Source organism: Nocardia sp. NPDC047038 (assembly GCF_040644075.1).
Taxonomy (GTDB): Bacteria; Actinomycetota; Actinomycetes; order Mycobacteriales; family Mycobacteriaceae; genus Nocardia; species Nocardia sichangensis.
Genome location: NZ_JBEYVQ010000023.1, coordinates 1 through 56,098 on the forward strand (window position 1 = coordinate 1; position 56,098 = coordinate 56,098).

At 68.8% G+C, this 56,098-nt stretch carries 54 protein-coding genes and 1 pseudogene (1 of these 55 cut by a window edge); 31 read left to right on the forward strand and 24 right to left on the reverse strand.

What is annotated here, in order from left to right:
- Positions 1–254: 254 nt before the first annotated feature.
- On the reverse strand, positions 255–827 hold the full coding sequence (locus ABZ824_RS36070; RefSeq protein ID WP_356968950.1) for a TetR/AcrR family transcriptional regulator: 573 nt from the start codon (positions 825–827) through the stop codon (positions 255–257).
- 103 nt (positions 828–930) lie between these two features.
- Between ABZ824_RS36070 and ABZ824_RS36075 the strand changes: the two genes are divergently transcribed.
- From ABZ824_RS36075 to ABZ824_RS36100, 6 genes are all read left to right on the forward strand, one after another.
- Complete coding sequence (locus ABZ824_RS36075; RefSeq protein WP_356968951.1) at positions 931–2,358, forward strand: MFS transporter; 1,428 nt, start codon at positions 931–933, stop codon at positions 2,356–2,358.
- A gap of 318 nt (positions 2,359–2,676) precedes the next feature.
- On the forward strand, positions 2,677–3,738 hold the full coding sequence (gene pheS / locus ABZ824_RS36080; protein WP_355080644.1) for a phenylalanine--tRNA ligase subunit alpha: 1,062 nt from the start codon (positions 2,677–2,679) through the stop codon (positions 3,736–3,738).
- Positions 3,739–3,771: 33 nt separating this feature from the next.
- Entirely contained in the window at positions 3,772–6,279 is a 2,508-nt protein-coding gene (gene pheT, locus ABZ824_RS36085; protein ID WP_356968954.1) for a phenylalanine--tRNA ligase subunit beta, read from the forward strand.
- A gap of 168 nt (positions 6,280–6,447) precedes the next feature.
- Positions 6,448–7,221 (forward strand): alpha/beta hydrolase, encoded by a 774-nt coding sequence (locus tag ABZ824_RS36090; protein ID WP_356968956.1) that lies wholly within the window; start codon positions 6,448–6,450, stop codon positions 7,219–7,221.
- Between the two features lie 39 nt (positions 7,222–7,260).
- On the forward strand, positions 7,261–7,779 hold the full coding sequence (locus ABZ824_RS36095) for a hypothetical protein (protein WP_356968958.1): 519 nt from the start codon (positions 7,261–7,263) through the stop codon (positions 7,777–7,779).
- A 43-nt stretch (positions 7,780–7,822) separates the two neighbouring features.
- Positions 7,823–8,842 (forward strand): hypothetical protein, encoded by a 1,020-nt coding sequence (locus ABZ824_RS36100; protein WP_355080651.1) that lies wholly within the window; start codon positions 7,823–7,825, stop codon positions 8,840–8,842.
- A gap of 309 nt (positions 8,843–9,151) precedes the next feature.
- On the opposite strand, the gene ABZ824_RS36105 is transcribed toward ABZ824_RS36100, so the two are convergent.
- Positions 9,152–9,661 carry a DUF3558 domain-containing protein gene (locus ABZ824_RS36105; protein ID WP_356968960.1) on the reverse strand — a complete coding sequence of 170 codons (510 nt, stop codon included), beginning with the start codon at positions 9,659–9,661 and terminating at the stop codon, positions 9,152–9,154.
- 394 nt (positions 9,662–10,055) lie between these two features.
- Here ABZ824_RS36105 and ABZ824_RS36110 point away from each other — a divergent pair, with 394 nt between their 5' ends.
- The 7 genes from ABZ824_RS36110 to ABZ824_RS36140 all read left to right on the forward strand — a co-directional run bounded on the left by ABZ824_RS36110 (position 10,056) and on the right by ABZ824_RS36140 (position 18,517).
- Positions 10,056–12,473, forward strand: coding sequence for a nitrate- and nitrite sensing domain-containing protein (locus tag ABZ824_RS36110; RefSeq protein WP_356968962.1), 2,418 nt, complete (start codon positions 10,056–10,058; stop codon positions 12,471–12,473).
- Positions 12,474–12,514: 41 nt separating this feature from the next.
- On the forward strand, positions 12,515–12,898 hold the full coding sequence (locus ABZ824_RS36115) for a roadblock/LC7 domain-containing protein (protein ID WP_356969066.1): 384 nt from the start codon (positions 12,515–12,517) through the stop codon (positions 12,896–12,898).
- Positions 12,895–13,239, forward strand: coding sequence for a DUF742 domain-containing protein (locus ABZ824_RS36120; protein ID WP_355080657.1), 345 nt, complete (start codon positions 12,895–12,897; stop codon positions 13,237–13,239). The genes ABZ824_RS36115 and ABZ824_RS36120 overlap by 4 nt, the downstream gene beginning before the upstream one ends.
- A gap of 16 nt (positions 13,240–13,255) precedes the next feature.
- On the forward strand, positions 13,256–13,825 hold the full coding sequence (locus tag ABZ824_RS36125; protein ID WP_355080714.1) for an ATP/GTP-binding protein: 570 nt from the start codon (positions 13,256–13,258) through the stop codon (positions 13,823–13,825).
- A 94-nt stretch (positions 13,826–13,919) separates the two neighbouring features.
- Positions 13,920–14,339: a VOC family protein gene (locus ABZ824_RS36130; RefSeq protein WP_356968964.1), complete on the forward strand. Its 420-nt coding sequence runs from the start codon at positions 13,920–13,922 to the stop codon at positions 14,337–14,339.
- Positions 14,340–14,405: 66 nt separating this feature from the next.
- On the forward strand, positions 14,406–17,177 hold the full coding sequence (gene ppc / locus ABZ824_RS36135) for a phosphoenolpyruvate carboxylase (protein ID WP_356968966.1): 2,772 nt from the start codon (positions 14,406–14,408) through the stop codon (positions 17,175–17,177).
- Between the two features lie 35 nt (positions 17,178–17,212).
- Positions 17,213–18,517, forward strand: coding sequence for an alanine racemase (locus ABZ824_RS36140; protein ID WP_356968968.1), 1,305 nt, complete (start codon positions 17,213–17,215; stop codon positions 18,515–18,517).
- Positions 18,518–18,553: 36 nt separating this feature from the next.
- On the opposite strand, the gene ABZ824_RS36145 is transcribed toward ABZ824_RS36140, so the two are convergent.
- Positions 18,554–19,111, reverse strand: coding sequence for a TetR family transcriptional regulator (locus tag ABZ824_RS36145; protein ID WP_356968970.1), 558 nt, complete (start codon positions 19,109–19,111; stop codon positions 18,554–18,556).
- Between the two features lie 104 nt (positions 19,112–19,215).
- On the opposite strand from ABZ824_RS36145, the gene ABZ824_RS36150 reads away from it, so the two are divergent.
- Positions 19,216–20,316, forward strand: coding sequence for an FAD-dependent monooxygenase (locus ABZ824_RS36150; RefSeq protein ID WP_356968972.1), 1,101 nt, complete (start codon positions 19,216–19,218; stop codon positions 20,314–20,316).
- A 4-nt stretch (positions 20,317–20,320) separates the two neighbouring features.
- Here the strand turns inward: ABZ824_RS36150 and ABZ824_RS36155 are convergent, their stop codons facing one another.
- On the reverse strand, positions 20,321–21,277 hold the full coding sequence (locus ABZ824_RS36155; protein ID WP_356968974.1) for a WYL domain-containing protein: 957 nt from the start codon (positions 21,275–21,277) through the stop codon (positions 20,321–20,323).
- A gap of 62 nt (positions 21,278–21,339) precedes the next feature.
- Between ABZ824_RS36155 and ABZ824_RS36160 the strand changes: the two genes are divergently transcribed.
- On the forward strand, positions 21,340–22,527 hold the full coding sequence (locus tag ABZ824_RS36160; RefSeq protein WP_356968976.1) for an epoxide hydrolase family protein: 1,188 nt from the start codon (positions 21,340–21,342) through the stop codon (positions 22,525–22,527).
- 160 nt (positions 22,528–22,687) lie between these two features.
- On the opposite strand, the gene ABZ824_RS36165 is transcribed toward ABZ824_RS36160, so the two are convergent.
- Positions 22,688–23,434: an aminoglycoside phosphotransferase family protein gene (locus tag ABZ824_RS36165; protein ID WP_356968978.1), complete on the reverse strand. Its 747-nt coding sequence runs from the start codon at positions 23,432–23,434 to the stop codon at positions 22,688–22,690.
- Positions 23,435–23,439: 5 nt separating this feature from the next.
- On the reverse strand, positions 23,440–24,411 hold the full coding sequence (locus ABZ824_RS36170; RefSeq protein ID WP_356968980.1) for a WYL domain-containing protein: 972 nt from the start codon (positions 24,409–24,411) through the stop codon (positions 23,440–23,442).
- Positions 24,412–24,474: 63 nt separating this feature from the next.
- Here ABZ824_RS36170 and ABZ824_RS36175 point away from each other — a divergent pair, with 63 nt between their 5' ends.
- On the forward strand, positions 24,475–24,966 hold the full coding sequence (locus tag ABZ824_RS36175) for a pyridoxamine 5'-phosphate oxidase family protein (protein WP_355080677.1): 492 nt from the start codon (positions 24,475–24,477) through the stop codon (positions 24,964–24,966).
- Between the two features lie 15 nt (positions 24,967–24,981).
- Here the strand turns inward: ABZ824_RS36175 and ABZ824_RS36180 are convergent, their stop codons facing one another.
- From ABZ824_RS36180 to ABZ824_RS36200, 5 genes are all read right to left on the reverse strand, one after another.
- On the reverse strand, positions 24,982–25,236 hold the full coding sequence (locus ABZ824_RS36180; protein ID WP_356968982.1) for a hypothetical protein: 255 nt from the start codon (positions 25,234–25,236) through the stop codon (positions 24,982–24,984).
- Positions 25,233–26,477: an RNA polymerase sigma factor gene (locus tag ABZ824_RS36185; protein ID WP_356968984.1), complete on the reverse strand. Its 1,245-nt coding sequence runs from the start codon at positions 26,475–26,477 to the stop codon at positions 25,233–25,235. The genes ABZ824_RS36180 and ABZ824_RS36185 overlap by 4 nt, the downstream gene beginning before the upstream one ends.
- Positions 26,478–26,816 (reverse strand): YciI family protein, encoded by a 339-nt coding sequence (locus ABZ824_RS36190; protein ID WP_355080684.1) that lies wholly within the window; start codon positions 26,814–26,816, stop codon positions 26,478–26,480. It abuts the gene before it with no gap.
- 14 nt (positions 26,817–26,830) lie between these two features.
- Positions 26,831–27,415, reverse strand: coding sequence for a dihydrofolate reductase family protein (locus ABZ824_RS36195; RefSeq protein ID WP_355080686.1), 585 nt, complete (start codon positions 27,413–27,415; stop codon positions 26,831–26,833).
- Positions 27,416–27,528: 113 nt separating this feature from the next.
- Positions 27,529–28,338, reverse strand: coding sequence for an isocitrate lyase/phosphoenolpyruvate mutase family protein (locus ABZ824_RS36200; RefSeq protein WP_356968986.1), 810 nt, complete (start codon positions 28,336–28,338; stop codon positions 27,529–27,531).
- A gap of 64 nt (positions 28,339–28,402) precedes the next feature.
- On the opposite strand from ABZ824_RS36200, the gene ABZ824_RS36205 reads away from it, so the two are divergent.
- The 8 genes from ABZ824_RS36205 (at position 28,403) to ABZ824_RS36240 (ending at position 36,715) form a co-directional block, all read left to right on the forward strand.
- Entirely contained in the window at positions 28,403–29,110 is a 708-nt protein-coding gene (locus ABZ824_RS36205; protein ID WP_356968988.1) for a winged helix-turn-helix domain-containing protein, read from the forward strand.
- Between the two features lie 148 nt (positions 29,111–29,258).
- Entirely contained in the window at positions 29,259–30,317 is a 1,059-nt protein-coding gene (gene argC / locus ABZ824_RS36210; RefSeq protein WP_356968990.1) for an N-acetyl-gamma-glutamyl-phosphate reductase, read from the forward strand.
- Positions 30,314–31,531, forward strand: coding sequence for a bifunctional glutamate N-acetyltransferase/amino-acid acetyltransferase ArgJ (gene argJ, locus ABZ824_RS36215; RefSeq protein ID WP_356968992.1), 1,218 nt, complete (start codon positions 30,314–30,316; stop codon positions 31,529–31,531). The genes argC and argJ overlap by 4 nt, the downstream gene beginning before the upstream one ends.
- The gene (argB, locus tag ABZ824_RS36220; RefSeq protein ID WP_355080696.1) at positions 31,528–32,463 is read left to right on the forward strand and encodes an acetylglutamate kinase; all 936 of its coding nucleotides are present in this window, start codon (positions 31,528–31,530) and stop codon (positions 32,461–32,463) included. Before argJ ends, argB begins: the two co-directional genes overlap by 4 nt.
- Positions 32,460–33,662, forward strand: a complete 1,203-nt coding sequence (locus tag ABZ824_RS36225; RefSeq protein WP_356968995.1) for an acetylornithine transaminase — start codon at positions 32,460–32,462, stop codon at positions 33,660–33,662. Before argB ends, ABZ824_RS36225 begins: the two co-directional genes overlap by 4 nt.
- Positions 33,659–34,603, forward strand: coding sequence for an ornithine carbamoyltransferase (gene argF / locus ABZ824_RS36230; protein ID WP_356968997.1), 945 nt, complete (start codon positions 33,659–33,661; stop codon positions 34,601–34,603). The genes ABZ824_RS36225 and argF overlap by 4 nt, the downstream gene beginning before the upstream one ends.
- 223 nt (positions 34,604–34,826) lie before the next feature.
- A complete protein-coding gene (locus ABZ824_RS36235; RefSeq protein WP_356968999.1) occupies positions 34,827–35,342 on the forward strand; it encodes an arginine repressor in 516 nt (171 codons plus the stop codon).
- A gap of 392 nt (positions 35,343–35,734) precedes the next feature.
- Positions 35,735–36,715 carry a diacylglycerol kinase family protein gene (locus ABZ824_RS36240; RefSeq protein WP_356969068.1) on the forward strand — a complete coding sequence of 327 codons (981 nt, stop codon included), beginning with the start codon at positions 35,735–35,737 and terminating at the stop codon, positions 36,713–36,715.
- On the opposite strand, the gene ABZ824_RS36245 is transcribed toward ABZ824_RS36240, so the two are convergent.
- Positions 36,683–37,378 carry a phosphatase PAP2 family protein gene (locus tag ABZ824_RS36245; protein WP_356969001.1) on the reverse strand — a complete coding sequence of 232 codons (696 nt, stop codon included), beginning with the start codon at positions 37,376–37,378 and terminating at the stop codon, positions 36,683–36,685. The two genes, ABZ824_RS36240 and ABZ824_RS36245, sit on opposite strands and share 33 nt — an antisense overlap.
- A 229-nt stretch (positions 37,379–37,607) precedes the next feature.
- Here ABZ824_RS36245 and ABZ824_RS36250 point away from each other — a divergent pair.
- Positions 37,608–37,731 (forward strand): annotated as a pseudogene (locus ABZ824_RS36250) (arginine repressor); the annotation flags it as partial.
- An 86-nt stretch (positions 37,732–37,817) separates the two neighbouring features.
- Positions 37,818–37,949: a hypothetical protein gene (locus tag ABZ824_RS36255; protein WP_356969003.1), complete on the forward strand. Its 132-nt coding sequence runs from the start codon at positions 37,818–37,820 to the stop codon at positions 37,947–37,949.
- Between the two features lie 278 nt (positions 37,950–38,227).
- Here the strand turns inward: ABZ824_RS36255 and ABZ824_RS36260 are convergent, their stop codons facing one another.
- The 8 genes from ABZ824_RS36260 to tyrS all read right to left on the reverse strand — a co-directional run bounded on the left by ABZ824_RS36260 (position 38,228) and on the right by tyrS (position 48,085).
- Entirely contained in the window at positions 38,228–38,608 is a 381-nt protein-coding gene (locus tag ABZ824_RS36260; protein WP_356969005.1) for a hypothetical protein, read from the reverse strand.
- A gap of 55 nt (positions 38,609–38,663) precedes the next feature.
- Complete coding sequence (locus tag ABZ824_RS36265) at positions 38,664–40,481, reverse strand: hypothetical protein (protein ID WP_356969006.1); 1,818 nt, start codon at positions 40,479–40,481, stop codon at positions 38,664–38,666.
- A 101-nt stretch (positions 40,482–40,582) separates the two neighbouring features.
- Positions 40,583–41,146 carry a helix-turn-helix transcriptional regulator gene (locus ABZ824_RS36270; protein ID WP_356969008.1) on the reverse strand — a complete coding sequence of 188 codons (564 nt, stop codon included), beginning with the start codon at positions 41,144–41,146 and terminating at the stop codon, positions 40,583–40,585.
- A gap of 74 nt (positions 41,147–41,220) precedes the next feature.
- Positions 41,221–42,288, reverse strand: a complete 1,068-nt coding sequence (locus ABZ824_RS36275; protein ID WP_356969010.1) for a hypothetical protein — start codon at positions 42,286–42,288, stop codon at positions 41,221–41,223.
- Positions 42,285–44,210 (reverse strand): carbamoyltransferase C-terminal domain-containing protein, encoded by a 1,926-nt coding sequence (locus ABZ824_RS36280; protein WP_356969012.1) that lies wholly within the window; start codon positions 44,208–44,210, stop codon positions 42,285–42,287. The genes ABZ824_RS36275 and ABZ824_RS36280 overlap by 4 nt, the downstream gene beginning before the upstream one ends.
- A complete protein-coding gene (locus tag ABZ824_RS36285; RefSeq protein WP_356969014.1) occupies positions 44,207–45,928 on the reverse strand; it encodes a pyridoxal-dependent decarboxylase in 1,722 nt (573 codons plus the stop codon). The genes ABZ824_RS36280 and ABZ824_RS36285 overlap by 4 nt, the downstream gene beginning before the upstream one ends.
- A gap of 169 nt (positions 45,929–46,097) precedes the next feature.
- Positions 46,098–46,700, reverse strand: a complete 603-nt coding sequence (locus ABZ824_RS36290) for an HAD family hydrolase (RefSeq protein ID WP_356969016.1) — start codon at positions 46,698–46,700, stop codon at positions 46,098–46,100.
- A gap of 110 nt (positions 46,701–46,810) precedes the next feature.
- Entirely contained in the window at positions 46,811–48,085 is a 1,275-nt protein-coding gene (gene tyrS / locus ABZ824_RS36295; RefSeq protein WP_356969018.1) for a tyrosine--tRNA ligase, read from the reverse strand.
- A 237-nt stretch (positions 48,086–48,322) separates the two neighbouring features.
- On the opposite strand from tyrS, the gene ABZ824_RS36300 reads away from it, so the two are divergent.
- A complete protein-coding gene (locus ABZ824_RS36300; protein WP_356969020.1) occupies positions 48,323–48,922 on the forward strand; it encodes an NUDIX hydrolase in 600 nt (199 codons plus the stop codon).
- Here the strand turns inward: ABZ824_RS36300 and ABZ824_RS36305 are convergent.
- Together ABZ824_RS36305 and ABZ824_RS36310 are read right to left on the reverse strand one after the other, a co-directional pair.
- Positions 48,854–50,017, reverse strand: coding sequence for a helix-turn-helix transcriptional regulator (locus tag ABZ824_RS36305; protein WP_356969022.1), 1,164 nt, complete (start codon positions 50,015–50,017; stop codon positions 48,854–48,856). The two genes, ABZ824_RS36300 and ABZ824_RS36305, sit on opposite strands and share 69 nt — an antisense overlap.
- A 257-nt stretch (positions 50,018–50,274) precedes the next feature.
- Entirely contained in the window at positions 50,275–50,604 is a 330-nt protein-coding gene (locus ABZ824_RS36310; protein ID WP_356969024.1) for a hypothetical protein, read from the reverse strand.
- 93 nt (positions 50,605–50,697) lie between these two features.
- On the opposite strand from ABZ824_RS36310, the gene ABZ824_RS36315 reads away from it, so the two are divergent.
- The 3 genes from ABZ824_RS36315 to argH all read left to right on the forward strand — a co-directional run bounded on the left by ABZ824_RS36315 (position 50,698) and on the right by argH (position 54,137).
- Positions 50,698–50,919 carry a hypothetical protein gene (locus tag ABZ824_RS36315; RefSeq protein ID WP_356969026.1) on the forward strand — a complete coding sequence of 74 codons (222 nt, stop codon included), beginning with the start codon at positions 50,698–50,700 and terminating at the stop codon, positions 50,917–50,919.
- Between the two features lie 147 nt (positions 50,920–51,066).
- Positions 51,067–52,269, forward strand: coding sequence for an argininosuccinate synthase (locus ABZ824_RS36320; RefSeq protein WP_355080705.1), 1,203 nt, complete (start codon positions 51,067–51,069; stop codon positions 52,267–52,269).
- A gap of 458 nt (positions 52,270–52,727) precedes the next feature.
- Positions 52,728–54,137 (forward strand): argininosuccinate lyase, encoded by a 1,410-nt coding sequence (argH, locus tag ABZ824_RS36325; protein WP_356969028.1) that lies wholly within the window; start codon positions 52,728–52,730, stop codon positions 54,135–54,137.
- A gap of 39 nt (positions 54,138–54,176) precedes the next feature.
- Here the strand turns inward: argH and ABZ824_RS36330 are convergent, their stop codons facing one another.
- Entirely contained in the window at positions 54,177–55,442 is a 1,266-nt protein-coding gene (locus ABZ824_RS36330; RefSeq protein ID WP_355080709.1) for a hypothetical protein, read from the reverse strand.
- A 121-nt stretch (positions 55,443–55,563) separates the two neighbouring features.
- Between ABZ824_RS36330 and ABZ824_RS36335 the strand changes: the two genes are divergently transcribed.
- Entirely contained in the window at positions 55,564–55,887 is a 324-nt protein-coding gene (locus ABZ824_RS36335; protein ID WP_355080710.1) for a multidrug efflux SMR transporter, read from the forward strand.
- A gap of 35 nt (positions 55,888–55,922) precedes the next feature.
- Here ABZ824_RS36335 and ilvA read toward each other — a convergent pair whose 3' ends face one another.
- Positions 55,923–56,098, reverse strand: partial view of a threonine ammonia-lyase gene (ilvA, locus tag ABZ824_RS36340; protein ID WP_356969031.1) — the end only. Its footprint extends 1,045 nt past the window's final position; only the last 176 of its 1,221 coding nucleotides appear in the window; its start codon lies beyond the right edge, outside the window; the stop codon is at positions 55,923–55,925.

The following is a 56,098-nucleotide window of genomic DNA, read 5'->3' on the forward strand; positions in this document are numbered from 1 at the left end:
CGCGGCCCCTTTATGGCTCGCGTTTACGCGGCCGCCGCTTGCTCCTTCGTCGCGTGCGCGGCGGCCGCGCAAACGCGAGCCAGACTGCCAACGGAACAGGCTCGGTCTCGCTTCGCTCGAAACCTGGAGTGACGGTGCGCCGGCCGCGTTGGCGTTCGAGCTCGGGACATTCGCATATAGCTCGGGTACCTGACCGGTGCTGAGGGTGTCCCGGGGCGCGCCCGCCCGAGCGCGAGCCGGGCCGCGAACGGAATTCAGTCGCCTTCGGTGCTCAAGTTCTCCAGGATTTCTGTCGCCCACGTCGCGGGGACCGCCTCCGGGCCCGCCACTCGCATCGCGCTCATGACGGTGAGCAGCATTCCGGTGGAGAGGAAGCGGCGCGCCTCGGTTTCCGGCGCTCCGGTCAGTTCGCGGATCAGGTGGTAGATACCGCCGAACCTGGCCCGGACCTGGTCGCCGATCTCCGGGTCCGCGCTGGCCGCGAAGCCGTGCAGCAGAAGTTGGAGCAGTTCGCGTTCGGCGAGGAAGACCGAATAGCCGGTGGCGAGGGCGGCGAGGGCTTCGTCGGGGGCCGCCTCGGGCGATGCCTCGGCGCGCGCGGCGCGGAAGATCTCCTCGATCCGGTCGCAGACGCGGTGCTGGGCGGCGCGGAACAGGTTCTGCTTGGTGCCGAACAGCCGGATCACGTAGGGCTGTGACACGCCCGCTCGCCGGGCGATCTCGTCGGTCCTGGTAGCGGCGTAACCGCATTCGGCGAACGCGGAGACCGCCGCGCGCAGCACCTGCTCGCCCCGTTCGGACGCCGTCATCCTGGTTCTGGTCGCCATCTTTCTCCGTTTTCGCTGGTACCGGCCTTGCTCTTGACATGTTATCAGTCGATGCATACCGTTTCGAGCATTAGTTATCAGTCGATTACAACAAGGACTGGACATGACCGAGACCCTTCCATCCGCCACGGCGCCCGTCGCCGCGCCCGAGGCGACGATCGGCGGTCGCAGGCTCGCCGCCGTCCTCGTCGCGGTCGGTATCCCGATGTTCATGGTCACGCTGGACAACCTGGTCGTGACGAACGCGCTGCCGGTGATCCGCACCGAGCTGGGCGCCTCGCTGGCCGACCTGCAATGGTTCGTCAACGCCTACACGCTGTCGTTCGCCTCGCTGTTGCTCACCGCGTCCGCGGTCGGTGACCGACTGGGCAGGCGGCGGATCTTCCTGCTCGGCATCGCGTTGTTCACACTGGCGTCCGCGGTCTGCGCGCTGGCGACCGGACCGGGCATGCTCATCGCGGCGCGGGCGGTACAGGGATTCGGCGCGGCGGGGGTGATGCCGCTGTCGCTGACACTGTTGTCGGCGGCGGTGCCGGAGAAGATGCGCAGCGCCGCCATCGGCATCTGGGGCGGGATCGCCGGCCTCGGCGTCGCGCTGGGGCCGCTCATCGGCGGCGCGGTCGTCGAAGGGCTGAGCTGGCAGTGGATTTTCTGGGTGAACGTGCCGATCGGCCTGGTCGTGCTGCCGTTCGCGCTGCGGGTGCTGGCGGAGTCGCATGGCGGCAGCCGACGAGTCGACCTGCTGGGACTGCTGCTGTCGGCGGGCGGCGTGCTGGCGGTGGTGTGGGGCGTCATCCACGGCGCCGATGATGGCTGGACGTCTCGTGGCGTGCTGTCCGCGCTGGTCGGTGGCGTGTTGCTGCTCGGTTGCCTGATCGCCTGGGAGCTGCGCACGCGGGAGCCGATGCTGCCGCTGCGCCTGTTCCGCTCCCGCGCGTTCCGGGTGAGCAACATGACCGGCTTCACCTTCTCGATGGGCGTCTTCGGCTCGATCTTCCTGCTGGCCCAGTACTTCCAGGTCGTGCAGGGCTACGGACCGCTGCAATCCGGCATCCGCACCATGCCGTGGACGATGGCGCCGATGGTGGTCGCTCCGCTGGCGGGTTTGATCGTCGACAAGGTCGGCGCCCGTGCGCTGCTCACCACCGGGCAGACATTGCTCGCCGTCGCGCTGGGCTGGATGGCGTTGGTCACTTCCGTCGACGCGAGTTACCTGTCGTTCGTCGGTCCGTTCCTGCTCGGCGGGATCGGCATGGGCCTGACTTTCGCGCCCGGCGCGACCGTGGTGATGGCCGCCGCGGCGGAGGAGGATCGCGCGATGGCGTCTGGAACCAACAACACCCTGCGGGAAGTCGGTGTCGCCATGGGCGTCGCGGTGCTGGCGTCGGTGTTCGCGGCGCGGGGCTCGTACCTGGATCCGCAGAGCTACGTCGACGGACTGGTGCCCGCGGTGTGGGTGGGTGCCGCGATCGTGGCGGTCGGCGCGCTGGGGTCGCGGTTGCTGCCCCGCCACATCACCGCCGCGCGCTGACCGCACTGATCGCGGAGCGCCCGGTCACTGGGTATCGTCCAGGGCCGGGCGTTTCGCGGCGGCTGTCGGAGCTGGTCTTTCGCTGCCCTGACCGGTCACCGCCTGCGAGCCTGTGCTGAGTCGCGCCGTTCCGGACGGGTAGTGGAGCGGGGCCGGCGCGCGCCCGTCCGGCTCGCGGGTACCACACGGCTCGCGCGGCGTGGCGGGTAATCCGCGTGAATCCGCCGAGGCCCATCGAATACGATTGCGACCAGCAGCAATGCGGGCAGGCGTGCAGCGGTGCCCGCGAATTGATCCCCAGGGGAGAGACGGAGCATCGTGGCCGACGACATCGACGCAGGCGAGCAGAACGCGGCGCTGACCGAGGAGGCACTGGCCGCGGCAGCGGCGGCCGCCGAGAAGGCGTTCGCCGCTGCCGCCGACCTGGATGCGCTCGCGGTCGCGAAAACCGAGCACCTCGGCGGTAAGGCGCCGCTGGCGCTGGCCCAACGCGCGCTGGGCGGCCTGCCCAAGACGGAGAAGGCGGACGCGGGCAAACGGGTCAACGTCGCCAGGTCCAGGGTGTCGGAGGCATTCGAGTCCCGCCGCGCCGCGTTGCTGGCCGAGCGCGACGCCGCCGTGCTGGTCGCCGAGACCATCGACGTGACGCTGCCCGCGCGCCGGGCGGCCGTCGGCGCGCGGCATCCGATCACCGTCATCTCCGAGCAGATCGCCGACGTGTTCGTCGCGATGGGCTGGGAGGTCGCCGAAGGTCCCGAGGTGGAGACCGAGCACTTCAACTTCGACGCGCTGAACTTCCTGCCCGACCATCCGGCCCGCACCATGCAGGACACCTTCCACATCGCGCCGGAGGGCTCGCGCCAAGTGCTGCGCACGCACACCTCGCCGGTGCAGGTGCGTTCGATGCTGGAACGCGAGCTGCCGATCTACGTGGTCTGCCCGGGCCGCACCTTCCGCACCGACGAACTGGACGCCACGCACACACCGGTGTTCTCCCAGGTCGAAGGCCTGGCGGTGGACAAGGGCCTGACCATGGCGCATCTGCGCGGCACGCTGGACGCGTTCGCTCGCGCGCTGTTCGGACCACAGACCCGCACGCGCATGCGGCCCAACTACTTTCCGTTCACCGAGCCCTCCGCCGAGGTCGACGTGTGGTTCCCGGACAAGAAGGGCGGTGCGGGCTGGGTCGAATGGGGCGGCTGCGGCATGGTGAACCCGAAGGTGCTGATCGCCAGCGGGATCGACCCCGAGGTGTACAGCGGGTTCGCCTTCGGCATGGGCCTGGAGCGCACGCTGCAGTTCCGCAACGGCATCCCGGACATGCGCGACATCGTCGAGGGCGACGTGCGTTTCACGCTGCCCTTCGGTATCCGGTCCTGACCCCACCCTTCGATCGAGAGAGCGAAACGTCAAGTGCGAGTAGCGCAGTCCTGGCTGACCGACATCATCCAGCGCACCAACCCGGAGTGGTCGGTGACGCCGGAGGAGCTCGACGCGGGATTCGTCCGGGTCGGGCTGGAAGTCGAAGAGCTCGATCAGCTCGAGCGGATCGCGGGTTCGGAGGAGGGCGGCGAGCCGCTGGTGGTCGGCCGCGTCGCCGAGATCACCGAACTGACCGAGTTCAAGAAGCCGATCCGCTTCTGCAAGGTGGACATCGGTAAGCCCGAGTTGCAGGAGATCATCTGCGGCGCACGGAATTTCCAGGTCGGTGATCTGGTGGTCGTGGTGCTGCCCGGCGGCGTGCTGCCCGGCGGGTTCGAGATCACCTCGCGCAAGACCTACGGTCACGTGTCCAACGGGATGATCTGCTCGGTCGCCGAACTGGGGATCGGCAAGGACCATTCCGGCATCCTGGTGCTGGAACCGGGCACCGCCGAGCCCGGCGCCGACGCCAACGCGCTGCTCGGTCTGGACGACACCGTCATCGAGCTGAACATCACTCCCGACCGCGGCTACTGCTTCTCCGTTCGCGGCCTGGCGCGCGAGCTGGCCTGCGGTTTCGATCTCGAGTACGCCGATCCGGCGGTGCGCACCCTGCCCGACCACGAGCAGGAAGCCTGGCCGATCCGGGTCGAGCCGGACTCCCGGTGCACGCGCTTCGCGGCCCGCCGGGTCACCGGCGTCGACCCGGAGGCGGTGAGCCCGTGGTGGTTGCAGCGCAGGCTGCTGTTGTCGGGCGTACGCCCGATCTCGCCCGCCGTGGACGTCACCAATTACGTGATGCTGGAGTTGGGGCAGCCGCTGCACGCCTTCGACGCGAACAAGGTGTCGGGAGGATTGGTGGTCCGTTCCGCGCACAAGGGCGAGAAGTTGCGCACCTTGGACGACGTCGAGCGCGCCCTCGACGTCGAGGACGTGGTGATCGCCGACGATTCCGGCGTCATCTCCTTGGCCGGTGTGATGGGCGGCGCGAGCACCGAGGTCGGCGCGGAGAGCACCGACATCCTGCTCGAGGCGGCCACCTGGAACCCGCTGCTGATCTACCGGACCGCGCGCAGGCACAAGCTGGTGTCCGAGGCGGGCAAGCGGTACGAACGGGTCGTCGACCCGGAGATCAACGTGGCCGCGCTCGACCGAGCGGCCACGCTGCTGGCCGAAATCGCCGGCGGCACCATCGAACCCGTGCTGACCGACATCCGGACCCCCGTCCCGGCGCCCGAGCCGATCCGGATGGACATCGACCTGGCCGACCGCGTCGCGGGCGTCACGTACGCGACCGGCACCTCGGCGCGCCGCCTGGCCCAGATCGGCTGCACGGTCGAGGTCGGCGTCAGCGAGGCCGGGCACGGTCAGCTGGTGGTGACCCCGCCGAGCTGGCGGCCCGATCTGGCTCAGCCCGCCGACCTGGTGGAGGAGGTGCTGCGGCTGGAGGGTCTGGAGCGGATCCCGTCCGTGCTGCCCGCCGCACCGGCCGGGCGTGGGCTCACGCCGACCCAGCGCCGTCGGCGCGCCGTCAGCCGCGCGCTGGCGTTCGCAGGCGCGGTGGAGGTGCCGCCGCCGGTGTTCCTGCCCGCCGGAGTGTTCGACACCTGGGGCCTGGACGCCGACGACCCGCGCCGCGCCACCACCAGGGTGCTGAATCCGCTCGACGTGGAGCGCGCCGAGCTGGCCACCACCCTGCTCCCCGGTTTGCTCGAGGTGGCGGTCCGCAATATCTCACGGGGCGCGCGCGACCTGGCGATCTACGGCATCGCGCAAGTCGTGCTGCCGGGCGCGAACACCAGAGCGGTCGATCCGCTGCCGGTGGACCGGCGCCCCACCGACGAAGAGATCGCCGAGTTGCTGGACTCGCTGCCGGAACAGCCGGTGCACGTGGCCGCTGTCCTGACCGGCCGCAGGGAGCCGCGCGGGCCGTGGGGGCCGGGCCGTCCGGTCGAAGCCGCCGACGCGTTCGCTCTCGCCGACGCCGTCGGCGACGCGGCCGGTGTGACCATCGAGCGCCGTGCGGCGGCTCAGCTGCCCTGGCATCCCGGGCGCTGCGCCGAGCTGGTGGTCGACGGAACGGTTGTCGGCTACGCGGGTGAGCTGCATCCCGCCGTGCTGGAACGTTCCGGCCTGCCGCCGCGCACCTGCGCCGTCGAACTCGACTTGGACGCGCTGCCGCTGCGCGAGTCCCGGCCGGTCCCGACGGTGTCGCCGTTCCCCGCGGTGCTCCAGGACGTCTCGGTGAGCGTCGAGAAGACCGTCCCGGCGGCGTCCGTCGAGTCCGCACTGCGCACCGGCGGCGGCGAGCTGCTGGAGGACATCGCGCTGTTCGACGTGTACGAGGGCGCTCAGGCGGGTGAGGGACGTAAGTCGCTCACCTACGCTCTGCGATTCCGTGCCACCGACCGCACCCTCACCGAGGACGAGGCAAGTGCGGCACGCGACGCGGCCGTCGCGGCGGCGGCCGACGCCGTGGGCGCGGTGCTGCGCGGCTGACGCACGCGGTCACCGCAACCGGCTACCGGCTACCGGCCGAGTTCGATCGTCTCCGCGGGTCGGGCGGCGACCGGCGTCCGCACCGGCCCTGCGGCGGTGGGCCGCGGCTTCGAGCACTCGTGTCGCGGCACCCGCCCGACCCGGCCTTGCCTGTTCAGGAGTAAGAACATGGGCATGCGACACCCGGCCCGTCCGATCCTCAACGCGCTGACTTATCTGCCGGAGCGGACGGTGCTGCAAACTCCGGCGCTGCTCGGCATGGAGTACACGGACCTGTCCCTGCCCACGGCGGACGGGCAGACCGTGCACGCGTGGTGGATGCCTGCCCGCGATTCGATCGGGCACATCCTGTTCGCGCACGGGAACGCGGGCAATCTCGGCGACCGGGTGCCGATCTTCGCGTTGCTCACCGAGGCCGGTTTCGACGTGCTGGCCTTCGACTACCGCGGCTACGGACGCAGCACCGGGAAACCGACCGAGCACGGCACCTACCTGGACGCGCGCGCCGCGCGCAGGGCGCTGCTGGAACAACCCGGCGTCGATCCGAATCGCGTGTTGTACCTGGGCAAGTCCCTCGGGGGCGGTGTCGTGCTCGAGCTGGCACAGCACCATCCCCCGGCCGGAGTGATGCTGATGTCCACCTTCAGCGGCCTGCGCGACGCGGCTCGCTCGGTGTATCCGTTCCTGCCCGCGGCCTTGGTGCCGAACGCCTATCCGAACGAACGCCGCATCCGCGCGCTGCGCGCCCCGGTGCTGATCATGCACGGCGACCAGGACGAACTGCTGCCGCTGCGGCACGCGCAACGGCTCTACGCCGCGGCGCCGGAGCCGAAACGGCTGGTGGTCTTCCCCGGAGCCGGGCACAACGATCTGATCGTCGCGGGCGGCTCGGCCTGGTACGACCTGGTGCGCGACTGGGCGGGTGCGCGCGTGCGGTCGTGAACGGCCTTCGGTGCGGTCGCGCGTGCGTAGCCTGGCGGTATGAGTGACAACAGCGAAATCGCGAGCCGGTTGGCCGGGCTGCCGGACGCGGAGCTGGCAGGTGTACTGCTGGCCGCAACGGCGGCGCGTCCCGGGTTCGCGGCGGTCCACGCCGCGCTGGTCGGGCTGTTGGAAACCGGTGATGCGGCTGCGGCCGGAGATGTGACTCCTGCCACCCCGGCCGACGGGCCTGGGTTCCCGCAGCACACGCCCGATGTGTCGGGCCAGGTCGGCGGCGGTTCCGCGGTACCGGCGGTACCGGTACCGCCGCCGGGTATGCCGGAGTCCGCCGCGAGTGGCGGATATTCGGCCTCCGGCGTTCCTACTTTCGAGTCAGTTCGCGATAAGGTCGAGCATCGCTACGGCACCGCGCAGGGGATGGGTGAACTCGACCGGCAGACTCCAGCGGGCCGCGGCGTGGACGAACAATGGCAGGCACGTGAGCAGGCCGCGCGTGAGCGCCTGGACCGGATCCGGAAATCGTTGCACGGCAACGACGCCGACCCGCACCAGCCGTGAACCGTGCCGGGCGCGCCGCACGAGGTGTGATGGGTGGAATTCGATGAGCGAGCCGCGTGAGATCGCCGAACGGCTACTGGAGGCCCAGGTGGCATTCCTGCTCGCCGAGGTGACCGGCGAGCGTTTCGCGGAGGTGGTCGCGCGCGACACCGAGGCGGTGCTCGGAGTCGCCGACACGCTCGTCTTCCGGGACGTGGTGGAGATCGACCAGGCCAAGCAGACCGTCCGCACGGTCGTCGAGCTGATCGGCGGCAGTCCGGTTCTCGCCGATATGGTCGGGGTGTTCGCCGACTCCATCTACGACCACATCGCCGCCAACCACGACTACACGCTCGGCGAGGTGGTCGAGCGCGAGCCGGTGGAGGCGCTGCTGGAGAAGATCTTCGGCATGCACCAGGCGCAGGAGCGCATCCTGGACCGGCTCACCGAGAGCCCGCTGGTGGCCACGGTCGCATCGAAGTTCGTGGACAAGCTGATCAACGACTTCATGCAGGCCAACCGGGAACGCGCGGAGAAGATCCCGGGTGTGTCCTCGCTGATGTCGCTGGGCCAGTCCGCGGCCAATCGCGCCAAGAAGGCCGCCGACGGCACCTTCGTCGGCGACCTCGCGGGCAAGGGCGCGTTGTTCGCCCTCAAGCGGACCAACAACGCCATCCGCGAGATGCTGCGCGATGCCCCGGTGCACGCCGCCGCGATGGAGTTCTGGGATCTGCATGCCGACGAGCCGGTCAGCGGTCTGCGCGAATACCTCAGCCGGAAGGATCTCAACGAGCTGGTGCTGCTGTGCTACGAGATCGCCGTCACCACCCGAGAGAAGGAGTACTTCGGCCTGCTCCTGGACGAGTGCGTGGAGGTGTTCTTCACCAAGTACGGCGACTACACCTTGGCGGCCATGCTGCCCGAACTCGGTCTGACCGGTGACGACATCGTCCAGGAGATCCTCCGATACGGACCGGCGGTCATCGAGGGCGCGAAGCGCGAAGGGGTTCTCGCCGGGTTGATCCGCGAGCGCCTCGCCCCCTTCTATACCTCCGACGAGGTACTCGCCATCCTCTCTGTCTGATTTCCAGCGCCGGGCTGTGTTCGTTTTTCCAGCGCCTGCGGCGCTGGGTGTTCGCGGCCCCCTTATGGCTCGCGTCCGAGCGACCGCCGCTTGCTCCTTCGTCGCGGACGCGACGGCCACTCGGACGCGAGCCGGGCCGCGAACGGCGCATGCTCGGTCTCGCTTCGCTCGAAACCGGTGGTTGAGCTGGTGTGGTTGCGTGCGAGAGTAATCGGGGGTCTGAGTTTCGCCGATGCCGCCGCGAGATGGTCGTGGTTGTCGGGTGCGCCGGGCGAATCCGTACCCGGTCCTGCGCCGAGGGGGGCGGTGCTATTTCGGCAGCGCCGGGACGATCGCTTCGCCGATGGTCGCGAGGCGATCGCAGGGGTTCTGGTCCGCGGTCTTGTTGACCAGGGTCAGTTGCAGCAGGCCCTGCCGGGCGGGGAAGAGCACGTCGCACATTTGGTCTTTGGCGGCGTCGTCCACGCGGAACTGGCGTCCGGTGCGTCCGGCGATGGTGACGTCCTGGAAGTCGACATTGCCCGGCTTCCGCTCGAACTCGGCCACGGACATGTTGTTGGAGAACACGCCGAGGGTGAAGTCGGCGCCCTTCCATCCGCAGATCTCCCAACCGGGCTGCTTCACCCCGCCGACGCCGATCTGCTTGCTCGCCGGGTCGAGTCCGGCGCTGGTCAGCGCGGCGTCGGGGATGCCGGTGCAGGGATCGAACAGCTGGGTGGCCGTGCCCGCGGCGCTCGCGGTCTGCGTGCTGGTCGTCGCGGGGGACCCGCCGGACTCGTCGCCGCAGGCGGCCAGTCCTAACGCGACTGCGATCGCCAAGGGAACCAACGTAATTCGGTGCGCCATCCAGCCCTCTTGCCATCCGGTTTGTCGCGCCGGACTGTATCAGAGTCGGGCCGCGAGGTTTCGCGGCGGGCGAAGGTGGGTAGGACACAACGAGTCTCGGCATTCGTTCGCGGATGCCGGTTTTGTCGCGCTCGTAACTCTTCGTTGCCAGTGTGTTTAGAAGTCCGCACAGTGTCCGTTTTGCCCGATTCTCGCGTTGACGACGGGTAGGCCGTGTGACAGTTTCCCCTTGATTTCCGCGTGCTCGCTGTGGAGCAGGCGCGGCGGCTGATCGGAGGAGCAGAGGGTGGTGCGGTCACCTGGACGACCGGAGAATTCCGGCGGCACACCGGTTGTCCCCCTCCGCATTTCCGATGGTGAACGCCAGGTGTCCGGCAGCGGAATTGTGCGTCCGCGAACCATCCGCGGGCAGCTGGCCCGCATCCTCGTGGTGTCGCTCGTGCTGGTGCTCGCGCTGTTGGGCACGCTGGTGGCGCGCGAAGTGGACGCGTACCGGAAGAGCCGGGACACAGTCGCCGCGGTGACGCTCGCGCTGGCGGTGCAGGACCTGGTGCACGAGACGCAGCGCGAGCGCGGCCTGACCAATGGCCTGCTCGGCGGCGACCAGCGCTTGCGCCAGCCGGTCGACGACCAGCGCGGTGCGGTCGACCGCGCCTTGCGTGCCCTGCGGCAGGCGGCGGCCGACGGCCCGCCCGGCGCGGAGCGGGTGCGGGAGGCAGCCCGGCCGCTGGCCGATTTGGACGCGACCCGATCCACGATCGACCAGCGGCGAGAACCCCGGCAGGCGGCGTTCCAGTACTACACCGACGCGATCGACGCCCTGAACCACCTGTCCCTGGGTCTGGATCAGGCTGCCGACCCGGTGGTCCGGCACGGGCTGCAAGCGCTGTACGCGCTGGGTGAGGCGAAGGAGCAGACGGCTCGCGAGCGCGGCTTCCTCAACGGCGTCTTCGCCGCGGATGCCTTCGGGCCGGGCGAGTACGTGCAATTCCTCGACATCCGCGCGGCCAAACTGGCCGGACTGGCCGCGTTCGCCCGCGACGCGACCGGCGCGCAGCAGGCGCGCTTGGACGCCGTGCTGGACGGCGCGGACGCGGCCGCGGCCGCGGAGTCGGAGAACGTCGCGATCGCCGCGGGCGGCGGACCGCTGGCGCGCCCGGTCGATCCGATCGCCTGGTGGGCCAGGATGACCGCGGTCATCGACGCGCAGCGCACCGTGCAGCAGACGGTCGGCGCCGACGTGCGGCAGCGGGCAGAGGTGTTGCGCGGCGACGCCGCGCTGGCCCTCGGCGCGTTCGTGCTCGCCGCGCTGGCGGCGATCGCGCTGGAGGTGGCGCTGGTCGTCGCGGCGGTGCGCGCGATCGTCCGGCCGCTGGCCACGCTGGCCGCGGACGCCGACGACGTATCCGGTCGGCGGCTGCCCGACGTGATCTCGGCCTGGCGCACCGGCGACGACACCCGGCCGCCCGACCCGCCCGCCCCGGTGCGACCGCCGCCGGGGGCGGGCGTCGAGATCGTCGCCGTGGCCCGAGCGCTGGATCGGGTGCAGTCCACCGCCTTCGACCTCGCGTCGGAACAGGCGCTGGTGCGCCGCAACACCACCGAGTCGATGGTCAGCCTGGCCCGCCGCAACCAGAACCTCGTGCGCCGCCAGCTCGGCCTGATCAGCGAATTCGAACGCGAGGAGCTCGATCCCAAGGCGCTGTCGAACCTGTTCGAGCTCGACCATCTCGCCACCCGCATGCGCCGCAACGCCGAAAGCCTGCTCGTGCTGGTCGGCGAGGCGAGCCCGCGCCGCTGGGCCGAACCGATCCCGCTCAGCGACGTGATCCGCGCGGGCCTGTCCGAGGTCGACGACTACCGCAGGGTGGTGCTGCGCCGGATGGACGACGTGCTCATCGCCGGCGCGGCGGCCAGCGAACTCGCGCACATACTCGCGGAGCTGATCGAGAACGGGCTGGCGTTCTCCCCACCGGATGTCGAGGTGGAGATCTACGGGCGCGCCGGGCCCAACGGGTACCTGCTCGCGGTGGTCGACCACGGCGTGGGCATGCCCGCCGACCAATTGGCCCAGGCCAACGCACGATTGCGCGGCGAACAGGACTTCGTCGTCGCACCGACCCGCCACCTCGGCCACTACGTGGTCGGCAGGCTCGCCGAACGGCTCGGCATCACGGTCGAACTGAGCGTCTCGCCGGTGAGCGGCATCGTCGCGCGCCTGACGCTGCCGCCCGGCATGGTCGAGACCGAGCCGGATCGGCGCGACGATCCCGCCACCTCCCACACCGCCACGGTGGGCGATACCGCTGGGTCTGCGACCGGTTCGAGGCCACAATCGCGCGGTACCGCTACCGCTACGACCGCCGACCGCCCACCGGCGCACGCGGTGAACGCCGGGTCGTCGCCCTACACGCAGTTCGTTTCCGCGCGGACCGAGCCGACAGCGAGCGTCGGCCGCACCGAATCCCGCCGCTCAGAAGAGTCGTTCGGCCCGGCGCCGAGCGAACCCGCGGCGCGGCACACCAAGAACGGCTTGGTGAAACGGAACAAGAAGGCCCGCGCTGCCGCCACCGGCGCGCGGCCCGACGCGCCGCCCCGCATGGAGCCCGCCCCCGCGGTCGAGCGCTCACCCGAGGAGATCCGCAGCATGCTGTCCTCCTTCCGGACGGGACATCAGCGTGGCGCGCCCGCACGGCACGCCGCCGCGCGGGACGACCGCGTCCGCGCCGCCGACGCGGCGCCCGAATTCCAGCCCGCCGCGACCATGGCAGAGGAGATCCGGTGACCACCCACATATCGAGCGCCGACCCGCACACGTTCAATTGGATGCTGGCCAACTTCGTTCGCGAGACCGACGGTGTGCGCGAGGCGGTCGCGGTGTCCTCGGACGGCCTGCTCATCGCCATGTCCGACGGATTGGACCGCGCCTCCGCCGACCGGCTCGCCGCCATGGTGTCCGGGCTGGTCGGGCTGGCCCGCAGCGCCTCGCGCAGCTACTCCTTCGACGGCCTGAAACTGATCATGATCGAGATGAGGCGCGGGTTCCTGCTCGTCTCCGCCATGGGCGACGGCAGCTGTCTCGGCGTGATCGCCGACAGCGGTTGCGACGTCGGTCTGGTCGGCTACGAGATGGCGGTGCTCGCCGACCGCGCCGGTGCGCTGCTCGATCCCGCGCTCATCGCCGAACTGCGTGAGTCGCTGCGGCGATGAGACACGAATTCGCCTCCGGCGAGGACCGATTCGTGCGGCCCTTCGTGGTCACCGCGGGACGCACCAGGCCGCTGCTGGACGGACTGCGCATCGAGACGTTGGTGCGGGCCGAGCCCGCCGCGCTGTCCGCGCCGCTGCGTTTCGAGCAGCGCACCCTCGTGCGGCTGTGCCAGCGGCCGCACTCCATCGCCGAGATCGGCGCCGCGCTCGGCGTGCCGGTCGGGGTCGCCAAGGTCGTGGTCAGCGACCTGGCCGCCACCGGACACGTGACCGTGCGCTCGGCCGACCAGCTCACCGCCGCCGCCATCGAGAGGATCAGGGACCTTGTCCGGGCACTCTGACATGCGAACGCCAACCATGCCGTCCTCGGTGAAAATCGTGGTCAGCGGTGGTTTCGGCGTCGGGAAGACGACATTCATCGGAGCCATCTCCGAAATCGAGCCGCTGGTGACGGAGGCGGCGATGACCGAGATGGCCGTCGGCGTGGACGACGCGGGGCACCGGGCAGACAAGACGCAGACCACGGTCGCCCTTGATTTCGGGCGCATCACCCTGGACAGCTCACTGCTGCTGTACCTGTTCGGCACGCCGGGCCAGGACCGTTTCGTCTTCCTGTGGGACGACCTGGTCGACGGTGCGCTCGGCGCGGTGATCGTGGTGGACACCGGCCGCGTCGACGACTGCTATCCGGTACTGGACTATTTCGAGGCACGCGGCACGCCGTTCGTCATCGCGGTCAACCGCTTCGACGGCAGCACGCGTTTCGACCTCGACGAGGTCCGCGAGGCGCTCGAACTGGAGGATTGGATCCCCGTGCTGGAATGCGATGCCAGGCAGCGCGATTCGGTCAAGGAGGTGCTGGTCTCGCTACTCGAACAGGTCCTGTTGCACCGGGCGGATCACCTGACCGCAAGGGACGCGGGCTGAGAATCGCCGCGAGATTGCGCCGCGACCGATGAATTCGCCGCGCGTGCGTCGTCCGTACTGTTGCCCGGCCCTGACGAACAGAAGGAGCATCATCATGAGCAACGGCGCGGACCTCGGCCTCACCCACATCGGCGTGCTGGTCGGTGACCAGGACAAGGCCCTGGAGTTCTATCGCGACGTGATCGGTCTGGAAGTGCGTGCGGACCTGCCGTTCGCCGGTGGGCGCTGGCTGACCGTCGGGCCGGCGAAGCAGCCTGGCATCGAGTTCATTCTGGAGACCCCCGAGATGGTGCCGGACGAGGCGGCCGCCGCGGCGGCGCGGGCCCGGCTGGCCAACGGGGCGCAGGGCACGTTGATCTTCACCACCGACGCCGTGGACGCCACGTTCGCCCGGCTGCGCGACGCCGGGGTGGAGGTGACGCAGGAGCCGATCTCGCAGCCGTACGGCGTCCGCGACTGCGGGTTCCGTGACCCGTGGGGCAACCACCTGCGCTTCTCCGAACTCCCCGGCTGAGCCGGGCGCGGCCGGTGTGGGCCGCGTCGCATTTCCCGGCGGGCCGGAGGACAATAGTGTCTGATCATGGGTGAAACGACGAGCGAGACCCAACAGGACGCCATCCGGCCGCTGCGCGACGACATCCGGTTCCTCGGTGGCGTGCTCGGCGACACCATTCGCGACCACGAGGGGCCGGAGGTCTTCGACCTCATCGAGCGCGTGCGCATCGAAGCGTTCCGGGTGCGCCGCGAGGAGGTCGGGCGCAGCGCCGTCGCGGAGATGCTCGACGGAGTGGACATCGCGGTGGCCCTTCCGCTCATCCGCGCGTTCAGCTACTTCGTGCTGCTGGCCAATCTGGCCGAGGACATCCAGCGCGACCGCCGCCGCGCCGCGCACGAGACGGCGGGCGAACCGCCGCAGGACTCGTCGCTGGCGGCCACCTACCGCAAGCTGGACGCGGCGGCGCTGGACGGAACCCGGGTCGCGGATCTGCTGGCCGACGCGCTGGTGTCGCCGGTGATCACCGCGCACCCGACCGAGACGCGCCGCCGCACCGTCTTCGACGCGCAGGCCCGGATCACCGAGCTGATGCGCCTGCGCCAGCGCTACGCCGAGAACGAGCGCGAGCGCGCCGACCTCGAGCGGCGGATCCGCCGCCAGGTGCTGAGCCTGTGGCGCACCGCGCTGATCCGCTTGGCGCGCTTGCGCATCCAGGACGAGATCTCGGTGGGTCTGCGCTACTACGACCTGACCCTGTTCGACGTGATCCCGGCGATCAACGCGGAGGTGCGCGCCGCGCTGCGCTCGCGCTGGCCCGGCGTCGAGCTGTTGCCGCGCCCGATGCTGCGTCCCGGTTCGTGGATCGGCGGCGACCGCGACGGCAACCCGTACGTCACCGCCGAGGTGGTGCGGCAGGCCGCCTCCCGCGCCGCGGGCGTCGCGTTCGAGCGCTACCTGCGCGATCTGGTGGAACTGGAGAAGACGCTGTCGTTGTCGGCCCGGTTGGTCGCCGTGACGCCCGAGGTCGCCGCGCTCGCCGAGACCGGGTACCCCGATCCGGCGACGCACGCCGACGAGCCGTATCGCCGTGCGCTGCACCACGTCCGGGCCCGGCTGACCGCCACCGCGGTGGCGGCGCTCGAGCAGGTGCCGCCGAACGGCCTCGATGCCGGGGCGCGGCCCTACCCGACTCCGCAGGCCGTCCTGGACGACTTGGACGCGATCGACGCCTCGCTGCGGCGCAGTGGCGACGGCCTGCTCGCCGACGATCGCCTCGCCACGTTGCGCCACGCCCTGGAGACGTTCGGCTTCCATTTGCAGAGCCTGGACATGCGCCAGAACTCGGAGGTGCACGAGCAGGTCGTCGCCGAACTGCTGGCCTGGGCCGGGGTGCACTCCGACTACGCGAGCCTGCCGGAGTCGCGCCGGGTGGAACTGCTCGCCGCCGAGTTGCGCACTCGCCGCCCGCTGCTCGGTCCGCACGCCCGGCTGAGCGAACTGGCCGTCAAGGAACTCGGCATCGTCCGCGCCGCCCGGGACGTGGTGGACACGCTCGGCGCGGCGGCGGTGCCGAACTACATCATCAGCATGTGCACGTCGGTCAGCGATCTGCTCGAAGCCGCACTGCTGCTGAAGGAGGGCGGTCTGCTCGACCCGGGGGAGCCGGACGGGCCGCCGAGTTGCCCGGTGGGCATCGTCCCGCTGTTCGAGACCATCGAGGACCTCGGCGCGGGTGCGGCCACGCTGTCGGCGGCGCTGGAGGTGCCGGTCTATCGCGAGCTGGTGGCCGCGCAGGGCATGCGTCAAGAAGTGATGCTCGGCTACTCCGACTCCAACAAGGACGGCGGGTATCTGGCCGCCAACTGGGCGCTGTACCGGGCGGAGCTGGATCTGGTCGAGGTCGCCCGCAAGACCGGCATCCGGTTGCGGCTGTTCCACGGCCGCGGCGGCACGGTCGGTCGCGGCGGCGGCCGCAGCTACGATGCGATCCTCGCCCAGCCGGCCGGAGCGGTGCGCGGCTCGCTGCGGCTCACCGAGCAGGGCGAGGTGATCGCCGCGAAATACGCCGAACCCGGTGCGGCGCATCGCAATCTGGAGTCACTGATCGCGGGCACCCTGGAGTCGACGCTGCTGGACGTGGAGGGTCTCGGCGCCGACGCCGAGCCGTCCTACGGCATCATGGATGACCTGGCGGCCCGCGCCCGAGCCGCGTACGCGCGGCTGGTGCACGAGACACCCGGATTCGTCGAGTACTTCCGGCAGTCCACGCCGGTCGCCGAGGTGGGCGATCTGAACATCGGCAGCAGGCCTGCCTCGCGCAAGCCGACGAATTCGGTCGCGGACCTGCGCGCCATCCCGTGGGTGATGTCGTGGAGTCAGGCGCGGGTGATGCTGCCGGGGTGGTACGGCACCGGTGCCGCGCTGGAGGAATGGATCGGCGGCGACCCGGAACGTCTGGCGACCTTGGCGGATCTGTATCGCCGCTGGCCGTTCTTCCGCACGGTGCTGTCCAATCTGGCGCAGGTGATGGCCAAGAGCGATCTGGACATCGCCGCCCGCTACGCGGAACTCGTGGACGACGTGGCGTTGCGGGAGCAGATCTTCGGCATGATCCGCGACGAACACGCCCGGACCGTCCGCATGCACGCCGCGATCACCGGCAACGATCACCTGCTGGCCGACAACCCGTCGCTGGCCGAGTCGATCCACAACCGCTTCCCCTACCTGGAACCACTGAACCAGATGCAGGTGCAGCTGCTGCGCCGCCTCCGGGCCGGGGACGACTCCGAATTGGTGAAACGCGGCATCCTGCTGACGATGAACGGCCTGGCCACCGCCCTGCGCAACTCGGGTTAGCCGCCGAAGGGCCCGCGTCCGGTAGGAAGGACGTCGTGTCGATCGACGAAGCAGCCGTGGCGGCGCTGGCGGACCGCCGGATCGGTCCCGAGCACAAGGGCATGCCACCCGCGTTCTGGGGGCGGACCGTGCGCGAACTCCGCGCTGCCGCACCGGCGCTCGATCAGCTGGAGACGCCGGTGCTCACGGTCGATCGCGCGGCCCTCGCGGAGAACATCGCGGTCATGGCCGAGTGGGTGCGCGCGGCAGGCGTTCGGCTGGCGCCGCACGGCAAGACGACGATGGCGCCGCAGGTGTGGGCCGATCAGCTGGCCGCGGGCTCATGGGGCATCACCCTTGCCACCATCTGGCAGACGCAGGTGGCGCGGTCCTTCGGCGTCGCGCGGGTGCTGCTGGCCAACGCGCTGGTTGACCCGGTCGGCTTGCGGTGGGTCGCGGCGGAATCGGCGCGCGATCCGTCTTTCGAGTTCTACTGCTGGGCCGACAGCCCCGAAACGGTTGCCTTGATGGATGCGCATCTGCGCACCGCCCCCGAGTCGGCGCGGATCCGGGTGCTGGTGGAACTCGGCGGCCCGCACGGCAGAACCGGCGCACGCACGGTGGAACAGGCGCACGCCGTAGCTCGGGCGATCGCCGGCGCGTCCCGGCTGACGCTCGCCGGGGTGGGCGGTTACGAGGGCGCGCTCGCACACGACCGCACCGCGACCGGAATCCGCGCGGTGCGCGACTACCTCGGGGAACTCGCCCGGCTGCACCGGGAACTCGACGCGGCGGGGCGATATCGCGGTCCGGCCGTCGTCACCGCCGGTGGGAGCGCCTATCCCGAGCTGGCGCTCGAGTACCTGGCCCCGCTGTCCGACGAGCAGGGCAGGCAAGGTGTCGCGACGACGGTCGTGCTGCGCTCGGGCGCGTATGTCATCCACGATGACGGCTTCTACGCGAGCATGTCGCCACTGGCGGCTCCCGAGTGCGCGCGGCCGCTGCGCTCGGCGATGCACGGCTGGGCACGCGCACTCTCGCGCCCGGAGCCCGGCCTCGCATTGCTCGACGCGGGCAAACGTGATCTGCCTTTCGACGAGGGGATGCCGGTTCCGCAGCGCGTCGCGGGACCGCGGGGCGGTGCGCTCGACTCGGACGCGACGGTCTCCGCGCTCAACGACCAGCACGCCTTCCTCCGGTTACCGGGCGGCGCCGCCACCGAGTTGCCCATCGGGGCGGTCGTTCGGCTCGGTCTGTCACACCCGTGCACGGCTTTCGACAAATGGCGGCTGATCCCGGTGATCGATGACGCCGATGCGCCCTCGCCGCGAGTGGTGGATCTCGTGCACACGTTCTTCTGACGGGTGGCGCCGGGCTCTCGGCCGCGCCGCCCGGCGCTAGTCGTTCGAAGCGATCAGCGCGCGCATCAACCGGTCCAGCACCGGACGCGGATCGAAATCCGGTGTCGGATCGACCAATTGGTGCAGAATGATGCCCTCGAGCTGGCCGACCAGGATCTGCGTCGTCGCCCGGTCCCCGCCGACGTTCGCCAACAGGCTCGCGGCCCATTCGGTCAGCCTGCGGTGGCCGCTCCGCACGGTCTTACGCAGCGCGGGCGAGGTCCGCGCTTCTTGGAACAGCGCGTAGCGCGCCAATGTCCGTGTGGGGTCGGTTCGCACCGCGTGGACGACGAAGGCGGCCGTGCCGTCGACGAGGTCCTCGATGGTGGCGGGGGCGGGTCGCCGGTTGAGCGCCTCCCAATCCGCGTAGTCGCGAGCTTCGAGTCGCTCGGCGATGCCGGTCAGCAGCGCCGCACGGGTGCGGAAGTAGTTGGACGCCGATCCGGCGGGCATGCCCGCGACCTCGTCCACCGCGCGGTGGGTGAGGGCTCGGATCCCGCGGGACCCGAGCAGCTCGATCGCCGCGTCCAAGACGAGTTCGCGCTTACCGGACATTCCTCGATACTACAGCGGTAGTGATACCGGTTACAGTCCGGCGCGGCAACACTACATGCGTAGTAACGTTCGGGGAACCGAGTGGTCCGGAGAAAGGGGAAACGATGCCCGAGGTGGTCATCGTGGGCGGTGGCATCGGTGGTCTGGCGACCGCGGTCGCCTTCCTCCGGCAGGGCCTGCGCGTCGAAGTGCTCGAGCGGAGTGCCGAGATCACCGAGGTCGGGGCGGGGTTGTCCTTGTGGCCCAACGCCCTGCGTGCTCTCGATGTACTCGGCCTGGGCGACGCGGTGCGGGCACGGGCCGTCGATGAGGGCGCTGCGGGTATTCGCGACCGCACCGGGCGGTGGCTGACCAGGATCGACGCCGAGAAGCTCCGGGCGGCGTACGGCAGCCCGATCATGCTGCACCGCGCCGATCTGGTGGACATTCTGCGGTCGGCCATCCCGGCGGAGGCGCTGCGCACCGGTGTCACCGTGGCCGAGGCGAGGGTGGACGGCACGGTGGTGCACTCGGCCGGGACGTCCAGCGGAGACGTCGTCGTCGGCGCCGACGGCATCCGCAGTGTGGTGCGCCGCGCCGTCTGCGGCGAGATTCGGCCCCGCTACGGCGGATACACCGCATGGCGTCTGGTCGTCACGCCGCACCGGCCGGTCACCGATATGGGCGAAAGCTGGGGACGCGGTGAGCGTTTCGGGTACGCGCCGCTCGCGGACGGCCGGGTCTACTGCTTCGCCACCGCGAACATGCCCGCGGGCACGGCGAGTGGCGGGCTCGCCGAGTTGCGCGCCCGGTTCGGCGGCTGGCACGAGCCGATTCCCGCCCTGCTCGCCGCGGCCGGGAACGCCGAGGTACTGCGGCACGATCTCTACGACCTGCCCGCGCTGAGAACCTTTGTGGCAGGGCGGATCGCGCTCGTCGGCGACGCCGCGCACGCGATGATGCCCAACCTCGGGCAAGGCGCCTGCCAGGCGCTGGAGGACGCCGTGGTGCTGGCCCGGGTCGTGACCCGCGACGGTGACCTGACCGCCTACGACCGGGACCGCGGGCCGCGTACCCGGATGATCGCGGCTCGCTCGCGCCGGATCGGCGCGGTGGCGCAACTGTCGTTCCCGCCCGGCGTCGCGCTGCGGGACGCCTTGCTGCGGGCGATCCCCGGCTCGGTGCAACTCAGGTCGTTCGCGCCGGTCCTGGATTGGCGCTGCTAGCTCGCTACGGCGCGAAGTCGCGTACCGCGCGCTCGCAGCGGGCGGCCTGGGCGCCGAGCGCGTCGAGGAGTTCCGGTGGGCCGGTGAGCACGGTGAAGTCGAGATCGACCGAGGTGATCATCCAGACCAGCTGTTCGGGCGTCTCGCTGCCGACATGCAGGCGGCAGCTGTGCTCGTCGACGGCTTCCACGACGCCCGCACCGGGCCAGACGCGTCCGGCGGCGTCGTCGGCCGATCGGTGCAGCAGCACCGTCGCCTGGTACGGCCACGAGCGGGCCGACAGCCGCATCGAAAGATATGCCACGACGTCGCCTTCCGGCGGCTCCCGGGGCGTGAAGCGCGGCCCGGTCGGAATCCGCGGGGTCATCCGGTCCACCCGGAAGGTGCGCCAGTCGGTGCGGTCGACATCCCAGGCGACCAGGTACCAATGCCTGCTGAAGTGCACGAGGGTGTGCGGCTCGACGGTGCGCGGGCCGAGCGCGCCGTTGTGCGCGCGGTAGTCGAACCGGAGCCGTTCGTGGCGCTGGCACGTTTCGGCGATGGCCATGAGCGTGTCCGGATCGACCTGCGGCGCCGGTGCGCCGACGCGCAAGGTGGCGCCGCGCAGGGTGCGGATCCGGTGCCGCAAGCGCGGCGGGAGCACCTGCTCCAGTTTGGTCAGCGCGCGCAGCGATGCCTCTTCGAGCCCGGTCACGGTACCGCCGCGCAGCCCGACCGCCACCGCGACCGCTTCGTCGTCGTCGAGCAGCAGCGGCGGCAGCGCTGTCCCCGCGCCCAGCCGGTAGCCCGCGGCGCCGCGGGTGGCATGGATCGGGTAGCCCAGCTCGCGCAGCCGGTCGACGTCGCGGCGAACGGTGCGGCCGGTGACGCCGAGCCGTTCGGCCAGTTCGATGCCCGTCCGGTCCGGACGGGTCTGCAGCAGAGTCAGCAGGGCGAGCAGTCGGGCCGACGTTTCCAGCATGACGCCAGCATGCCCGGAAGTTAGGAACGCTCCCGTCCTAAGCCCTTCCTACCGTGGCCGATATGACTACCGAACCGGACATTCGCCCCTTCCGCATCGCCATCGCGCAGGAGCAGATCGACGATCTGCACCGGCGCCTCGCAGGCACGTCGTGGCCGAGCGACCTGCCCGGCGCCGGATGGGACAAGGGCATGCGAGTGTCCTACCTGCGACCGCTGGCCGAGTACTGGCGTACCGAATTCGATTGGCGCGCAGTGGAAGCGGAGCTGAACGAGCTGCCGCAGTTCGTCACCGACATCGAGGGGCAGCAGGTGCACTTCTTGCACCTGCGCTCGCCGGAGCCGGATGCCATGCCGCTGGTGCTCGGGCACGGCTGGCCCGCGTCGTTCGTCGAGTTCCTGGAGTTGCTCGGACCGCTGAGCGATCCGCGCGCACACGGCGGCGACCCGGCCGACGCGTTCCACGTGGTTGTGCCCTCGCTGCCGGGTTTCGCGTTCTCCGCGGTCGCCCCGGACCCGGGTGCGGGCTCGACCGAGCGGTTCGCGGAGGTGGTCGCGGCACTCATGGCGCGTCTGGGCTACCACCGCTACGGCGTGCAGGGCGGCGACGCGGGGTACTTCGTCGCCGCCCAACTGGGCCATATCGACCCCGAGCATCTGGTAGGCCTGCACGTGAACGGCCCGATCACGATTCCATCCTGGGACGGCGACGCCGAAAACTCCGGCGGCCCGGACGAATACGTGGCTCAGGCGGAATGGTCCGCGGCGGATCAGGCGAAGCTGGACACGATGACCGGTCCGGACAGCTATGCCCGCTACGACTACGCGACCGTGCAGGCGAACCGTCCGCAGACGCTCGCGATCGGCCTCCAGGACTCACCCGCCGGGCTGCTGGCTTGGATCGCCGACCTGTTCCGGCAGTACACCAACCCGGCGATCGAGCTGCCCGACGACGCGGTGGGCCGGGACGCGCTGCTGACCAACGTCAGCCTGTACTGGTTCACCGGAACCTTCGCCTCCTCGCTGCGGCTCTACAGCGAATCCGCGGTCTGGGGCGCGCCGACGCGGAAGTCCGATGTGCCGACCGCGGCGGCGATCTTCCCCGGTGACATGTCCGTCCGCAAACTCGCCGAAGACGCGCACAACATCGTCCGGTGGACCGAGTTCGACCGCGGCGGGCATTTCGCGGCGATGGAGGCGCCGGATCTGCTGCTCGCGGACGTGCGCGAGTTCTTCCGCACGCTGCGCTGATCCGGCCCACTCGTCCACAGAGCTGACCGGGCCGGACACCACCCGGCGGCCGCGCACGGCCGGTGAGTGGTCCATCCGTCGATGGACCTCGGCGGATCCGCTTGTCCCGCCGGGCTTTCCCGGGTCGAATGTCGGTGCGGCGGCACGCTCGAGACCCGGATCATCCGTCGTACCGGAGTGCCGCTTCGAAGGCGGCGCGGTGGGCGCTGGTGTAGGCCTGTTCCCGTTCGGACCAGGCGATGCGGGAGGCGACCTGCTCGGGGCTGGTGCCGCGATGGCCGGGGTCGGCCAGCTGTGCTGTCCACCAGTGGGCGTTGCGGATCTGGCGGTCGAGCATCGCGTCGACGACGTTGGCTCGCTCGGCATTGGTGAGGCCGTAGCCGTCGGCGAGGATTCGCACCTGGGCTGCCTGGGCGGGGGCGGTTGGCGCGTCGGGCTTCGAGGAGACGCACCACGTCCAGGCCAGGTATCCGAAGTCTTCGAGCGGGTCGCCGGGGGCGGCGGTGTCGAAATCGATGAAGGCGACCGGTCGCGCATTCCGGAAGACGGTGTTGTTGGGGCCGGGGTCGTGGTGGCAGACGACCGGCAGGCCTGCCGTGAGGCCGCTGTCGCGGGTCGCGTCGTGGAGCGAACGGAGCAGGGCCCCTGCTGCGGCGACCTGGGTGTCCGTCCAGCGCTGGAACCTGGCGGGCACCCATCCGGGCAGGTAGGTGAAGGTATCGCGGCCGGTGTCGTCGAGTCCGAGATAACGCGGTGCGCCGGCGAAACGGACTTGCTGGAGGTGCGTGAGCAGTTCGGCGACGAAGGCCGACGAGGCGGTGGCGGGTCGTCGCACCGTGTCGCCGACGCGGACCACGCCGGGGGTGATTCGTCCTCCGGTCAGGGGGATTTCGGCATCAGGTGACATAGGAACTACTTCCCGGAGTAGCGCGCGTGCATGGCGGCGGCGGTCGCCGCGAGTCGCGCGCGCAACTGCGGTGGGTCCAGAACCTCGACGTGCTCGCCGAGCGGCAGCAGGCCGTGGGCGAGCACGTCGTAGGACTCCGACGGAACCACCACCTCGACCCACCCATCGGCATCGGGCGGTCCCGCCGAGGCCAGTGCCTCCGCGACCGCCGCCGGATCGTTCGTCAGCCGCAGCAGGCGCAGGTGGGTGGCCGCGATCCGGCAGCGCGCCCGCACGCGCAGCATCGAGCGCGCGAATTCGTCGGCGGCCTCGGACCAATGTGTGCGCAGATCGAATGGCGCTGGGCGGGAGAAGGTTTCGCCGGTCGGCTCGGCGGCGAGTATCCGGCCGACCCGGTACGAGCGCGGTGTGGGCCCGCTGCGCGCCACCAGATACCAGGTGCCCGCCTTGAGCACCAGACCGAGCGGGTCGAGCAGGCGCTCGACCACTTTGTCGTTGCGGCGGTAGCGCACCCGCAGCCTGCGGTCGTGCCAGAGCGCGTCGGCGATCGTCGCGAGCATCGGCGTCTCGTCCGGCCGGTGGAACCAGCCCGGCGCATCGACGAGCACCCGTTCGGCGATGCGCGTCGCCCGCCCGCGCAGTTCCGGCGGCAGCGCGGCGAGCACCTTCAACTGCGCGGTGGCCAGCACGGTCCCGAGCCCGAGATCGGCGGCGGCGCCGGGCAGACCGGTCAGCAGCACCGCGTCGGCTTCGTCGGTGGTGAGGCCGGTGAGCCGGGTGCGGTAGCCGTCGACCAGCCGCACGCCACCGGCCCGGCCCGGCTCGCTGTAGACCGGGACACCGGCCGCCGAGAGTGCTTCGACGTCGCGGTAGACGGTGCGCACCGACACCTCCAGTTCCCTGGCCAGTTCGGGCGCGGTGAGCCTGCCCCGCGTCTGCAACAGCAAGAGCAGCTGCACCAATCGACTTGCCCGCACGTTGGCGAGACTAGCCGGAAACCTGGACAGGAGATGGCAAGTATTCGCCGTACCGTCGCCGGTATGACCACTTGGAGCCGGTTCACCGAAGAAGCGCCGCACATCGCCGAGATCTTCCTGCGCAGGCACCGCGCGGCGGGCAATCTCTGCATGCTCGGCACCATCCGTTCGGACGGATATCCACGGATCAGTCCGATCGAGCCGCGCGTCTTCGATGGGCTCCTGGTGATCGCGGGGATGCCGGGCACGACCAAGTTCCGCGATCTGGCGCGCGATCCGCGCTTCTGCCTGCACACCGCCACGGTGGACACGAACGTGTCCGACGGCGACGCCAAACTCTTCGGCACGGTCGTCGAGCTTCCTGACCGCGACGTGCACGTTCGCTTCGCTCAGCACCTGTTCGACGAGACCGGTTTCGACATCAGGGGCCAACAGTTCGACCACTTCTACGTCGCCGATCTCACCGGCGCGTCGACAGTGGAGGTCGCGGGCGACCACCTCGACATCACCATCTGGAAACCGGGCGAAGGCGAACGCGTGGTGCGCAAGCACTGACCCGGCGCCGCCGCCTCACTCCCGTGCCGTCAACTGGGCGGCGATCGGGCTCGGGACCGGGACACCGCGCTGGCGCAGGTCTTCCAGGAATCGGCGGACGAGAGGATCGCCCGGGGTGGCGGTGAGGCAGACGACCTCGCGCACCAGGGGCGGACGCAGGCTGCGGACGGCGCCGGAGAACGTGGCCGTCAGCGCGCTGTGCGATGCCGAGTCCGGCGGCGGCCAGCTGGGCGGTGGTGGCGGCGGCCGCCCGGCGTTGCGCGCCGTCAATCGCTCCGGCGTGGTTGCCCACCGAGGTCGGCGCGCCGACGCGCCAGGAAACTGCGCTCGGCGGCATTGTCGGTGCGGGCGATGGCGGCGTCGTAGGCGGCGGCGGCCTCCTCGGTGCGGCCGAGCCGGGTCAACAGGTCGGCGCGGATGGCATGGAACAGGTGGTACCCCGCCAGGGGCAGGGCGTCCACCTGTGCCAAGGCCGTTGCCGAACCGTGTATTTCGGCGACCGCCACCGCGCGATTGAGCGCGACGATCGGACTCGGCGCGAGTGCGGCGAGCTGGTCGTAGAGCCGCAGGATCTGGGTCCAGTCGGTGGCCGCGGCGGTGGGCGCGTCGGCATGCACCGCGTTGATCGCCGCCTGCAGCTGGTATTGCCCCGGCTGGTTGCGGCGCAGGCACTGCCGGACGAGTGCGTGTCCTTCGGCGACGAGGTCGCGGTCCCACCGGCTGCGATCCTGCTCCGCGAGCGGGACGAGAGAGCCGTCGGCACCCGTGCGGGCGACCCGGCGGGACTCGCTCAGCAACATCAGCGCGAGCAGTCCGGTCACCTCGGGCTCGTCCGGCATCAGCTCTGCCAGCAAGCGCCCGAGGCGGATCGCCTCGGCGCAGAGGTCGGCCCGGACCAGCCGCGCGCCGGAGGAGGCGGTGTGCCCCTCGGTGAAGATCAGATACACGACGGCGAGTACCGCGCGCAGCCGGGCGGGCAGCTCGGCGTCGGCGGGCACCCGGTAGGGAATGCGGGCATCCCGGATCTTGCCTTTGGCGCGCACCAAGCGTTGCGCCATGGTCGCTTCCGAGACCAGGAATGCTCGGGCGATCTCGGCGGTGCTCAACCCGCCGAGCAGCCGCAGGGTCAGTGCCACCCGCGCCTGCTGCGCGAGGGCGGGGTGGCAGCAGGTGAAGATCAACCGAAGGCGGTCGTCGCGCACGGCGCTCACGGGCTCCAACGGTTCGTCCTCGGCATGCAGGAGTGCGGCCTGCGCGTGCCGGTCCGCCCGGGAGGCATCGCGGCGCAGGCGGTCGATCGCCCGGTTGCGCGCGGTGGTGATGATCCACCCGGGCGGGCTCGGCGGGACACCGTCGGCGGGCCAGCGCTGGACGGCGGCGGCGAACGCGTCCTGCACCGCGTCCTCGGCGACGCCGATGTCTCCGAACACGCGGATCAAGCTCGCCACCGCACGGCCGTAGTGCTCGGCGAACACCGCTTCGATCACCGAGCCGGTCACGGCCTCGCTCATCTATTCGTCTCGGATCGGACGGACTTCGATGGGCAGAGTGACGACGGCGGCGAGCCTGCGGCCCCACTCCAGAGCCTCGTCGAGATCGGCGGCGCGGATGACGGTGAACCCGCCGATGTGCTCCTTACCCTCGACATACGGGCCATCGGTGATCAGCATGTCGTCGCCTTCGGCGCGCAGCACGGTGGCGGTGCTCGGCGCGTGCAGGCCCGCCGCGAACACCCAGGCTCCCGCCGCCCGCATCTCGTCGTTCAGCGCCGCGAGATCGCGCATGATCTCGTCCAGGTTGTCCGGCACGCCATCGTCGGGCTGGTAGATGCCGAGCAGATAGTTCTTCATTCCGTCGTCCTCCCTCACGCACGCCGGTAGGTGGTGATGACGACACCGGTGCCGGTCACCACGGTGTCGACCGACCGCAGGCCGACCGGCCCCACGCCGTCGAACAGGCGGCGACCGGTGCCGAGCACCAGCGGGTGGGTCAGCAATAGGTACTCGTCCACGAGATCGTGACGCATCAGAGAGCGCAACAGGTCACCGCTGCCGAGTACCACCAGGTTCCGGTCCGGCTGCCGCCGCTGTATTCCGGGCACCGCCGTCGCCGCGTCGCCGCCGAGCCAGGTCGAATTCCGCCAGGCCAGCGGCCCGCTTCCGGTGCGAGAGGCGACGATCTTCTCGGTCTTGTCCAGCGCCTCGGCCATCGGATCGCCGACCTGTCGCGGCCAGTATCCCGCGAAATCCTCGTAGGTGCGCCTGCCGAGCAGCAGCGCGCCGCGGTTGGCCGCCATATGCCTGCCCATGACCTCCGCCTGCACCGGGTCGTCGTGCCGGTGTGCCCAGCCGCCGTGGGCGAATCCGTCCCTGCTGTCCTCATCCGCCCGGCCGGGCGCCTGCATGACGCCGTCCAAGCTCAGATGCTCCACCGCGATGATCTTGCTCATCTCCGCTCCTTCCGCGGCCGGTCTCACCACGTACACGAACGGACGACCCGCGTATCGACAGCGAGCGCGGAATATTTTCCGCCCGATTTCCGGCACCGTGGCATCGGGCGGACTCACTTGTCAGGCAGCAGGCGTTGGATGTCGGAATAGCTGACGATGCCCGGCGCGACGGGAGCGTCGTGCCGCACGGCGCGGGCCACGTCCACCGCGGCCGACAGTGCGGCGCGGTAGAGCAGCGATCCGGTGCTGATCCGGCGGACACCCAGGTCTGCCAGCGTCGCGATGCCGGGGCCGGTGGCCGAATAGAGGACGTTCACCGGCAGCTCGGTCGCCGCGACGATCCGCTCCACGCGGGCCGGGTCGGCCACGCCGGGCACGAACACGCCGTCGGCTCCGGCCGCGGCGTAGCGCCGCGCACGCTCATGCGTGGAGCCGTGGTCGAGGCCGAGCCAGTAGGTGTCGACGCGGGCATTGACGAACAGCTGCGGCGTGCGGTCCTTGATCGCGCCGATCAGCGCTGCTTGGTGCCGTGGGTCGGCCAGAGCGGAACCCGCGCGGCCGTCTTCGAGGTTGATACCCGCGATCCCGCAGGCGGCGAGTTGTCCGGCGAAATCGGCGACCGCTTCGGGTCGCTCGTCGAACCCGCCCTCGATGTCGACGGTGATCGGGATGGGCAGCCGGCCCAGGCGCCGGGCGGCGTCGAAGGTCTCCGCCTTCGTGACGCCCGCACCGTCGGCGAGCCCCGCCGCGGCGGCCACGCCCAGGCTGGTGGTGCCGATCGCCGGGAATCCCTCGGTCGCCAGCAACGCCGCCGAGGCGAAATCCCAGGCGTTCGGCAGCACCAGGGGCAGGTCGCGGTGGTGCAAAGCGCGGAAGATCTCGAACTTGGTCGGCGCGGGCGCCGCCGGAGAAGACGAAGTCATGCCGCGACCGTAGCCATGGGACGTTTCGGCGCCCGCCGAAACGACGACGCGCCATGATGAGGTGATGTCCGATCGAGGAGCCGAACTGGCGGGCCTGGCCGCTCTGCTCGCCGACCGCACCCGCGCCGACATCTGCCTCGCGCTGCTGGACGGACGGGCCTGGACCGCGGGCGAACTCGCGCGCCATACCGGTGTCGCGCCGTCCACCGCGACGCAACACCTGGACCGGCTGCGCGACGGCGGGTTGGTGCTCGAGCATCGGCAAGGCAGGCACCGCTACCTGCGACTGGCCGGGCCGCGGGTCGCGGACCTGCTCGAGGCCATGGTCGCCCATCTCGGCCCGGCCGCCGCCCCGGCGACCGGGCTGCGCCCCGCGACCGCCGCCGCCGCGCTGGCCCGTGGCCGCACCTGTTACGACCATCTCGCGGGCCGGTTGGGTGTGGCGGTCACCGACGCCATGACCGCGCAGGGCCTGTTGCGCGGCGACAGCGGGTTCGCGCTGACGGAGTCCGGCTCGGCGTGGCTCACCGGGCCGATGGGCGTCGACTCCGCCGCGCTGCGCGCCACGCGAAGGCCGATCGTCCGGCCGTGTCTGGACTGGACCGAGCGCCGCGTTCATCTGGGCGGCGCGGCGGGCGCGCAACTCTGCCGCCGCATGATCGAGCTGGCGTGGATCAAGCGGATCGGTAGCGGGCGCGCCGTGCGCGTGACGGCGCGAGGCGAGGCCGGGCTGGCCGAGACGCTGGGCATCGCCCCCGGACTACTGCGCTGACCTGCGGCGGACCGATGCGCCGTACCTTGCGTGACCGATGCCGCGAGCTCGCCGTTTCGCCTGACGACGCGGCGGGTATCTGGTGGTCGTGAACCGCTCCCGGCGACCAGGCTGTGAATGAGCTTGCATAGTCATGCATAATCATCACATGGTTGATTCCTCGGGCGGACCCGCCGTGCGGGTCGCGGTAGCCGGTGCCAGCGGGTACGCGGGCGGCGAAGTGTTGCGTCTGCTGCTGGGGCATCCGGCCTACCGAACCGGGCGCCTCGTCATCGGGGCGCTGACCGCGGGCTCCAATGCGGGTACCCCGCTGGGGGAGCTGCAGCCGCATCTGCTGCCGCTGGCCGATCGGGTGCTCGCGCCGACCACGGCCGCCGAACTGGCCGGACACGACGTGGTCTTCCTCGGCCTGCCGCACGGCCAGTCCGCGGCCATCGCCGCCGAGCTGCCCGAGTCCACCGTGATCATCGACTGCGGCGCCGACTTCCGGCTCACCGACCCCGAGGCCTGGGAGAAATACTACGGCAGCCCGCACGCGGGCAGCTGGCCCTACGGGTTGCCCGAGCTGCCCGGCGGCCGGGAGAAGCTGCGGGGCGCGACGCGGATCGCGGTCCCCGGCTGCTATCCGACCGTCGCGAGCCTCGCGCTGGCTCCCGCCGTCGCCGCGGGCATCGTGGAGCCCACCGTGCACGTGGTCGCGGTGAGCGGCACCTCCGGAGCGGGCCGCAAGCTGGACATCGGGCTGTTGGGGTCGGAGGTGATGGGTTCGGCGCGGGCCTACGGGATCGCGGGCGCGCACCGGCACACCCCGGAGATCGCGCAGAACCTCACGGCGGCAGGCGGCACGGACGTCACGGTGTCCTTCACGCCGGTACTCGCGCCGATGCCACGCGGCATCCTGGCCACCTGCACCGCACCGATTCGCGTCGACGCTGCGCAGGCGCGCGCGGTCTACGAAAAAGCCTATGCCGACGAGCCTTTCGTGCACCTGCTGCCGGAGGGCGCGCTGCCGCAGACCGGGTCGGTGCTCGGCTCCAACGCCGTGACCCTGCAGGTGGCCGTGGACGCCGACGCGGGCGTGCTCGTGGTGATCGGCGCGATCGACAACTTGACCAAGGGCACCGCGGGCGCCGCGGTGCAATCGATGAACCTGGCCCTCGGCTTCGAGGAGACCGAAGGACTTTCCACCGTAGGAGTGGCACCGTGACATCGACCGACACCGCCAGCGGCAAGCTGGTCCGCACCCAGGGCGTGACCGCACCACTCGGCTTCCGCGCGGCGGGCATCGCCGCGGGCATCAAGGTCAGCGGCAAGCCGGACCTGGCGCTGGTGTTCAACGAGGGGCCGGAGTACCCGGCCGCGGGCGTGTTCACCCGCAACAAGGTGAAGGCCGCTCCGGTGCTGTGGTCGCAGCAGGTGCTGACCGGCAAGCGGCTGCGCGCGGTGATCCTGAACTCCGGCGGAGCCAACGCCTGCACCGGCCCGGGCGGATTCCAGGACACGCACAAGACCGCCGAGGAACTCGCCGCCGCGCTGAGCAACTGGGGCACCGAGACCGGAGCGGGGGAGATCGCGGTCTGCTCCACCGGGCTCATCGGTGATCGGCTTCCGATGGACAAACTGCTCCCCGCCGTCACCGAGATCGTGCACGAGATGGGCGGCGGCCTGTCCGGCGGCGCTGATGCCGCGTGGGCCATCATGACCACCGACACGGTGCCGAAGGAGGCGGCGTTCCACCACCGCGACAAGTGGAACGTCGGCGGCATGGCGAAGGGCGCGGGCATGCTGGCCCCATCGCTGGCGACCATGCTGGTCGTGCTCACCACCGACGCGGCGGTGACCGCCGATCAGCTCGACCGCGCGCTGCGCAACGCCACCGCGCGCACCTTCGACCGGCTCGACGTGGACGGCTCCTGCTCCACCAACGACACCGTCCTGCTGCTGGCCAACGGCGCGAGCGAGGTCAGCCCGAGCCAGGAGGAGTTGGACGCCGCCGTGCTCGCGGTCTGCGACGATCTGGCCGCCCAGCTGATGGCCGACGCCGAGGGCGTCACCAAGCGGGTGCTGGTCACCGTCGCAGGCGCGGTCACCGAGGACGAGGCCGTGGCCGCGGCGCGCACCGTCGCCCGCGACAGCTTGGTCAAGACGGCGCTGTTCGGATCCGACCCGAACTGGGGCCGGGTGCTCGCGGCGGTCGGCATGGCGCCGGTGACGTTGGACCCGAACCGGATCTCGGTGTCGTTCAACGGCAAACCGGTGTGCATCGATGGCGTCGGCGCGCCCGGCGCGCGCGAGGTCGATCTGTCCGGCGCCGACATCGAGGTGCTGATCGACCTGAACGTGGGCTCCGCGCGTGCGACCATCCGCACCACCGACCTCTCGCACGGTTACGTCGAAGAGAACTCGGCCTACAGCTCATGACCAGCGATGTGCTGCACACGCTTTCGGCGTTGGACAAGGCGCACGTCCTGGCCGACGCCCTGCCGTGGTTGCAGAAGTTCCGGGACAAGATCGTCGTCGTGAAGTACGGCGGCAACGCCATGGTCGACGACGACCTCAAGCGGGCCTTCGCCGCCGACATGGCGTTCCTGCGCACGGTCGGCGTCCACCCGGTGGTGGTGCACGGCGGCGGCCCGCAGATCAGCGCGATGCTGAAAAAGCTCGGGCTGCAAGGCGAATTCCGCGGCGGCTTCCGGGTGACCACACCCGAGGTGATGGACGTGGTGCGGATGGTCCTGTTCGGTCAGGTCGGCCGCGAGCTGGTCGGCCTGATCAACTCGCACGGCCCGTACGCGGTCGGCATCTCCGGTGAGGACGCGCGGCTGTTCACCGCGACCCGCCGCACGGTCGAGGTCGACGGCGAGCCCACCGACATCGGGCTGGTCGGCGACGTCACCGAGGTGAACCCGGATGCCGTGCTGGATCTGATCGGGGCGGGCCGAATTCCCGTGGTGTCGACCATCGCCCCGGACGCGGATGGCGTGGTGCACAACATCAACGCCGACACCGCCGCCGCGGCGCTCGCCGAGGGCATCGGCGCCGAGAAACTGGTGATGCTCACCGACGTCGAAGGCCTGTACACGAACTGGCCGGACCGTTCGTCGCTCACCTCCAGCATCGATACGAAAGCGTTGGCCGAGTTGCTCCCACGCCTCGATGCGGGCATGGTGCCCAAGATGGAAGCCTGCCTGCGCGCCGTGACGGCGGGGGTGCCGACCGCGCATGTCATCGACGGCCGGGTCCCGCACGCCGTGCTGCTGGAACTGTTCACCGGAGAAGGAATCGGAACGATGGTGACGCCCGCCCCGCTCATCCCGAACGGGTCCGGCGCGCCGAACGGAACGAAACAATGAGCACAGCTGAACTGCAGCAGCGGTGGTCCGCCGCGCTGATGAACAACTACGGCACACCGAAGGTCGCGCTGGTCCGCGGCGCGGGAGCCGTGGTGTACGACGCGGACGGCAAGCGCTACGTCGATTTCCTCGGCGGCATCGCGGTCAACAGCCTCGGGCACGCGCACCCGGCGATTCTGGAGGCGGTCACCCAGCAGCTCGGCACGCTCGGGCACGTGTCGAATCTGTATGCCAGCGAGCCGGTCGTCGAGCTGGCCGAGCGGTTGCTCGCGCACTTCGGCGACGGCGAAGGCCGGGCGTTCTTCTGCAACTCCGGCACCGAGGCCGTCGAAGCGGCGTTCAAGATCGCACGGCTGACCGGGCGGCCCAAGCTCGTCGCCTGCGAGGAGGCCTTCCACGGCCGCACCATGGGCGCGCTCGCCCTCACCGGGCAGCCGTCCAAGCGCACCCCGTTCGAACCGATGCCGCCCGGCGTCGTGCACGTGCCCTACGGCGACGCAGCGGCGCTGGAGGCCGCGGTCGACGAGGACACCGCCGCGGTGTTCCTCGAGCCGATGATGGGGGAGAGCGGCGTGGTGGTACCGCCGTTCGACTACCTGGCCAAGGCGCGTGAGATCACCGCGCGCAAGGGTGCGCTGCTGGTGCTGGACGAGGTGCAGACCGGCATCGGCCGGACCGGGAAGTTCTACGCCCACCAGGCCGTCGGCATCGTCCCGGACGTGATCACCCTGGCCAAGGGTCTCGGCGGCGGACTGCCGATCGGCGCGGTGCTGGCCACCGGGCGAGCGGCCGATCTGCTCACCCCCGGCATGCACGGCACCACCTTCGGCGGCAATCCCGTGTGCGCCGCGGCGGCGCTCGCGGTGCTGCGCACGATCGATGAGACCGACCTGCTCTCGCACGTCGAGTCGGTCGGCAAGCGGCTCAGCGACGGCATCGAACTGCTCGAGCATCCGCTCATCGATCAGGTGCGCGGTGCGGGCCTGTTGCTGGGCATCGTGCTCACCGACGAGGTGTCCGCACAGGTCGAGGCGCGGGCGCGGGAGGCGGGCTACCTGGTCAACCCGGCCAAGCCCGACGTGATCCGGCTGGCGCCGCCGCTGGTGCTCACCGAGACCCAGGCCGACAATTTCGTCGCCGACCTGCCCGGGATCCTCGACGCCGCGCTCGCTGACGCGAAAGGGGCTGCGGCGCAATGACTTCCGTGCGGCATTTCCTGCGTGACGACGATGTCAGCCCGGCCGAGCAGGCCGAGATCCTCGCCCTCGCGGCCGAACTCAAGAAGTCGCCGTTCGCGCGGCGCCCGCTGGAGGGTCCGCGCGGCGTCGGCGTGATCTTCGAGAAGAACTCCACCCGCACCCGGTTCTCCTTCGAGATGGGCATCGCCCAGCTCGGCGGGCACGCGGTGGTCGTCGACGGCCGCGACACCCAGCTGGGCCGGGAGGAGACGCTCGGCGACACCGGCCGAGTGCTGTCCCGGTACGTGGACGCCATCGTGTGGCGCACCTTCGAGCAGTCCCGGCTGGACGAGATGGCCGCCACCGCGACGGTGCCGGTGGTCAACGCGCTGTCCGACGAGTTCCATCCCTGCCAGGTGCTCGCGGACCTGCAAACGCTCGCCGAGCACAAGGGCGACCTGACCGGTCGCGAACTGGCCTACTTCGGCGACGGCGCCAACAACATGGCGCACTCGCTGCTGCTCGGCGGCGCCACCGCGGGTCTGAACGTGACCATCGCCGCGCCCGCGGGGTTCGAGCCGCAGCCGTGGGTGGTGGAGGCCGCGCGCAAGCGGGCCGCCGAGACCGGCGCGACCGTCACGGTGACCGGCGACCCGGTCGCCGCCGCGTGGGGCGCCGACGCGCTGGTCACCGACACCTGGACGTCCATGGGGCAGGAGAACGACGGCCTGGACCGGGTGGGTCCGTTCCGCCCGTTCCAGCTCAACGCCGAACTGCTCGCGCACGCGAAGCCGGACGCGGTCGTGCTGCACTGCCTGCCCGCGCACCGTGGCGAAGAGGTCACCGACGAGGTGCTCGACGGGCCGCACAGCGTGGTGTGGGACGAGGCGGAGAACCGCCTGCACGCGCAGAAGGCGCTGCTGGTCTGGCTGCTGGAGCGACGATCCGGGGGATCGGTGTGAGCGGTCGGGCCAGGAGGCGGCAGCGGAGTGTGACCGGCTCCGCTCGTGCCGGAAGGGCGCAGCGTGAGCGAGGGCGTATCACCGGCGTGGCCATGCTCGTCGGGCCCAGCGGGGCTGCCTGGAGCCAACCGGACCCCAGCGAGATGCAGCCGGTGAGGGAGTGTCAGCCAGGGCACAGCGCTCAGCCGCGTACGCCGATCCTGCGCCCTAGCGAGGCGCGGTCGTGAGCGTTTCGCAGTCGGAATCGGGACGAAGCGGCCCGGCCATCGCGCGCACCCGCGCCGGGCGGCAGTCGCGCATCATCGAACTGCTGTCGGCGCACGCGGTACGCAGCCAGACCGAACTGGCGGCGCTCCTGGCGGCCGAGGGCATCGAGACCACCCAGGCGACGCTGTCGCGGGACCTCGACGAACTCGGTGCGGTGAAACTGCGCGCGGCAGACGGCGGCGCGGGCGTCTACGTGGTGCCAGAGGACGGCAGCCCCGTCCGCGGTGTCACCGGCGGCACCGACCGGCTGTCCAAACTGCTCGGCGACTTGCTGGTCTCCACCGACGCCAGCGGCAACATCGCGGTCCTGCGCACCCCGCCCGGCGCGGCCCACTACCTGGCCAGCGCCCTCGACCGCGCAGCCCTCCCGTACATCGTCGGCACCATCGCGGGCGACGACACCATCGCCGTCATCGCCCGCGAACCCCTGACCGGCGCCGAGGTAGCCGCGAAGATCGAAAAACTAGCCTGATCCGCCCCCGACTCCGTGCCTGATTCGTCGAACCGCCAATGACCTTCTCTCGAACTGCGTGAGTAGATCCATTGGTCCTCCCTCCCGAGGTGGTGGTACGTCGGCAGGGCTTCCGGGCAGCTGCTCGACGACTCCTGCACACATGAGCTGAGGAATTCGCTGGTCAGGGGCACATTTCTTTCGTCGTCGTACCGGGTCGCCGTGGACCGAGACGTAAGATACGGAAGTGTCAGGGTCAGCAACCGCCAATGGGGACATGACGTGTCAGTCCGATGCCGACGAGCGGCCGACGATCCTTCGCGGAATCCGACCAGTGGGGTCTGCGAAGGCGACCTGAGGTCGCCATCGGTAGCTGATAGCAGCCGGGGGAAAGCTTCATGACCTTCCCCCTGATGCCCCGTCCGAGCGGCGGCCCGTCCGAGCAGGGATCGGCGCGTTGTGGCTGGAGTGCCGTGGACCCGCCGCTACGGCCGGTGTTGTTTGTCAACCCGAAGTCGGGCGATGGGGCGGCCGGTCGCGCGAGGGTTGCTGAACGGGCACGGGATCTCGGGATAAAGGTGGTCGTTCTCGATCCCGGCGAGAGCCTCACCGAGCGCGTCGAGGAGGCGGTGAGGCAGGGCGCGGACGCGCTGGGGATGGCTGGTGGCGACGGCTCCCTCGCGGTCGTGGCAGCGGCCGCCGCCGCGCAGGGTGTGCCGTTCATCTGCATCCCGGCCGGGACACGCAACCACTTCGCGCTCGATCTGGGAGTGAACCGGCAGGACGTGGCGGGCGCGCTCGACGCGTTCACCGATGGGGTCGAGCGCCGGATCGACCTGGCAGAAGTGAACGGCCGCGCATTCGTGAACAACGTTTCACTCGGGATCTACGGTGAGGCGGTCCGCCATCCGGCCTATCGCGACGCCAAGGTGCGCACTCTAATGGAGACAGCCGATCGGGTGGCCGGCCCCGGTGGAAGGACACCGGCGCTGCACCTCGTCGACGACGTAGGCCGGCAGCACGCTCAGCTCGCTGTTGTGCTGGTTTCGAACAACCCCTACGCCTTGGGCCCCCCTGTCCTGGGCAGTCGCCCGTCGCTCGAGAGCGGCCTACTGGGCATCGTCGTTCTCGACGCGCCGGATCCCAGGCGGCATCCTCCAGGTCGCGCTTGGAGCGCACCGGACTTCGAGGTCTTCGCACCCGCGCCGGTGCACGCGGGTATCGACGGTGAGCCAGTGGTGCTGAACGCGCCGCTCAGGTTCGCCATTCGCCCGACAGTGCTCCGCGTGCGCATCTCCTCCCGGCATCCTGGCGCCTCGCCCTCCGCTCGTCTGCGACCGGCAAGGTCCCCGAGGAGCGCTTCACCGTCTGTCCGCCGGCGAGCGTCGGAGTAGTCGGCCGGGTACGACGCCTCTCCGCCTCGACGACCGATACCTGCGGTCGCGTACGCCCGCCACCATGGCCGACGTTCCGGCTCCGAGGACCGAGCCGAGCACGACGTCACCGGGGTAGTGCACGCCGGTGTGCACCCTTGAATACGCCACTCCACCGGCGAGCAACCGGATCGGCACTGCCAGCGCCGGGTAGTGTCGGCCCACCGTATAGGCGAACGCGAAAGCCGAGGCGGCGTGACCGGACGGGAAGGACGCGGACTTCGGCATGGGCACGAGACGGGTTTCGAACGGCTCCGGGTCGGGTCGCTGCGGACGCCGCCGATGGGCGAGAGGCTTGAGGCCGAGGTTCACGGTCGCTGACGTCGCACCGATCGCGAGCACACCTTCGAGCGCCACCTGGCGGCCACGTCCACCTCCGAGGGCGGCGATCACCGCGGCGATGCCAAGCCATAGACGTGAGTAGTTCGCCGCCTTCGAGAGCCGACGAAAGGCATCGTCCAACTGAGGCGTGGGAGTCAGCGCCACGGCTCGGTACGCCGCTCGGTCGACCGCTCCCATCTCGCGCAACGCTTCCGCCCACGGGGACCTCGCACCCCGCTGGTCCTCGACCTTCCTCGCGATGGCGTCCCCGACCGTCTGCTGCTTGTCGATCCGCTCCGGCATACCGGTGATAGTAGGTGGAGGGCTGCTACCGCCGATCGACCAGTGCGCACGAGCCGGGGCCGCGGTTGTGAACGGGTCGAGCCCGCCGAGTTCCACGGGAGCACCGCCACGTACGGCTGCCACGGCAAGGCATCGAGGAACTCGGTCCCAGCGGAGAACCGCCTGCCCGCTCGGAAGCGGGACGAAGCGGTCCGGCCATCGCACGACCCGTGCCGGTCGGCAGTCGCGCATCGTCGGCCTGCTACCGGCGCACGCGGTGCGCAGCCGGACCGAGCTGGCGGCGCTCCTGGCGGCCGAGGGCATCGAGACCACCCCAGGCGACGCTGCAGCGAGACCCGGACCGGCGCGGAAGTGACCGCGATCTCCGGCAAGGTTCGTGCGGAACGCCGGAATGACGGGGGTACCGTGGCGCGGTGACCGATGATGGCCCGGATACAGGGTGCCGGAATCCTTTGCGCGGCAGGTGATCCACGAAATCAACTACCACGGGTTCGGTGCGGTCCGGGACTTCGCGGTCAGCTCCGAGATCCGGCATCCGCACGACCTGCCGACGTTGCTCGGCGAGGGATAGCAGGCGGAGTTCGTTTGCGCGGTCGGTAACGAGGCTCCGGCGGCCGAATCTCGGACGTTGCGGGCACAGGTCACGATCTACCCGACAGTACAGTTGCTGCTTTGATAACCGGCGGAAACAGTTAGCTTGGGGGCCGTTGAATTCGATCCGGTTGACAAGCGAGCCCACCTGCCGACTGCGCGGTCCTGGCGCCGATGGACCGGCCTCGAATCGGGTCGGCCCGTTCGGTCGATCGCACACGTCCTTGTATTACCCCGAGATGGTGGAGTGAACCGTACTCACTCGGCGAGTGCGCGCACCCTTTCGAAGAGATCGACGATTCGTGTGAGAGTGTCGAGATTCGTGAGCGCCTCTGGAATTCGGCGGAAGAGCCGAGTCCACCTGCCGGTTGCCCGTTCGAGGTCGGGTTCGGATTCGCCGAGGGCTTCGATGACTTCATCGACATCGGCGGGTTCCGCGTACGGACCCTCGGTGTCGGTGAGTAGTGCTCGGAGCGTGATCAATTCGCTACGCAGCTGAGCGATTGTCGTCTGCAGAGCGTCCCGGTCGCCGCCGCCGTTCACCGTGACTCGTCCGTGTATGGCCCCGGAATTGCCGGAACCGCCGATGTTTCCCGCGACGACATTGCCGCCGCCGATATTCACGCCGTTGTCGGGCATTATCGAGTACTCCTAGTCGTTTCGGTCTTCGTCCTGGCGGTGGATCGGGCCGAAGTCATCCTGCGGCCGGTGTGCCGATGACATCGGCGGATCCGACGGTGCCGGAATTGCCGCTGCCACCTATACTCCCCGCCACCACCGTGCACCCGTCCATGACCGTCGCATTGTTGATCTGGGTGACCATCGCGGTGAAGGTCCCGGTGGCGATGCCCTTCGATGCGAGAAACCGCTGGATCGCGTCCAGCACGCGGCGCTCGAGAATCTTCAGATACTGGTCGGCATCTGTCTCCTGGAAAAAATGCGGGAACGCGATTCCCGCGCCGATCTCGCGTACGGTCGCCGCCGCACCGAAGGCATGGGCGGCCTGGGCGGGCGTCCTCGTCAGCCCGTGGCCGTAGCCGAGTACGTCGCGAACCCACGTCGTAACGTCGGCGACGCGGGAAGGAACCGTCGTCGGCAGCAGCGCCATCTCGCCGAGGGCCCGCCACAGGGACCGGGCCATCGTCGCGCCGGGCGGCGTGTCGACTGTTCGGTAGGCTGCGGCGACCGGCGGCAGGACGAATCCGTTCCACTCCAAGTAGAGAGTGCGCCGCTCGTACCCGACGTGCAGGTAGCCCGCGACCGCAAGCTGTCGTTCCCAAGCTTCGACTCGGAAACAGCGGTACAGGCGCAGCCATTCCGGTGAACGATTCAGCAACCCGTGCCAGTATGTGTCGGCCAGTAGGGGATTGCGGCCTGCCGTCAGTTCGTCGGCGAAGAACGTGGCGTCGGCGTAGTGCCGAAGGTGTCCCGCGGACACGAAAGCCGTGTCGGTGATGGTCAATCCGGCGAAACGACCGCCCGGCGTGATATCGGGCGACTTCCGGATGGCGTCGACGTCCTCGGCTACGAAGTTCTGCAGATCCGCGGCAGTGAACTCGCCGATTTCCGCATCCGGCTTCGCCGTGGGATCGTCGGAGTGCAACTCGACCGCCTGTGACCAGGACCGGACTCTCGCGCCCGCGCCGACGAACGGCCGATTGCCCCGGTATACGACCACATTGCGCGGCATCGGGTGGGTGGCGCGTCGTTCCTCTTGGGCGATTCTCTCCAACCGACCGGCGAATTGTCGGCAAGCCCAACTGACGAACGGGCGTGGCGGCGTGTCCGGATGGAAAAAGCCGAATTGGAAGCACCGGTCGGCGAGCACCCAGGGTAGAAAGCGCTGCACGAACAGCACGCAGTACATCGCCACCGTCACGAGGAGCAGGGCGAAACCACTGGCGATGGCGACGAACGATGTCAGGCCGTCGGTGAAACTCAGGTCGGGGCCGTCGCTGAACCCTTTGCCGAATCCGTCGCCGCGCCGGGAGCGGCTCGTATTACTTTCGTCGGATCCGAACATGAGCAGCAGGGTCAGCGGAAAGCTCAGCGCGAGCACGAAGGTCCACGACAGCGGTAGCCACAACAGCGCGGTCGACCACCACGGCGGCGGTGTGCTACGCGCCGGCCGCCGCCCGGTGTCCGGACCACTCTGGCGCCGCATCACGCGGGCGACGATCCGGGCACTGACCCGCCATGCGAGCCCCGAGGCAAGCCAGATCACGATGAGTCCGCCTCCGAGGAAAAGGAAGGCCAGCAGCAGAACGAGCAGCAGGGCGTTCCCGATCCGCCGGGCGGTCTGTGCGGCGACGGCTTCTCTGAGGACGACATCGGCGCGAACGCCCGGCGACGGCACCACCACCCGGAACGGCTCAGTCAGGAACTCCTCGACGAGCGTGTCGGCGAGTAGTGGATGCAGGTGCGCCGCGGATGCCAGGTAACGGGTGGCTTCGTCCTCCGGGACGATAACCGGCCCTGATCTCGGTGCCGCGCTGATCTGCTCCTGTACCACCTGTTGCCCCCATTCGGTGAAAGTTGTTCTCGCGCAGACACTAACAGCATCGGCGATGCGTTCGGCGGCGTTTCGCCCGGCCGTCGGATGATAAATCCCGGTCAGTTTTCCAGTGCGGTCACCGCCGCACGGGCCACGCGTCGCCGGCCACGTCTTCCAGGAACGGCGCTGGCCAGGGTCCGCCCGATGTCCTCGGTGTAGGCGCCGTTATCCAGCAGTTGTCCGACGTAGCGCACTTCCTTGGCCGCTATCCGGCGCAGCCGGTCGCCTCCCACCATCAGGTCCAGCTCATGAATTTGGTTGATACTGGCAGTGATTTCAGCGACATCCGAGGCACCTACACGGATGCTTGGGGTCGATGACACTGTGGCAACTGCGTGTCCTGTCGCGCGGGTCGTTACGCCGGCTCCGGCGCCGAGGGCGCTGGCTCGTAGAAAGTTGCGACGGTTCACATCCGCCTCCTCGTCTGACGCCACTGCCAGTATGGCAAGCGGGACGTGAAGTGCCTTGGCGACTCGGCGTAATACTCGCACATCGTGCACGGCCGTCCCGCCGCGTTCGAGCTGGGAAATGGTGGGCTGGGTATAGCCCAGAACGGCTCCCAATTCGGACTGGGTCATGCCGAGCGACTTTCGTATACGGCGGATAACCTCGCCAGTCGTCATGTGCATTCCGCTGTCTCAGTTCCTTGTGAATGTGCGTCTGCAAGATCGGTGCGGTTCGATTGTGGATGCCTCAGCTACCATGCTCCTGGCCATGATTTCGCCGTGGCATCCAGTGGGAACTCGATGCTGTAGTCAATCGATCGGATCGGTTCGACGCGTTCCCTGGTCAGGCGGTTCAGCCAGGTATTGGTGTAGTAGGCGCTGAAGTCTTCGATGAAGTACTCATCGGATCCGATGACCGGGATCGGCCCGATGTCGACCAGCACCCATCGATCGCCATGGTCGTCCCAGACGAAGTTTCCGGGATGAAGATCGAGAACAAGACCGTATTCGAGTAGTTCTCGTAGAAGGGCCGAGTGCAAGCGCCTCAAGTCAATCCGTTGTTGCCGATTCGGCAGGAATCCGGATTTGAGAATCGCTACTCCGTCTCTTCCTGGTACGTAGTCGTGATACAGGGTTTTCGTCGTCGGTTGGAAGTCGGCATTGGCGGGGATGCGGTCATGAAGACGGGTCTGGGCGAGGAGGCGGTAGTTGGCGAACTCGAGCGGGAGCAGCACCTCACGGGCTGCATAGTTCCGGGGGTGTTTACGGACCCGTGAGCCAGTTCGGATCACGTCCGCTGCAGAGCCAGAGCCGAACAGAGCCGCATCGGTGGTTGCTTCATGCGCCTCGGCGAGGCGGTAGAGGCCCATTACGGTGAGTTCAGCGAGGCACCGTCCCACTGTCTTCGCTTCGACGCCTGCGGTGACCCACTGGTTGAAGGCGTAGGTCAGTACCGGAGCGAAGCCTTGCTCGTGCATGTCGAGGGCAAGGCCCAGTTGATGCTCGGCTGACAACGGTAATTGCTGTACCGCGGCGCCTATGTCGGCCAGCAGCGACTGTGGCCTGAATTTCGGCCGCGGGCCGGTAGCACGGTTGGACAGCAGCCGTGCGGTGGACTCGACGAGGTCGGCGGTGAGCGGGCTTGTGGTGAGGTCCTGGACCGCTGCCCGCCACTGTGTGTCGCGATCGAGGTCGGAGTGGTCGACGCTGCGGCCGTAGTTCTTGATGACGGCGGCCAGGATGCGGGTGCGGTCGGCTTCGGCGAAGGCAGCGTAGTGGCGCAGGTGGTCTTTGAGGACTTCGTCGGGGAGCGTGGTCATCGGCGGTCCAATGCGCCGGGGTTTTCGAGCAGGTACGCCTCGGTGCAGTTCCGGACGTGCTTCGCGTCATTCGCGTTCCGGACGTCTGTGGCGGCGAAAAGCGCCGGGTTGTCGTAGAAGTAGGTGAGCTCGCGCCGGTCGAGGTCATGCGGGTTGAGGCTCCGGATAACTGCGTCGGCGCCTGTCCCGGCAGGTGGCTCGAAGAACTGCCGCTGGCGCGGGCGGGGTCCTGGGTAGTGTGTCGTATTGTCGCGCAGGCTGATCAGGGTTGTTGCGTTGACGACCAGTGACCGAATCCCTTTGCCTGCGGCGAAGTGGACGGCCTCCGAGAGCCGGTTGATGATGGGTTCGCCGGCATCGTTGAGGGAGGTATTTCCTAGAATCGGGACCCTGGTACGTCTTTTGAAGGCGTGAAGCAGTTCTGCGAGGTCGCGGTTGGTGCTGGGTCTGACCGATTGCGCGCGGGCGCTGTGGTCGAGGTGTAGGACTCCGGGGACCACAGCTCGCGCACGGGCGGTGGCTTGGAAGTTGAGCAGCATGTATGGCGAGTGCCGGTAGTCGCGGAAGTAGTCGTGGCCGTCGTCGTCGAGAATCAATGGTGCCACAGGGCGCCACCACTGCCGCTGCTTGATGTGGTTGAGCCGATCCTTGATTTCGAGCGATCGCGGGTCGGCCAGCAGGGAGCGGTTTCCCAGTGCTCTGGGGCCGACCTCGGCCGAGCCGTTGACCCAGGCGACGATCCCGTCTCTGGTCAGGAGTTCCGCGACATCGTTCGCCGATACTGTGTTCACGTCCTCGACCAGGTCCGACACCAGCTCGAGTTCGGCGGCGATGTCGCCGGGGCCTTGACCGTGGTAGGCGCTGCCGAATTCAGTGGTGATCTTGCCACTGCTCAGATGGGGAAAGAACGCAGCCAGCCCAGTTCCCAGTGCGATGCCGCTGTCACTGGTACACGGTGGGATCTGGAAGCCGGTGAACCCGAAATCCCGCATCAGTTGCGAGTTCGTCGGACAGTTGAGAGCAAACCCTCCGGCCAGCGCCATCCGGGAAGCGGCCAAGTCGGCGCCGTACTCGGTCTCAGCAAGGTACAGGTTGCGGCGGACGATACGCAGTGACAGTCTCGCGATGATCTTCATGACGGCACTGACATGGTGTTCGAGTGAGGTCAGGGATGCAGCGGCCGGTGTCGCGGCGCCGCGGACAACCTGCAGGGTGTTACGCACATGAGCGTCGATGGTGTCGACGATGTCGGCTGCGGCACGCCGTGCCGACCGGTCGAGAAGAGGCTGCCGATCGAACGCGGTCAGGTCCAGTTCGGTGGCATCGTCACATGCTGAGGCGAGTGCCATCAGTGTTCCTTCGCGCAGCCCGTACTTCTTGCTGGCGTAGGACCACAACCGACCCGGCGATTCGCAGGGGAACATGCGCAGGCCGCGGTCATCGATGACGCAGCCCGGGTAGTAGTGGCGGTTGTAGGCGTCGGGTTCGAACAAGCAGTCGGGACCGGCGTCCAGCGACATGGCCACGACTGGTTCGGTGAACGGTGCCCGGTTCTGACAGAAGAGGGCGGTCATGAGGTGAGCCATGCCGTGGAATGCGTACGCGCCGCCGAAGGTGCGCTGGTAATCAGTGTTGGTTTCGATGCCGGGCGTTCCCCAGATTTCGACCACGTCGCGCAGGTCGGCGCCTTCCTCAGCCAGGAGATACAGAAGGAGTCGGCGCGCCTGGTTTTGGTCGTAGAGTGCGCGGCTGTGCTGCTTGATGCCGCTGATTCGCTCGAACTCCCAGTATCGGCGGAGTCTGAGGGTGCCGTCGTCGAGCTCCCACAACGCGGCGCCGTGATCGTGGCGCAGGCGGATGTCGAGGAGATTCTTCAGGGCGCCGATGTCGAAGAATGTGGAGAGGTAGAGGCCGTCGATCATGCCAGCGATCCCGGTCGGAAGATCAGCGGCCGGGCCTCATGCGGTCCGGTTACAGATGTGTGGTCCGCGGGTTGGCGGTCGAATTCGTCGAGTAGTTCACCGAGTGTGCGGGCGTAGGTGATGGCGGTCTTCTCGTCGTAGAACGGCGACATGGGGTAGGACTTGTGGACGCCGATCTTCGCGCCGCCGACCAGCTTGTGATAGCCGGAGGAATAGTCACAGGCGATCGGACAGCGGCCCAGAGCTTGTTGTTCGAACAGATACCGGTAGAAGCGGTAGTTGTAGCGCGCCATGTATTCCAGACCGGCTCGGGTCCACGCGTGGTCGAATAGCGTCGGCGTATCCGTAGCCGGTTTGGCGACGAACAGCACGGCGAAGCCCTGGCAGTCGGCGTCGCTGAGAACTTCGAACCTGCTCAGCGCAGTGAGCTCGTCGGCGAACCGCTGCGAGGACACGAGCAGACCGCCGATGAGGCGTTGGTAGCCGGTGACGCCGAGCATCTTCAAATTGACGTAGGCCTGCACGGGCCCGGCCATCGAACGGCTGAGTTCGAGGGTGTATTGGAACGGCGAATGGTGACCGAACCGAAGATCTTGGTACGGCAGTCCCTTACGGCCACCGCCGCCGATCGGGTGGTCGGCGTCGGTGATTCCACCCTGCTGGTAGATCTCGGTCCTGTCGGCGACCATGTAAATGCTCGATGTGTACGAGGCGAATCCGGTCTTATGGAAGTCGACGCCGAAGGAATCTGCGAGGTGGACCTCGGCGATTCGGGCGGCCTGTGTGCGGATGCGGGCCAGCGTCGTCGGCGGGAACCGCAAGGAGTTGGCCTGGAAGTCGTAGTCACGGAAGAACAGCCACACCCACCCGACGACCGAGTCCACGTGTACGCGAGGCACGTAGTCGAGGCCGAGGTCTTCGACAAGGTGGTCACGCAGGGCGACGATCTCACCGATGGGGTCGACGAGCATCTGAATTGTGGTTCCACCGTTGGCGAAGATCGTCACGACCTGCTCGCCCGCGCGGACGCTGCGCCGGATCGTGTTCTCCAGTGCGTGCAGGTCCATGACGCCGTCGGCTCGGGTCGGTACGCGTAGGCAGCTACTTTCGCCGATGCCCAGCCACCCGCACGCCTCCTCGTGACAGGGGTGACCTTGGGTCGAAGACACCACTCGCACTGGGGTGGTGATGCCCTCACGGCGAGCCTGCGGCTGCGCCCGCTGGATGCCGTGCTTGATCGCATGCATGTTGGTGCTCTTGCCGCCGAAGGTGAAGACTCCACCCGACCTGTCGACGTCGATCCCTGCCAGCTGGGACAGCATCTTCACCACAGCGAGCTCGGTGCCGAGCAGCAAGCCGCTGGACATGTCCTGCGCACCGTTGGGGTTCAGCGCAGACGTGTATGCCGCAGCCGCCACCGACGGCAGGGTCGGTGGCGGGGTTACATTGATCATGGTTCCGGGGTGGTTCCAGCGCAGCATGCCTTGGAAATAGGGCGCCAGCTCGGCCAGCACGGTCTCCGGTGCACTGGATTCGTGCGCGAGTGACTCGTGTTCGAGCATCTGGCCAAATGACCGCAGGTCCTCACGTCTCATACGGGGATCCGCCTGATCGGTGTAGCCGCTGACGAGATCTTCCAGCAGGCGCAGACAGCGGTGCATATCGGCGAAGTCGGATCGGGCGGGATGCTGGAAGAGGTCGAGTAGAGATGTGTTCATCTCTCGCCCGTCTGCGAGAGAGACATTGTGCGGCAACGAGTTCGAGGGTTTGCGTGTGGTTGCCCTAGTCATACCTCTGAGGATCGGGGAACGCGAGAACCGCGGGAACGTAGCAAGACGTAGCACACCAAAGATCGCGATACAGCGAATGCTGTTGGGGCCAGAGAACCTATTGCAATGTCGATAGAGCCTGAAGCAGATCGCGATAGACGTGGAATGGTCCGTGGTGGGGTCGGGGGTGGATGTGCGCGCAGCCGCATCCCAATACGGCAGCCGGTTCTAGATCGAGGGCCACGTTGTCCCCGAGCACAGTTGTCGTGGACGCGCCGTACGTCTCGACCAGGCTCCGGTAGATAACCCGCTTGTCCGTATGGCCAGTTTCGAACACCGAGATAGCGTCGTCGACCACCCCGGTGAGCCCGAGCGCTTCTAGGACGGCGATCGCATGCTGTTCCGGGGCCATGGTCACTACTACTCGGCGCGCGGCCACGCGTGACAGAGCGCGTATCAAGCGAGGATCTCGACGGAGAAGTTCTCGATACGGTATTGCCCGATATGTGACGCTCGCCCACAGCTGGCGGGGAAGGCCGAGCCGAGCGAGTGCCTCGAGGATCGAAGGTGTCCGCTCTTCCATCTCGCTAAGTTGCGTCGGGGTCAAACCGGCATGCCGCGTAAGGAATTCGGTCGTGCGGGTGTCGATGATCCGGGTCAGCGCACTGTCGCTGGGATAGCAGGTGCCATCGAGGTCCAGAATGATCAGCCGCTGAACCATCAGCCGTCCTCCTGGTCGATCGGATTCCAACCGTCTGACGGTCCGTTTTACCCGGCGACGGAAGTGTTGGGGTGAGGATCGGGCCGAGTCACGATCCGCGCCGGATTGTGTCAGCCGACTTCCACGACGGCGAGCGATTTGCGCCCCCGCCGCAGCAAGATCCAGCGATCGTGCAGCAAGTCCGTAGCATCCACCACCGCCTCGGTGGTATCGACCTTGAGGTTGTTGACGTAGGCGCCGCCCTCGCTCACGGCACGACGGGCCGCTGACTTGCTCGCGACCAACCCGGTCGCGGCGAAGAGATCGATGACGCTGTGTGTCCCGCTCGAGATCGAGGCCGAGGGCAGTTCACGCACCGCGTCACCCAGTGTCGACGCGTCGAGCGCGGTCAGATCGCCTCTGCCGAACAGCGCCTGGCTGGCCGCACGCACCCGCTGCATCGTTTCCTCACCGTGGACCAGGGCGGTGACGTCCCCGGCGAGCGCGCGCTGAGCCTCCCGTTGAGCGGGCCTGTCCCGGGTGGCCTCCTCGAGCAGTGCGATCTCGTCCCGGCTGCGGAAGGTGAAGATTCTGAGATAGTCAGCGACCTTGGCGTCCTCGGCGTTGAGCCAGAACTGGTAGAACGCGTACGGCGAGGTCATCTCCGGGTCGAGCCAGATAGCGCCGCCTTCGGTCTTGCCGAACTTGGTGCCGTCGGCCTTGGTGATCAGCGGCGTGGCCAAGACGTGCAGGCTTGTGCCTTCGACGCGGTGGGTGAGGTCAGCGCCGGCGGTGAGGTTGCCCCACTGGTCAGATCCACCGGTCTGCAATGTGCATCCGTATCGGCGGTAGAGCTGGTAAAAGTCCATGCCCTGTAAAAGCTGGTAGGAGAACTCGGTGAAACTGATCCCGGCCTCGCTCTCGAGTCGTACCGACACCGCTTCCTTCGCCAGCATTCGGTTCACCCGGAAGTGTTTGCCGACATCGCGAAGGAAATTGACGGCTGACATCGGTGAGGTCCAGTCCAGGTTGTTCACGACCACGGCGGCGTTGTCACCATCGAAGGACAGAAATCGCGCGACCTGCTCACGAATTCGATTCACCCAGCCCGCGACAGTGTCGTGGTCGTTGAGCACCCGTTCACCCGACATACGTGGATCGCCGATGAGCCCGGTCGCCCCGCCCACCAGCGCGATCGGTTTGTGCCCGAAGTCCTGCAAGCGGCGCATGGTCAACAGCTGCACCAGATTGCCGATGTGCAAGCTCGGTGCCGTCGGATCGAACCCGCAATAGTAGGTCACCGGGCCGACCGCCAGGGAGGCGCGCAGCGCATCCTCGTCGGTGGACAGCGCGACAAGCCCGCGCCAGGAGAGCTCGTCAAGGGCGTTGGCCCGGGTCTGGGTCACGACTGCGAAAGTCCTCTCAGTAGTCGGCCCGGCGGGTGCGGGCATCCGCTACTCGTTGCCACGACATTGATACGGCCGGGCGAATTGCTGGTTCGACAACCTCACAACCAATCCATTGGAAACGGCTGCCACGTCGACATGAGTGTAATGATCACCCGTCTCCGCTCACGTTCCCAGGGATCAGCCAGTAACGAAAGGTAGCACCTCGTAGCTCGAGGCTCCCGCTACCGTGAATCCATGATCGAACCGCCGCGCACCACCGTTCACCGGGAGTGGACCGTCTACAACGGGAACCCCTGGCTCGAAGTGACCCGCAACGAGATCATCACCCCCGACGGACTCCACCGGACCCATCACGCCATCCGGTTGAACACGGTCGCGACAGTGATCGCGGTCGATGTACACCATCGCGCCCTTCTGATGCGCCGTCACCGATGGATCGTCGACACGATCGGCCTGGAATCACCCGGCGGAATTGTCGATCCGGGCGAAGACCCACTGGCCTGCGCTCACCGAGAGCTGCTGGAAGAAACAGGGTTCGAAGTCGACACACTGACGTTGGTTGCCGACCTCGAACCGATGCCTGGGCTCGTGCGAACACGCCACCTGGTGTACCTCGGACACGATCCCCGTCAGGTCACTATGCCCACTGATGGCGAAGAAGCCGCCCAATTGCTCTGGATGCCGCTGGCCGAAACCGCTGGCCTGCTGGCGAAAGGCATGCTGCTGGGTACCGGCACGGCTGTCGGCATGCTCGCGGCCGCAGCGCTAGTCCCCGGCCAACCGACAACGCAATCGCCCGGACAACAGTTCGTGACGCTTCCCGAGCCTGGCTGAGCCGAGCCGAGCGATTGTCGCGGCTGCGGTGTCCAGAAGCTCGCGTGCCTCGTCCAACTCGCCACCACCCAGGCCCGCCTCAGCCAAATCGAGTAGCTGCCCACAGCGTGCCCGAACGAACTCCCCGGGCACCTCGTTCAACGCTGCTCGCGTCGCAACGGCTCCAGCCGGGTCGCCGGATCTGACCAGGATGTGGCCCTGCCATCGTTGAAGGTGAACCGCGTTCAATGCCAGATACGGCATCGCCTCCCCGTCACCGTCGCTCGAACGGAGCAGGTCGGCCTCGGCACGGGCCAGCGCTGCCCGCACCGACGGTGCGTGACCCGGTAACGCCGCGGCTACCTGAGCGTGGGTCGCCGCCAGCCACGAGCGCAGCAATACCGGCAGCATGGGCATCGACTCCGCCTTGGCGACCTGATCGACAGCGGCGGCGACGTTACCGGTTTCGGCAAGCAGTACCGCATGCTCACCTACTGCATGAGCCCACAGCACCGGATCGCCTGCCCGGGACGCAGCACGTCTGGCCATCGCGTAGTGCCTCGCCGCACTCTGGTAGTCGCCGACATCGAGGTCCTGCCACGCGGCCAACGCTGCTGTGTCGGCCTGCGCGCGGGCAACACTCACTCGATCCAATCCGGCAACTCCACGCCACAGTGTTTCCAAGGCCGCGACGTGGCCGGCTGTTTGGATCCGGACTGCTTGCGCGCCCAGCCGACGGTCCAGCAATCTCAAGCTGTTCGTATGGTCCGTTAACAGTTGGAACAGGGACCCGTCGCTCGCGCTGTCGCGTGCAACCCCGACCGCTGGCAGGTCACCTTCGTCCAGTTCCAGGACCCGGCACAGCAGGCGACTATGCACTTCGTCCGGGACAACATGACCGTTCTCCCAGCGAGACAGCGCAACCCGAAGACTTGTGGTTGTCATCAGCCGGACGTGCTCGCGCTCGGCCTGTTCCCGCAATGCGGAAATCAGTCGGGCCTGTGACCAGCCGCGAGCCCGTCGCGCAGACCTGAGCACACTGGTGTCGATTGTCTCCGCCCCCTGTGAATGCGCGTCTGCAAGATCAGTGCAATTTCCGGACTTATTGTCCAGCAATAATTTTCACCCCGGAGCTACCTTATACGGTTTCAGCTATCTTTCAGGGCTTTCGGTTATTTCGTCCGCTGAACGGCCCAGCATTCCGTTTACGGTCGGCCTGTACTCGGTATGGGGCTGATGCCGTAGCCGCTCAGCGGCGCACCGGTCGCCCATCGACGCGGCGAACTGATGGCTTCACGAGCCCCTGGTGCCGGATACCACCACCTCGACCTTGCCGGTCGAGACCACCCGAGCCGGAGGAGATCGTTATGCATTCACTCGCCATCCACCAGCTGAACGTCCTGAGCGAGCGGGAAGCGCACCAGGCGTCGAACGGCAGTACGGGAAAAGTTTGCTTTCCCGAGCTGTCGACGGACGTGCCCCACCGAAGACGGTTCGGCCGAATTCTGCGAAGACCGACTTGCCGGAGAGGACAGGAGACCAGGCGGTCTGCTGATGACGGATCCCTGAAGCATCGAACCTTTCTCCAGGCCGATGGCGTGCTCGCCGAGTTCATGTGCCACCTGCTCGAGCTGACACCGGAACGGGCTTTGCAGCTGCAGTGCATCCACCGCGAGCACCATCCGGACGAATGCTTGGCGCATCTGGCAGCAGCCTGTTTGCTACTGCGCAGCGAGGGCGTTTCATGACATCGTGCCTCCGCCGCGGCCGACGGCGATTCGACGGACGCCGTGGGTGTGAGGATCCAGACTGAGGAGTATCAGAGGTTGCAATTGGACGGCGAGGGCATCGTGGAGCGGTTGAGTATGGAGGATGACGATATCGATTTCGACCCGGATGAGTGGCGCGAGAGCAGCTCTCCAGGCGTCGGCATCACCACTGCGGCGGGCAGGGGAGCGGCGGGGCGCGTCTGGCAGGTTCGTCGGATCGGCGCGGACCGGGACGCTACCCCGTTGTGAATGGGATTGCATCGTCATGCATAATCATTTGCAGAACGACGCGGACCCGCCGAGGCTGGTCTGAGGCGTCGGGGCCGGGCTTCCCACCGCTCGGACACCCGCCATACTGCTGATACACCTACCGAACCATCGAGGAGCACACAGAACATGTCCGAGCGCGTCGTACTCGCCTACTCCGGTGGGCTGGACACCTCCGTCGCGATCAGCTGGATCGGCAAGGAGACCGGCGCCGAAGTGGTGGCCGTGGCCATCGACCTCGGCCAGGGTGGCGAGGACATGAACGTGGTGCGCCAGCGCGCCCTTGACTGCGGCGCCGTCGAGGCGATCGTGGTCGACGCGCGCGACGAGTTCGCCGACCAGTACTGCCTGCCCACCATCCAGGCCAACGCGATGTACATGGGCCAGTACCCGCTGGTGTCGGCGATCAGCCGCCCGCTCATCGTCAAGCACCTGGTCGAGGCCGCCAAGTTCCACGGCGCGAGCACCGTCGCGCACGGCTGCACCGGCAAGGGCAACGACCAGGTCCGCTTCGAGGTCGGCATCGGCGCGCTCGCGCCCGATCTGAACGTGATCGCCCCGGTTCGCGACTACGCCTGGACCAGGGAGAAGGCCATCGCCTTCGCCGAGGAGAACGCGCTGCCGATCAACGTCACCAAGAAGTCGCCGTTCTCCATCGATCAGAACGTCTGGGGCCGCGCGGTGGAGACCGGGTTCCTCGAGGACCTGTGGAACGCCCCGACCAAGGACGTCTACGACTACACCTCCGACCCGACCGTCAACTTCGAGGCTCCCGACGAACTCATCGTCACCTTCGACAAGGGCGTTCCGGTGGCCATCGACGGCCGCCAGGTCAGCGTGCTGGAAGCGATCATCGAGCTGAACCACCGCGCCGGCCGCCAGGGCGTCGGCCGCCTGGACATGGTCGAGGACCGCCTGGTCGGCATCAAGAGCCGGGAGATCTACGAGGCTCCGGGCGCCATCGCGCTGATCACCGCGCACCAGGCCCTGGAGAACGTCACCATCGAGCGCGAGCTGGGCCGGTACAAGCGGCAGGTCGAGCAGCGCTGGGGCGAGCTGGCCTACGACGGCCTGTGGTTCTCCCCGCTCAAGCGCGCGCTGGACGCCTTCATCCTGGACACTCAGCAGCACGTCTCCGGCGACATCCGGATGGTGCTGCACGGCGGCTCCGCCGTGGTCAACGGCCGCCGCTCGGAGCAGTCGCTCTACGACTTCAACCTGGCCACCTACGACGAGGGCGACACCTTCGACCAGTCCCTGGCCAAGGGCTTCGTCCAGATCCACGGCCTGTCCTCCAAGGTCGCCGCCCGCCGCGACCTGAACCAGAAGTAAGCCTCAGGCGTGCCGGTGCCCGACCGAGCACCGGCACGCCGACGGGTCCGTGAGGTCGTAGTCTCGAATCGGCGTTCGGAGTGCGCTGACCAGGGCAGCAGTTGCAGCCGAAAGGCAACCTCCGAGCACCTCGGCCCCGGCGTGCGTGGCCGCTCCCGGCAGATGATGTCGAGCAACCACCGAATGGCCCGGCTGCGTCGAGCAGGAACGCACCACTCGACCTCGCGCGCCGACGCGACAACCCGTTTCTCGAGCCAACGGAACGAGTGAGTCGCAAGCCAACGAAACCAACCCACCGCACAACTGATCTCGCGCATCAGCGCACAACTGATCTCGCAAGAACATGGGTAACTCACCGGGTACGCCCAAAACCCGACCGACACCCAACGCAAGACCTGAACGCAAACCGACCACCCACCCAACTGGTACGGCCTGAATACCCGGAGAGGCGGAACAGCATGAGCACGAACCAAGGTGCGCTCTGGGGCGGGCGATTCGCCTCCGGACCGGCCGAGGCCATGGCCGCGCTGAGCAAGTCGACGCACTTCGACTGGGCGCTGGCCCCCTACGACATCCGCGCGTCGAAGGCGCACGCGCGTGTGCTGCAAAAGGCCGGGCTGCTCTCCGACACCGACCTGTCCGGCATGCTCGACGGGCTGGATCGCCTCGCGGCGGACGTAGCGTCCGGCGCGTTCGGCCCCGCCGAGTCGGATGAGGACGTACACGGCGCACTGGAGCGCGGTCTGATCGAGCGGGTCGGCGCGGAGCTCGGTGGCCGGTTGCGGGCGGGGCGTTCGCGCAACGACCAGGTGGCCACGCTGTTCCGGATGTGGCTGCGCGACGGCGTGCGCCGGGTGGCCGCGGGCGTGCTCGCGGTGGTCGACGCGCTGGTGGAGCAGGCGGCCGCGCATCCGGACGCGGTGATGCCAGGCAAGACCCATTTGCAGGCGGCGCAGCCGGTGCTGCTGGCCCATCACCTGCTCGCGCACGCGCACCCGCTGCTGCGCGACCTCGACCGGCTGCGCGACTTCGATCGCCGCGCGGCGGTGTCGCCCTACGGTTCCGGCGCGCTGGCGGGCTCCTCCCTGGGACTCGACCCGGAGGCCATCGCCGCAGATCTGGATTTCGACGCGGCCGCCGCCAACTCGATCGACGCCACCTCGGCGCGGGACTTCGCCGCCGAGGCCGCGTTCGTGCTTGCCATGATCGGCGTCGACCTGAGCCGGATGGCCGAAGAGGTGATCCTCTGGAGCACACCGGAATTCGGCTATGTCACGCTGGCCGACGCCTGGTCGACCGGCTCGTCGATCATGCCGCAGAAGAAGAACCCGGACGTCTCCGAGCTGACCCGAGGCAAGGCGGGCAGGCTGATCGGCAATCTCACCGGCCTGCTGGCCACCCTCAAGGCGCAGCCGCTGGCCTACAACCGCGACCTCCAAGAGGACAAGGAACCTCTCTTCGACTCGGTGGCGCAACTCGAACTGCTGCTCCCGGCCATCGCGGGCTTGGTCTCGACGCTGACCTTCCACACCGATCGCATGGCCGAACTCGCGCCCGCGGGTTTCACGCTGGCCACCGATATCGCCGAATGGCTCGTGCGCCAGGGTGTTCCGTTCCGGGTCGCGCACGAGGCGGCGGGTGCGTGCGTGCGTGCCGCCGAGTCCCGCGGCGTCGGCTTGGACGAGCTCACCGACGAGGAGTTCGCCGCGATCGACCCGGCGCTGACCGGGAAGGTGCGCGAGGTGCTCACCGTGCAGGGCTCCATCGCGTCCCGCAACGCCCGGGGCGGTACGGCCGGTGTCCAGGTCGCGGCGCAGCTCGCGGAGGTGCGCGAGGCGGCGGCCGCGGCGCGAGCCTGGCTGGACTGAACCCGGGCTCCGCCCGCTGTCCGCGATCCGCGACCCGGCCTATCCGACGACGGTGATGTCGGCTCCGCTGAACAGCAGATCGCTGCGGCGCCGGGGACCCACGTCGAACCCTTGCGCCGGTTCGGCCTCCGGCGTCAGCTCGCGCAACTGCCGGAGAAACACCTCGACCGCCAGCGTGGCCATGCTCTTGCCGGGACAGACATGCCTGCCGAACCCGAAGGTCAACGGCAATTTGCCGGTCCGGTCCAGCGCCAGGCAGTCGGGAAACGCCTCCGGGTCGCGGTTCGCCGCGGCGAACATCACGAGCAACGGTCCGGCGGGCAGCCGCGTGCCGCTGGAGAGTACGACCGGCGTCCTGGCCCGACGCTTCCATGCCACCAGCCCCGGATCGAGTTGAAGGATCTTCGCCGCGACCCGTGCGCCGCCGTTCGGCTCGGCGAGCAGATCCCACCAGACGCGGTCCGGATCCCCGAGCAGTCGCTGGACGCCTTGCTGAATGCTGCCGCTCACCGTGTGCACGCCTGCGGCCAATGAATTCGCCATGGCGGATACCGCGATCCGATGCGACAGCCCGGCGTCGCGCAGTGTGCGGGCGAACCCGGTCGCCTCGCTGCCGCGGCCCGCGCGGACCGCTCTGCCGCTGACGGTGAACAGCCAGCCGAGCGCGCTCACCGCGTCGGCCAGTTCGCGTCCGCGCATCACCCGGCCGAGCAGTCCCGATTGCGCTCCGCTCCAAGCGGCCACGTTCGGCCAGTCCGATGCGGGCAAGCCGACCGCCGCACCGACGGTGCGGGCGGCATAACCGATCGACAACGCAGTCACGTCCAACGGCGAGCCGGGCCGGAATCCCGCGTCCCGCACCGCCGCGTGGAAGTGCTCGGCCATCTCGGCGGCCCGGGCGGCCCGATCGGCGGGGGAGATGGTGAAATGCCCAGAAGGCCCGGCCATGGTATTCCACACCCGCTTGTGCAACAGGTCGTCGGACAGGTTGGCGGTCGCCTTCGCGGGTGGCGGAACCAGGTGCCGGACGAAATGCGGGATGGCGCGGGGCGTCGCCGCGATGCGCGCGTAACCGACGAGGGGATCCAGCGAATTCGCGTTGGAGATGCCCGGCGTCGTCGCGTCCAGCACTTCGCGCACGTCGTCGTACTTCCAGATCATGCGCAGCCCGGACCGATGCGCGTAACTCGGTTCCGGCCACTCGTGCAAACGCCGGTACCTCTCGTCGCGCTCGGCATACGGCAACTCGTTGCAGGTCACTTCGTCGAGGGGGAAACCGGTCACCGCAACGTTCGAGCTACGCATCGGCCGAGCGTATCGGCACGTCGGCAACGGTCGCCGGTCCGCGAATCCCCGGCACTGGGAGGGCCGGTGCCAACCGCTGCGGGGGCCGAGGCCGGGTCGCGGCTGTGACTAGGCTGCGAAAATGACCTTGTTGCTGCTCGCCTTGGCCATCGCCTCCGAGGTGACCGCGACCGTTTCACTGAAACTGTCCGACGGATTCACCAAGCTCGTCCCTTCGATCGTGGTGGTCGTCGGCTATTGCACGGCGTTCTTCTTCCTCGCCCAGGCGCTGAAGCGAGGGATGCCGATCGGGGTGGCTTACGGCATCTGGTCGGCGATCGGCGTCGCCGCGATCGCGCTGATCGGCGTGCTGTTCCTCGACGAGCGGCTGACCCTCGTACAGGTCGGCGGCATCGGGCTCGTGATACTCGGCGTGCTCGCCTTGGAACTCGGTGGCGCGCACTGACTTCGGCTGCGAGGCATCCCGCGAGTTGTCGCGGGTCAATCCGATACGTGGACCCCGTATCCCGCGTTCCCGAGGGCGGTGAGCACGTCGTCGCGATGAGCGGCACCTCGTGTCTCCAGGGTGAGCGCCACTTCCACCTCGTCCACGGCCAGCCACGTCCCGGTGCGGGAGTGTGCCACGTCGACCACGCTTGCGCCCGTCTTGCCGACCA

What these genes read in the sequence shown, in the direction of transcription:
- argF (WP_356968997.1), top strand. Translation starts at nt 33,659, where the DNA reads ATGACTTCCGTGCGGCATTTCCTGCGTGACGACGATGTCAGCCCGGCC.
- ABZ824_RS36145 (WP_356968970.1), bottom strand. Translation starts at nt 19,111, where the DNA reads ATGTCCGGTAAGCGCGAACTCGTCTTGGACGCGGCGATCGAGCTGCTC.
- ABZ824_RS36285 (WP_356969014.1), bottom strand. Translation starts at nt 45,928, where the DNA reads ATGAACACATCTCTACTCGACCTCTTCCAGCATCCCGCCCGATCCGAC.
- ABZ824_RS36200 (WP_356968986.1), bottom strand. Translation starts at nt 28,338, where the DNA reads ATGACTTCGTCTTCTCCGGCGGCGCCCGCGCCGACCAAGTTCGAGATC.
- ABZ824_RS36115 (WP_356969066.1), top strand. Translation starts at nt 12,515, where the DNA reads ATGCTGGCCAACTTCGTTCGCGAGACCGACGGTGTGCGCGAGGCGGTC.
- ABZ824_RS36165 (WP_356968978.1), bottom strand. Translation starts at nt 23,434, where the DNA reads ATGTCACCTGATGCCGAAATCCCCCTGACCGGAGGACGAATCACCCCC.
- ABZ824_RS36070 (WP_356968950.1), bottom strand. Translation starts at nt 827, where the DNA reads ATGGCGACCAGAACCAGGATGACGGCGTCCGAACGGGGCGAGCAGGTG.
- ABZ824_RS36185 (WP_356968984.1), bottom strand. Translation starts at nt 26,477, where the DNA reads ATGAGCGAGGCCGTGACCGGCTCGGTGATCGAAGCGGTGTTCGCCGAG.
- argH (WP_356969028.1), top strand. Translation starts at nt 52,728, where the DNA reads ATGAGCACGAACCAAGGTGCGCTCTGGGGCGGGCGATTCGCCTCCGGA.
- ABZ824_RS36260 (WP_356969005.1), bottom strand. Translation starts at nt 38,608, where the DNA reads ATGCCCGACAACGGCGTGAATATCGGCGGCGGCAATGTCGTCGCGGGA.
- ABZ824_RS36160 (WP_356968976.1), top strand. Translation starts at nt 21,340, where the DNA reads ATGACTACCGAACCGGACATTCGCCCCTTCCGCATCGCCATCGCGCAG.
- ABZ824_RS36125 (WP_355080714.1), top strand. Translation starts at nt 13,256, where the DNA reads ATGCCGTCCTCGGTGAAAATCGTGGTCAGCGGTGGTTTCGGCGTCGGG.
- ABZ824_RS36225 (WP_356968995.1), top strand. Translation starts at nt 32,460, where the DNA reads ATGAGCACAGCTGAACTGCAGCAGCGGTGGTCCGCCGCGCTGATGAAC.
- ABZ824_RS36275 (WP_356969010.1), bottom strand. Translation starts at nt 42,288, where the DNA reads ATGACCACGCTCCCCGACGAAGTCCTCAAAGACCACCTGCGCCACTAC.
- ABZ824_RS36090 (WP_356968956.1), top strand. Translation starts at nt 6,448, where the DNA reads ATGGGCATGCGACACCCGGCCCGTCCGATCCTCAACGCGCTGACTTAT.
- ABZ824_RS36195 (WP_355080686.1), bottom strand. Translation starts at nt 27,415, where the DNA reads ATGAGCAAGATCATCGCGGTGGAGCATCTGAGCTTGGACGGCGTCATG.
- ABZ824_RS36155 (WP_356968974.1), bottom strand. Translation starts at nt 21,277, where the DNA reads ATGCTGGAAACGTCGGCCCGACTGCTCGCCCTGCTGACTCTGCTGCAG.
- ABZ824_RS36280 (WP_356969012.1), bottom strand. Translation starts at nt 44,210, where the DNA reads ATGATCGACGGCCTCTACCTCTCCACATTCTTCGACATCGGCGCCCTG.
- ABZ824_RS36175 (WP_355080677.1), top strand. Translation starts at nt 24,475, where the DNA reads ATGACCACTTGGAGCCGGTTCACCGAAGAAGCGCCGCACATCGCCGAG.
- ABZ824_RS36320 (WP_355080705.1), top strand. Translation starts at nt 51,067, where the DNA reads ATGTCCGAGCGCGTCGTACTCGCCTACTCCGGTGGGCTGGACACCTCC.
- ABZ824_RS36190 (WP_355080684.1), bottom strand. Translation starts at nt 26,816, where the DNA reads ATGAAGAACTATCTGCTCGGCATCTACCAGCCCGACGATGGCGTGCCG.
- ABZ824_RS36130 (WP_356968964.1), top strand. Translation starts at nt 13,920, where the DNA reads ATGAGCAACGGCGCGGACCTCGGCCTCACCCACATCGGCGTGCTGGTC.
- ABZ824_RS36120 (WP_355080657.1), top strand. Translation starts at nt 12,895, where the DNA reads ATGAGACACGAATTCGCCTCCGGCGAGGACCGATTCGTGCGGCCCTTC.
- ABZ824_RS36270 (WP_356969008.1), bottom strand. Translation starts at nt 41,146, where the DNA reads ATGACGACTGGCGAGGTTATCCGCCGTATACGAAAGTCGCTCGGCATG.
- ABZ824_RS36290 (WP_356969016.1), bottom strand. Translation starts at nt 46,700, where the DNA reads ATGGTTCAGCGGCTGATCATTCTGGACCTCGATGGCACCTGCTATCCC.
- ABZ824_RS36095 (WP_356968958.1), top strand. Translation starts at nt 7,261, where the DNA reads ATGAGTGACAACAGCGAAATCGCGAGCCGGTTGGCCGGGCTGCCGGAC.
- ABZ824_RS36310 (WP_356969024.1), bottom strand. Translation starts at nt 50,604, where the DNA reads ATGCGCCAAGCATTCGTCCGGATGGTGCTCGCGGTGGATGCACTGCAG.
- ABZ824_RS36150 (WP_356968972.1), top strand. Translation starts at nt 19,216, where the DNA reads ATGCCCGAGGTGGTCATCGTGGGCGGTGGCATCGGTGGTCTGGCGACC.
- ABZ824_RS36330 (WP_355080709.1), bottom strand. Translation starts at nt 55,442, where the DNA reads ATGCGTAGCTCGAACGTTGCGGTGACCGGTTTCCCCCTCGACGAAGTG.
- ABZ824_RS36100 (WP_355080651.1), top strand. Translation starts at nt 7,823, where the DNA reads ATGAGCGAGCCGCGTGAGATCGCCGAACGGCTACTGGAGGCCCAGGTG.
- ABZ824_RS36245 (WP_356969001.1), bottom strand. Translation starts at nt 37,378, where the DNA reads ATGCCGGAGCGGATCGACAAGCAGCAGACGGTCGGGGACGCCATCGCG.
- ABZ824_RS36240 (WP_356969068.1), top strand. Translation starts at nt 35,735, where the DNA reads ATGCCCCGTCCGAGCGGCGGCCCGTCCGAGCAGGGATCGGCGCGTTGT.
- ABZ824_RS36075 (WP_356968951.1), top strand. Translation starts at nt 931, where the DNA reads ATGACCGAGACCCTTCCATCCGCCACGGCGCCCGTCGCCGCGCCCGAG.
- ABZ824_RS36205 (WP_356968988.1), top strand. Translation starts at nt 28,403, where the DNA reads ATGTCCGATCGAGGAGCCGAACTGGCGGGCCTGGCCGCTCTGCTCGCC.
- ABZ824_RS36335 (WP_355080710.1), top strand. Translation starts at nt 55,564, where the DNA reads ATGACCTTGTTGCTGCTCGCCTTGGCCATCGCCTCCGAGGTGACCGCG.
- argB (WP_355080696.1), top strand. Translation starts at nt 31,528, where the DNA reads ATGACCAGCGATGTGCTGCACACGCTTTCGGCGTTGGACAAGGCGCAC.
- ABZ824_RS36300 (WP_356969020.1), top strand. Translation starts at nt 48,323, where the DNA reads ATGATCGAACCGCCGCGCACCACCGTTCACCGGGAGTGGACCGTCTAC.
- argC (WP_356968990.1), top strand. Translation starts at nt 29,259, where the DNA reads ATGGTTGATTCCTCGGGCGGACCCGCCGTGCGGGTCGCGGTAGCCGGT.
- ppc (WP_356968966.1), top strand. Translation starts at nt 14,406, where the DNA reads ATGGGTGAAACGACGAGCGAGACCCAACAGGACGCCATCCGGCCGCTG.